This is a genomic window from Streptomyces beihaiensis (genome assembly GCF_026274175.1).
Lineage (GTDB): Bacteria > Actinomycetota > Actinomycetes > Streptomycetales > Streptomycetaceae > Streptomyces > Streptomyces beihaiensis.
Genome location: NZ_JAPHNL010000200.1, coordinates 1 through 57,671, shown reverse-complemented (window position 1 = coordinate 57,671; position 57,671 = coordinate 1). Strand labels below are relative to the sequence as shown.

Genomic DNA, 57,671 nt, shown 5'->3' with positions numbered 1-57,671 from the left:
GGACGACACGGTGCTCGTACCGCGCGGCTCGACGAAGACCGACTGGGAGGTCGAGCTGGCCGTGGTCATCGGACGTACGGCCCGTTACGTGGAGTCCCGCGAGGCCGCGCTGCGGTGCGTGGCCGGCTACGCGGTGGCGCACGACGTGTCGGAGCGCGAGTTCCAGATCGAGCGCGGCGGCACGTGGGACAAGGGCAAGAACTGCGAGACGTTCAACCCGCTCGGGCCGTGGCTCGTCACCGCCGACGAGGTGCCGGACCCGCAGTCGCTCGGGCTGCGCCTCTCGGTGAACGGGGAGGTCAAGCAGGACGGGAACACGGCCGACCAGATCTTCCCCGTGGCCGAGGTCGTCCGGTACGTGAGCCAGTTCATGACCCTTTACCCCGGGGACGTCATCAATACCGGGACGCCCGCAGGAGTGGCCATGGGGCAGCCCGAGCCCAAGCCGTATCTTCGGGCCGGGGACGTGGTGGAGCTCGAGATCGACGGGCTCGGCAGGCAGCGGCAGGAGCTCAAGGGGGCGTAGTCGTCCGGTGCGGTCGCGCCGCGCGCGGTAGGGGCTGGTGTGCTCGCGCGGCCGCGGCGCGGCTTCGTGACTGGTGGCCGCGCAGTTCCCCGCGCCCCCTCTTTACGCCGCACCGCCGCCCGGCTGCACTGCTGCCCGGCCGCACCTCCGCCCGGTTGCACCTGATCGGGCGCCTTCCGGTGGCTTGCTCGCGTGTCGCCCGCTCCGCCTACCTGGCAATAGTCACATAGTTCGCCTATGCGACAAATGTGTACGCCTCGCCATCATTCTGCCCGGGGTCCAGCCACCGTCGCCGTCGTTGTCGCGGCGGCGGCCCTGGCTGTCGGCGGTCTCGCCGGGCCCGTTCACGCCGATCCGCTGCCGGGCGGGCTCGGCCCCTGCCTGGGCAGCAAATGCCCGGCCGCTTACCCGGACCTGAACAACGGCACCCCGACCGGCCGCGACAACAACATCAACGTCTACGTCGGCGGGACCATGCGCGTGCGCGGCAGCGCCGCCGAGGCGGAGGGCAAGGTCGTCGTCCTGGGCGACTTCGACCAGGACAAGGCCCCCGGCGCCTCCGCCCTCTACAACGTCGGCGTCGCGGGCGTCGGCTCCCGCGTCCCGCCCGACGACGGCACCGACTTCCTGACCGTCGGCGGCGACCTCACCGTCGCCACCGGCGAACGGGTCGCCGTCGAGGACTCGGAGGCCACCGGAGGCGCCCGCTACGGCGGCACCCTCCGCGGCACCGTCGAGACCCGGTCCGTGCACGACACCGGCGCCGCCGACCCGTACACGGTGCTGCGCGGGCAGCTCACCGACGCCAGCCACTGCTACGCCTACGTCGACGGCGCCCGCCGAACCCCGACCGGCACCGTCGTCAACGACGGGAGCACCACCGTCTTCACCGGCGACGGCACCTCGCCCATCCAGGTCTTCGCACTCGACGCCGACCTTGTCTCCCGCACCGGCGGCCAGGCAGGCTTCCGGTTCACCGGCATCCCGGCGGGCGCCACCGTACTCGTCAACGTCTACGGCGACGCGCGGCAGATCAGCACGTACGAGGGAATGCTTCCGGCCGCGCTGCGCGACCGCCTGCTGTGGAACTTCCCCGACGCTACGAGGGTGACCCTGTCCGGGGCCACCCAGTTCTCCGGCAGCGTCCTTGTCGGCAACCAGGCCAGTACGACGACCGTGACCATGTCCGGGTTCAACGGCCGCTTCTACACCACGGGTTCGCTCACCCACGCCTCGTCCGCGAACGGCGGAGGGGGCCAGGAGTTTCACGCGTATCCGTTCGTCGGTGATCTGCCGACCTGTGCGGAGACCTCGCCGACCCCGACCCCGAGCCCGACCTCCACTCCTACTCCTACCCCCACCCCCACCCCGACTCCCACCCCCCCCCCGACTCTGAGCCCCACCCCGAGCCCGAGTCCCAGCCAGGAGACCTCGTCGCCGACGCCGACTCCCTCGCCCACGCCGACCACCGAGTCGCCCGCACCTAACCCGTCCGAGAGCACCACCGGCGGCACCACCGGCGGCACCACGACCACGGGCGGCGCCGGTGGTTCCGGGGGTGGCGGTACCGGCGGGGAACTCGCCGACACCGGCGCCTCTTCGGACGGTGCGCTCGTGCTCGGCGGGATCGCGGCGGCCACCCTCATGGCGGGCGCGGGCTCCTTCCTCCTGCTGCGTGAGCCGCGCCGGATCAGGGCCCGACGCCGATGAACCGTTCGAGAGCCTCGACGACCAGCGCGTGATCGTCGGCCTGCGGCAGACCGGAGACCACGACGGCGCCGACAACTCCCGTTCCCCGCACGGTGATCGGGAAGGCGCCGCCGTGGGCCGCGTACGTGTCCGGGTCGAGGCGCGAGGACGCCTCGAAGGTCGTGCCCTTGGCCCGGAAGCGGGTGCCGACCAGGTACGACGAGACGTGGTAGCGCTCGACCACGCGGCGCTTGCGGGCGATCCACGCGTCGTTGTCCGGTGTCGAACCGGGCAGCGCCGCGTGGAAGAGCTGCTGGCCGCCGCGCGAGATGTCGATCGCCACGGGCGCCTCGCGCTCGCGGGCGAGTTCGACCAGGAGCCCGCCGAGCGCCCAGGCGTCGTCGTTCGTGAACTCGGGCAGGACGAGGCGCCGTTGCTGCTCCTCCAGGGTTGCGACCAGCGCGGCGGTCGTGTCCAGATCGCCAGTGCCAGTGCCAGTGCCAGTGCCAGTGCCAGTGCCAGTGCCAGTGCCAGTGCCAGCGCCAGTGCCTGCGCGGGTGCCGGTGTTCGTCACAGTCGCACCGCCGCTCCGTCGCGGGCCGAGCGGCGCGCCGCCTCCAGGACGTCGAGCGCGGCGGCGGCCTCCGTGGCGGGGACCGGATCAGGCGCGCCCTCGCGCAAGGCGGCGGCCACGGCGGCGTAGAAAGCGGGGTAGTCGCCGTCGAGTGTCGGGTACGGGGTTCCGCCGCCGGTCAGTGGCGACTCCCCAGAGCCGAGACGGCCCCACAGCGACTCGTCCTCCACGCCCCACGGCTCGCCCACGACCGGCCGGACGCCCTCCCGCAGCGCCGCCTCCTGCGGGTCCAGGCCGTACTTGACGTAGCCCGCCCGCGAGCCGAGGACCCGAAAGCGCGGGCCGAGTTGGGCCGTGGTCGCGGAGACGTACAGATGTGAGCGGACGCCGTTCGCGTGGGTGATGGCGATGAACGTGTCGTCGTCCGCCTCGGCGCCGGGGCGGCGTACGTCCGACTCCGCGTAGACCGAGACCGCGTCGCCGAACAGGACGAGCGCCTGGTCGACGACATGGCTGCCCAGGTCGTACAGGAGGCCGCCGATCTCCTCCGGGTTCCCCGACTCGCGCCAGCCGCCCTTCGGCTTCGGACGCCAGCGCTCGAACCGAGACTCGAAGCGCCAGACATCCCCCAACTCGCCTTCCCGCAGCAGCTGTTGGAGAGTCAGGAAGTCGTTGTCCCAGCGGCGGTTCTGGAAGACCGAGAGCAGCAGTCCGCGCTCCTCGGCCAGCGTCGCGAGGCCGCGCGCCTCGGCCGCCGTGCCCGCCAGCGGCTTGTCCACGACGACGGGCAGGCCCGCTTCGAGTGCGGCGGTCGCGAGCGGCACGTGCGTCTTGTTGGGGGAGGCGATGACGACCAGGTCGAGGCGGTCCTCCGGCCCGGCGTCCGCCCGCGCCCACAGCTCGTCGGGCGAGGTCGCGCAGCGCAGCGCGTCGCCGTGCTCGGCGCGGGCCCGAGCCTGCCGCTCGGGGTTGGAAGTGACCACCGTGTCGAGGGTCAGGCCCTCGGTCGCGGCGATGAGCGGGGCGTGGAAGACGGAGCCCGCCAGGCCGTAGCCGACGAGGCCCACCCTGAGCGGGGCGCTGGACAGCAGGGCGCTGGACAGCGGGGCGCCGGGGCGCGCGGTGTGGGAGCCAGTCATGCGCTCCACTTAAACAACGCTGTTGCCAAAGCGCAAGTGCGGGTGACAATGGCCCCGTGAACACGCATGTCCACCACGTCGGCTCCACCGCGGGCGCGAACCTCACCGCGCTGCGCGGGCACAACGCCGCGCTCGTGCTCGACCTGCTGCGTACCGCGGGCGAGGCCGGGATCAGCCGTCTCGAACTCGCCGAGCGCACCGGTCTGACCCCGCAGGCCGTCAGCAAGATCACGGCACGGCTGCGGGCGGACGGTCTCGTGGTGGAGGCAGGCCGCCGCGCCTCCACCGGCGGCAAACCGCGCACCGCGCTCCGCCTGGTCGCCGCGGCCGGGCACGCGATCGGGCTCCACCTCGACCGCGACGAACTGCGGGCGGTCCTCACCGACCTGTCCGGCGCGGTCGTCGCCTCCCGCCGCGCCCCGCTCGACCTGGGCGCGGGCGCCGACGCCGTGCTCACGGCGGCGGCCGGGGCGGTGGACGCGCTGCTCGGCGTGAGCGAGACCGCGGGCCCTGCCGACGGCGCGGTCTCCGGCTCCGGTGTGGTTTCTGGACCTGGTGTGGTTTCCCGCTCCGGCGCGGTCTCCGGTCCTGGTGTGTTCTGCGGGCCCGGCGCGGGACCCGGTCCTGGTGTGGTCTCCGGGCCCGGCGCGGGCCCCGGTCCTGGTGTGGTCTCCGGGCCCGGCGCGGGCCCCGGACCCGGCGCGGTCCTCGGTGCGGGGTCGGTCCTCGGCGTCGGGTCGGTGCTCGGTGTCGGTGTCGCCGTGCCGGGGCCGCTCGACCACACCGAGGGCGTGCTGCACCGGGTGACCGGTTTTCCGCAGTGGAACGGTTTCCCGTTGCGCGACGCGCTCGCCCGGCGCACCGGCCTCCCGGTCGTCGTGGACAAGGACACCAACGCGGCGGCGCTGGGCCTCGCCCTCGACGGCGCGGCGAGCCACGGCGCTCGCTCCTTCGCCTACCTCCACCTCGGCACGGGACTCGGCGCCGGACTCGTCCTGGGCGGCGCGCTGCATCGGGGCGAGCGCACGGGGGCGGGGGAGTTCGGCCACCAGGTGATCCACCTCGACGGCCCGGAGTGCGGCTGCGGCAACCGGGGCTGTGTCGAGGCGCTCTGCCTCGCCGCGGTGGCGGACGGCACCGACCGCGGCCTCGACGAGGCGGCGCGCGTGCTCGGCGAGGGGGCGGGAAATGTCGTGGGCCTGCTCGACATCGACGCGGTACTGCTCGGCGGCCGGACCGTCGCCGCGCACGAGGACCGGTTCGTACGCCGCGTCGCCGAGGTCGTCGCGGCCCGCGCCCGCCGGGGTGGAGGTCCCGCGACACCCGTACACGCGGTCCCCGGCGGTGCCACGCTCGTGGTGGAGGGCGCGGCGCAGCTCATCCTGGCGCCGTTCTTCGGGCGGGGGTAGGGAGAAGGGGCCGCCGGAACCCGAGGGCCCGCCGGAATGAAAATAGTCTGAACGAGCGGTCTTCCTCGGTGAATCGGGGCGAATCGGGGCGCACGCGGCCACGGCACGGAGGGCCGGTCGCGTGCGCGTGGCAGGGTCCCGGCCATGCGACTGTGCCGCCCGATCGCCCTCGGCCTCACCGCCGCCGCACTCGCCGTCGTCCCCGGGAGCCCGGCCCCGGCGGCCGTCGGCCCCCACCCGGCGACCTGCCAGTCCGCTTCGGCCTCCCCTACGACAGCGGCCTCGGCACCGGAAACCCCCTTCCCCCTCGACACCCACATCCACGAGGGTCCCGACGCGTACGCCTCCGGCGATGGCTACCAGACCTGGTCGCTCGACCTAGTCAGCCGGGCCGCCAGCACGTGCACCCGCGTCCACCCCGTCCTCGTCCTCGTCGACCGGACACGGCAGTTGAGGCCCGATCACATCCGCATGGAGTTCCGCGCGGGCGGCCGCTGGCACCCGGTCCGCTTCGAACGCACCGACCGCGCCGAGAACATCGGCGTCTTCGCCGGTGACTCTCCGGGCTTCACGGTGGCCCCCGGTGCGACGGTCACCGTCGACGTCCGGCTGGCCTTCACGCCGGACGCCCCGGACGACCACGTGGTCGCCACCGCCGCGCTCGTCCGGCGCGAGCGCGATGACGGCGACTGGGTGGGGGAGTCGGGCGGCTACGCCTTCGACGTCGTGGCGGAGGACGGCGGCGCGGACGCCGACGGTGACGGGGCCGTGGACGGGTCGGGAGCCTGGTCGGGCGACGAGCCCGGCTCAGACCGTCCGGGCCAGCTCGCCCGCACGGGCCGCCAGGATGCCGTCCTGCGTGCTCTGGGCGCGGCTGCCGCGGCGCTCGTGCTGAGCGGCACGGCCCTCGTCGTGGGCGCCCGTACCAGGCGCCGCCGCCACCCACGGCGGGGCTGACCCCGTCCGAGACCGAGGCCGGGACCGAGACCCAGCCCGAGGCCGAGGCTGGTACCGGGACCGAGACCGGGTACCGGCACCGGGACCGAGACCGGTACCAGTACCGGTAGCAGTACCGAGACCGAGACCAGTACCGAGACCAGTACCGGTACCGAGACCGAAACGAGTACCGAAACCAGTACCGGTCCCGCCGCCGGTGCCAGTACCGCCCGGCGGCAAGGTCCTGAGGACGTCCGTCACACCAGGTCGACGAGGTCCGCGATCGAGTCCACGACCTGCGTCGGGCGGAACGGGAAGCGGTCCAGCTCTGCCTCGGTCGTCAAACCGGTCAGGACCAGGAACGTCGTCATGCCGGCCTCAAGCCCGGCCAGCACGTCCGTGTCCATCCGGTCGCCGATCATGGCGCTGGACTCGGAGTGCGCGCCGATCGCGTTCAGGCCCGTCCGCATCATCAGTGGGTTCGGCTTGCCCACGAAGTACGGTTCCTTGCCGGTCGCCTTGGTGATCAGCGCCGCCACCGACCCCGTCGCGGGCAGCACACCCTCCGTGGAGGGGCCGGTGTTGTCCGGGTTGGTGGCGATGAACCGGGCGCCGTTGTTGATCAGCCGGATCGCCTTGGTGAGCGCCTCGAAGGAGTACGTACGGGTCTCGCCGAGGATCACGAAGTCCGGGTCGACGTCGCTGAGGATGTACCCCGTCTCGTGCAGCGCCGTCGTCAGGCCGGCCTCGCCGATCACGTACGCGGTGCCGTTCGGCCGCTGGCTCGCGACGAACCGGGCCGTGGCGAGGGCGGAGGTCCAGATGTTCTCCACCGGCACCTCGATGCCGATACGGTTCAGGCGGGCGTGCAGGTCACGGGCCGTGTACATCGAGTTGTTGGTCAGGACGAGGAACGGCTTGCCGGAGTCGCGCAGCTTCTTGATGAAGGCGTCCGCGCCGGGGATCGGCACACCCTCGTGCATCAGCACGCCGTCCATGTCGGTCAGCCACGATGCGATGGGCCTGGGCTCGGTCGTGCGTGGCTCTGTCATGCGTACGGACTCCTAGCCTGTCGATCTACGGACCGCCATCGTATGCAGCCCCGTCCGCCGATGGCTCTTGTGCGAATGCCCAGCGGTGGCCCCCGGAACCCGCTCGTGCGGTGGCCCCCGGAACCCGCTCGTGCGGTGGCCCCCGGAACCCGCTCGTGCGATGGAGCCCGGAACCCGCTCGTGCGGGGGCGCTCAGGATGCGGAGTGCGGGGTGGCGCGTGAACCTGCGGATATCAGGAGGTTCACGATGCGTGCAGGTCTGCTCACCGTACGTGCCGCAGGGGCGGCCGTCGTCGTACTGGTGACCGTGCCCCCGGTCGCCGTCATGGCAGCCGGGGGCGCGGGCGGCGCGGGCGGCTTCGGTGGTGCCGGTGCCGGTGCCGGTGCCGGTGCCGGTGCCGGTGCCGGTGCTGGTGTCCGTGCCGGAGGCGGTGGGGTCCACGGGCGCGGCGTCGTGGTGAGCCCGCGGGACGCCGCCCCCGGTACCGATGTCGAGCTGCGGGTGAGCGGGTGCCGGGACGCGGCGGGGCGGGCCGGGTCCGACGCGTTCGTGGCGCCCGCCGTGCTCGCGCCCCCGGCCACGGACGACCAGCCCGTTCTCGTCGCCGAGGCGCGGGTCAAGTCGTCGGCGGGGCCCGGCGACCACCGGATCACCGTGGCCTGCGACGGCGAGGACGCCAAGGTGACCGGGACGGTACACGTCGCCGCGGGTGGCGGGGCGGGGGCCTCGGCGGCGGCCGGGGCCGGAGCCGAGGCCGGGGCGCCGGAGCCGTCGTCGATGACGGCGAGCTCGGCGCCGACCTCGACCGTCTCGTCCTCGGCGACCTTGATGGAGGCGAGAACGCCGGCGGCGGGCGAGGGGATCTCGGTGTCGACCTTGTCGGTCGACACCTCGAGCAGCGGCTCGTCGACCTCGACGCGCTCGCCCTCGGCCTTCAGCCAGCGGGTGACAGTGCCCTCGGTGACGCTCTCACCGAGCGCCGGAAGGGATACGGAAACCGCCATGGTTTCTGTTGCTCCTTACGAATGTGCACTACGGGAAACGGTGTAGTGCGAAAGTCTGTGGGGTCGGTCGTCGCGCCCAGGGGCGACAGGCGGAAAAGCCGTGCCAGGTCAGTCGTGCGAGTGCAGCGGCTTGCCCGCGAGGGCCAGGTGGGCCTCGCCCATCGCCTCGTTCTGGGTCGGGTGGGCGTGGATGAGCTGGGCCACCTCGGCCGGCAGCGCCTCCCAGTTGTAGATCAGCTGGGCCTCTCCGACCTGCTCGCCCATACGGTCGCCGACCATGTGGACGCCGACGACGGCACCGTCCTTGACCTGGACGAGCTTGATCTCACCCGCGGTCTTGAGGATCTTGGACTTGCCGTTGCCCGCCAGGTTGTACTTCAGAGCCACGACCTTGTCCGCGCCGTAGATCTCCTTGGCCTTGGCCTCGGTGATACCGACGGAGGCGACCTCTGGGTGGCAGTAGGTCACGCGCGGCACGCCGTCGTAGTCGACCGGGACGACCTTCAGGCCCGCCAGGCGCTCGGCCACCAGGATGCCCTCGGCGAAGCCGACGTGCGCGAGCTGGAGGGTCGGGACCAGGTCACCGACGGCCGAGATGGTCGGCACGTTGGTCTGCATGTACTCGTCGACCAGGACGTAGCCGCGGTCCATCGCGACGCCCTGCTCCTCGTAGCCCAGGCCCTGCGAGACCGGGCCGCGGCCGATGGCGACCAGGAGGAGCTCGGCCTCGAAGGTCTTGCCGTCGGCGAGGGTCACGCGGACACCGTCCTGCGTGTACTCGGCCTTCTCGAAGAACGTGCCGAGGTTGAACTTGATGCCGCGCTTGCGGAAGGCGCGCTCCAGGAGCTTGGAGCTGTTCTCGTCCTCGACCGGGACGAGGTGCTTGAGGCCCTCGACCACGGTCACGTCGGTGCCGAAGGACTTCCAGGCGGAGGCGAACTCGACGCCGATGACACCGCCGCCGAGCACGATCGCGCTCTTGGGCACGCGGTCCAGCTTCAGGGCGTGGTCCGAGGAGATGATGCGGTTGCCGTCGATCTCCAGGCCGGGCAGCGAACGCGGCACGGAGCCGGTCGCCAGGAGGACGTGGCGGCCCTGGACGCGCCGGCCGTTCACGTCGACGGAGGTCGGCGAGGAGAGCCGGCCCTCGCCCTCGATGTACGTCACCTTGCGGGAGGCGACGAGACCCTGCAGGCCCTTGTAGAGCCCGGAGATCACGTCGTCCTTGTACTTGTGGACGGCCGCGATGTCGATGCCCTCGAAGGTGGTCTTCACACCGAACTGGTCCGCCTCGCGGGCCTGGTCGGCGATCTCGCCCGCGTGCAGCAGGGCCTTCGTCGGGATGCAACCGTTGTGCAGGCAGGTGCCGCCGAGCTTGTTCTTCTCGATCAGGGCGACGTCCAGGCCCAGCTGCGCTCCGCGCAGGGCCGCGGCATAACCGCCACTGCCACCGCCGAGGATCACTAGGTCGAAAACGGTGCTGGCGTCGTTCGCCACGTCACGTCCTCCATGCATGTGCGCCGTTCGCCGGTCTTCGCTGACCGGTCGGCGGCTGGTGTTCGGCCGCTCGTTCTTCGGCCCTCGGTAGGGGCCCTGTCCTGCCGCCCCCCATCCTCGCACTTGTCGAAGGCATGCGGGACGTCGGGCCGGGGTGTGAGACGCCTGTTACACCGGAAACGAGTGGGAAGCGGGTGAGGAAGGACGGAACGGGCGCGCTGGATTCGCGGCGTTTCGGCTTGTTTCGTCGAGAGCGAACGGCTCGCACGGGCACGGCCCCGGGCGGTGTGCACCCGGGGCCGTGCGCGAAAGCGGACCGTCTCAGCCGAGGTCGCCCGCGGCCGTGCGCTCCGCGAGGCGGACCAGGGTGCGCACCGCGGAGCCCGTACCGCCCTTCGGGGTGTACCCGAACGGCGCGGCCTCGTTGAAGGCGGGGCCCGCGATGTCGAGGTGGGCCCAGGTGATGCCCTCGCCGACGAACTCCTTCAGGAACAGACCGGCGACCAGGCCGCCGCCCATCCGCTCACCCATGTTGGCGATGTCGGCGGTGGGGGAGTCCATGGCCTTGCGCAGGTGGGCCGGGAGCGGCATCGGCCAGGACGGCTCGCCGACCTCGTCGGCCGCGTCGTTGATCGCCGCGCGGAACGCGTCGTCGTTGGACATCACGCCGAACGTGCGGCTGCCGAGCGCGAGCACCATGGCGCCGGTCAGCGTCGCCACGTCCACGATCGCGTCGGGGTTCTCCTCGGATGCCTTGGCGAGGGCGTCGGCGAGCACCAGGCGGCCCTCGGCGTCCGTGTTGAGCACCTCGACGGTCTTGCCGGAGTACATGCGCAGGACGTCACCCGGACGGGTGGCCGAACCCGACGGCATGTTCTCGGCCAGCGCCAGCCAGCCCGTCACGTTGACGTCCAGGCCGAGGCGGGCGGCGGCGACGACCGCCGCGAACACGGCGGCGGCGCCGGCCATGTCGCACTTCATCGTCTCGTTGTGCCCGGCCGGCTTGAGCGAGATGCCGCCCGAGTCGTACGTGATGCCCTTGCCGACGAGCGCCAGGTGCTTGTCCGCCTTGGAGCTCGTGTACGAGAGCTTCACCAGACGCGGTCCCGACGCCGAGCCGGCGCCGACACCGAGGATGCCACCGTAGCCGCCCTTGGTGAGCGCCTTCTCGTCGAGCACCTGCACCTTGATGCCGTGCTCCTTGCCCGCGGCCTGCGCGACGGCGGCGAAGGCCTCCGGGTTCAGGTCGTTGGGCGGGGTGTTGACGAGGTCACGCGCGCGGTTGAGCTCCTCGGCCACCGCGCGGGCGCGCTCGACGGCCGCCTTGTATGCCTTGTCGCGCGGCTTGCCGCCGAGCAGGGCCGCCTCGGCGAGCGGCGCCTGAGCGTTCTTCGCGTCCTGCGGCTTCTTCGACGATTCCTTGTACGCGTCGAAGGAGTACGAGCCGAGCAGCACGCCCTCCGTGATCGCCCCGGCGGCCTCGGCGTCCTCGACGGGCAGCGCGAACGCGGCCTTCTTCGAACCGGCCAGCGCGCGGGCGGCCACGCCGGCGGCGCGGCGCAGCGTCTCCGTGCCGTACGCCCCGGCCCTCTCGCCGTCGGTTCCGTCGCCGTCGGGCTCGCTGCCCAGGCCGACCGCCAGCACGACCGGCGCCTTGAAGCCGGAGGGCGCGGGCAGCTTGGTCACCTCGCCCTCGCCGCCGGTGGCGCCGAGGGTCTCCAGGACGGACGCGAGGCTGCCGTCGAACGCCTGGTCCACGGCCTCCGCGCCAGGTGCCACGACCGGGCCCTTGTCGCCCTTGACGACGCCGACGACGATCGCGTCGGCGCGCAGTCCGGAGGCCGCGGCGGTGCTGAGAGTCAGAGCAGTCACGGTGGTGAGGTCCCTCTTTCATCGGTGGGTGGCTTCATTGCCGGTGGGCCGTGGGGTTGGCGGCCCGCGCACAGACCCTACGCCCGTGCGCGTGAGTGTGCCCTACAGGGCCAGCACGACAAGTGCCGCCGTCGCGGCCGTCTCGGCCACCGCGCCGAACACGTCGCCGGTCACACCGCCGAGCCGCCGCGTGCAGCGACGCACCGTCAACTCGCCCGCGGCGCAGCCCAGTACGACGGCCGCGGCGGCGCGCACGGAGTCGGCCGGGCCCCCGGGCAGACGGACGGCCGCCGCCACCGCCGCGGCCACCGCGCCCACGGCGAAGGCCGCCCCCCGCGGCACTGCCTGGGCGACCGCGGCCCCCAGCCCCTCCGGCCGCGCGGCGGGCACGCCCTCGCGTGAGGCGAGCGTCAGGGCGAGGCGGGCCGTCACCGCGCAGAGCACCGCGCCGACGGCGCCGCGTGCCCACGAGTCCGTGAACAGCCGGTCGAGGGCGGCGACCTGGGCGAAGAGCGCGAGCACCAGGGTGACCACGCCGAACGGGCCGATGTCCGACTGCTTCATGATGCGCAGCGCGTCCTCGGCGGGCTTGTTGCTGCCGAGCCCGTCCGCCACGTCCGCGAGCCCGTCCAGGTGCAGCCCCCGGGTGAGCGCGGCGGGGACGGCGACCGCGGCCACGGCCGCGAGCAGCGCCCCCGCGCCGAGGAGTGACAGCGCGCCGCCGAGCGCCCCGGCCGCGGCACCGACGGCCAGACCGGCCAGCGGGGCGCACAGCATGCCGGTGCGGGCGGCGGCGCGGTCCCAGCGGGCGACCGTGACGGGCAGGACGGTGAGCGTGCCGAAGGCGAAACGTATGCCGTCGGACAGGGAGGCGCGGGATGACTCGGGAGTGGTCGCGGACACCGGGGGAGGTTAACCCGCCGTGGTGCTGCGCCGGTCCCTGCCCCGGCCCCTGCCCCGGACCCGGTCCTGGCCGCGCAGGATGGGCACGGCGAGCAGGACGACGGCGGCGACGACCGCGGCCAGGTGCTCCTTGCCCGCCAGGTTGGGCTCGATCACGCACTCGCCGACCATGGTGAGGGCGACCAGCGCCGCCGTGAACCGGGCCCCGTACCGCCAGCACACGAAGACCGCGAGCCCGACGACGGCCGCCGACGGGCCGGTGTCCACGACCTGCGCGTCCGAGGCCGGGAGCCCGAAGCCGCCGCCGGGGCCGACGGCGATGCCCACGCGCGCGTACAGCGTTCCCGCGAGCGTCGCCGCGTAGGCGATGACGAGCGTGCGCAGGCGGCCCAGGCAGATCTCCGCGATGCCGAACACCACGAGGATCTGGCCGAGCGCGCCCCACACGGGCAGGTCGAGGGCGGGCACGAACAGCGACAGCGGGGTGCGCAGCAGCGCGAGCCACAACGGCTCCTCGGCCCGGACCGACCCGACGTCCTGCACGAACTGGTAACCCCAGGACTGGTTCTGCACGTACTGCAGCAGCGCCGTCAGGCACACCGCGGCCAGCGTCATCCCCACCGCGCGCCAGCCCCGCTGCGCGAGCCCGTCGCGTACGGCGGTGTACAGCGGTCCCCACTCCTTGCGCGCCCACGCGCGCGCGGTGCGCATCAGCGGCGCTCCAGTTGTCCGGGCCGTGGCCCGCGCGGCCGTCCGGGCAGTCCGGGCAGTCCGGGCAGTCCGAGGAAGCCCTCGGCCCGCGCGGACGCGATGCCGATGCGCGGAAGGTCGGAGCTCTTCTCGAAGAGAAGGAAGCGTGGTTCCCAGACGGGCCGGTACTTGGCGTTGGCCCGGTAGAGCGATTCGATCTGCCACCACCGTGAGAAGAAGGTGAGCAGTGAGCGCCACAGGCGCAGCACCGGGCCCGCGCCGAGCCGCGCACCGCGTTCGAAGACGGAGCGGAACATCGCGAAGTTGAGCGACACCTGTGTGACGCCGATCTCCCCCGCCCGCCGCAGGAGTTCGATGACGGTGAACTCCATCAGCCCGTTGCCCGCGCCCCGGTCACGCCGCATCAGGTCGAGGGAGAGTCCCCGTCGTCCCCATGGCACGAACGAGAGCAGCGCCCGCAACTCGCCGTCGGCGTCGGTGCATTCGAGCATCACGCACCGGCCGTCGGCCGGGTCGCCGAGCCGCCCCAGCGCCATGGAGAAGCCGCGCTCGGTGGCGCCGTCGCGCCAGTCGTCGGCGCGGCGCAGCAGATACGTCATCTCGTCCTCGGGGATGTCCTCGTGGCGGCGGATGCGGACGGTGTACCCCGCGCGCTCGACGCGGTGGTACGCCTGGCGGACGGCGCGCATCGACCGGCCCTCCAGCGTGAAGTGCTGCCCGGCGGCGCCGCCTTCGGCCGACAGTGTCACGATGGCCTCGTCGCCGAGTTCCAGCGCGTCGAGACCGTGCCGCGCGTACACCGCGCCCGCCGCCTCGCCGGCGCCCATCACGGCGGGCAGCCAGCCGTGCGCCCGCGCCTCGGCCAGCCAGGGCTCGATCGCGCCCGGCCATGCCTCCGGGTCGCCGAGCGGGTCGCCGGAGGCGAGCGAGACCCCGCCGACGACGCGGTACGCCACCGCCGCCTTGCCGGACGGCGACCAGACGACGCTCTTCTCGCGGCGCAGCGCGAAGTAGCCGAGCGAGTCGCGCTCGCCGTCCTTGGCCAGCAGGGCGCGAAGGCGCGACTCGTCGTGGCCGGTGAGCGGGTCCACGGCGCGGCGGGAGCGGAACGCGCAGTGGACGACGGCGACGAGCAACGCGGTGGAGAGGACGTTGATGACGACGTCGACCCAGTTCGGCACGGCGATGCCGGGGAAGCGTGTGTCGCTCGCCGCGATCGAGACGAGCCGCAGCGCGCCGTAGCGCCAGTGGTCGAGGAACGCCGAACGGCGCGGTTCGTGGGCCTGGTTGGTGACGCTGACCAGGAACGCGGCGAGGAGCGAGGAGGCGAGCAGCCCGCCGACGCCCACGGCGGCCGCCAGCTTCGGGTTCGAGCGGTCGCCCTTGGCGTAGAACTCGCGGCGGCCCAGCAGCAGGGCGGCGACGAACGCGGCGGTCAGGGCCAGCGAGATCCAGTTCTGCGGACGGCGGCGGACGTCGGGCGCCACTGCCACCGCGATGGCGAACAACGCGAGGAACAGGCCGCTGAGGGCGAGGTTGAGAATCCACGCGGCTCGTTTGCGGCGGCGCATCGTGATGGACAGGAACCAGGCGACGGTGGCGGAGGAGAAGCCCGCGGCGAGCAGGTACGGGGTGAAGTAGTCCGCCTCGCTGTGGCGGCGCAGGTCGTTGCCGAAGGAGGCCCAGACGGCGCCGAGGAGGTCGAGGAAGGTGACGCTGCGGAGGTACCAGACGGCGAAGGCGGCGGCGCGCCCCGAGACCATGGCGCTTGTCCGTGTATCTCCCATATGGCGAGCATATGGGTGTTTTGGCCGGTTTCCCGTTCGGCGCCGCCGGTCCCGGTGGTGGTGGCCGCCGGTGGCGCCGAACGGGCGAGCGTCAGGCGTCGGCGGGCTCGTCGGCCGTGGCGTCGGTGCCGGTGCCGGTGCCGGTGCCGGTGTCGGTGCCGGTGTCGGCGTCGGCGTCGGTCTGCTCCGTCCGCTCCGGCAGTTCCGCCGCCAGGGCCGCGGCCGCCTGCACCAGCGGCAGCGCGAGCAGCCCGCCGACGGCCCCGCCCACCCGCACGCCCTGGTCGAGCAGTGGCTCCATGGCCATCCGGTCCAGCGCCTTGGCCTGCGCCGGCTCCCCCGACGCGTGCCCCGCCAGCCACCAGTCGGGCGCGCGGAACGCCACCCGCTGGCCGACCAGGGCGCAGGCCGCCGAGACGACACCGTCCAGGATCACCGGCGTGCGCCGCACCGCGCACTGCAACAGGAACCCGGTCGCGGCCGCGAGATCGGCGCCGCCCACCGTCGCGAGCAGCTGCAACTGGTCGCCGAGGACCGGCCGCGCCCGGCGCAGCGCGTCCCGCACGACCGCGCACTTGCGCATCCAGGCGAGGTCGTCGACGGGGTCTCCGCCCCGTCCCGTGACCACCGAGGCGTCGGTGCCGCACAGCGCCGCGATCAGCGTGGCGGCGGCCGTGGTACCGCCCACGCTCAGGTCGCCGAGGACCGCGAGGTCGGTGCCGGAGTCGACCTCCTCGTCGGCGACCGCCATGCCCGCGCGGAACGCCGCCTCGGCCTCCTGCGGGGTGAGCGCGTCCTCGACGTCGACGCGCCCGGACCCGCGCCGCACCCGGTGGCGCGAGACGTCCTTCGGCAACTCGTCGGGGTCGCAGTCGACCGACATGTCGACGACCCGCAGGCCGACGCCGAGCCGCCGCGCGAGCACCGCGCCGCCGGACGCCCCGTCGAGCGCCTCACGGACCAGGCCCGCGGCGGTGCCCGCCGCACGCTTCGACACGTCGAGCTCCGCGACGCCGTGGTCGCCCGCGAACAGGACCACGCGGGGCCGCGCCACCGCCCGCACCGGCACCGTGCCCTGGGCGGCGGACAGCCACTCGGCAAGGTCGTCGAGGCGGCCGAGCGCGCCGGGCGGCACGGTCAGCCGGGCCCTGCGCTCCTCGGCGTCACGGCGGGTCCCGCCGTCCGGGCGCTCGATCAGATCGGTGAAGTCGTCGAGATTCAGCGAGCTCATTCGCCGAACAGTACCGGCAGCGCTCGAACACGCGCCCACGCCACGGCAGCCGCGCCGGTTACGCCATGCGGTGCAGTCACTCCGCGACCGCCGCGCCACGTCGTTGAATGCGCACGCCCTGTCGCTTACCTTCCGTTTTACATCAGATTGTCATATCTCATATCTCATATCGCATACCGCAGACCGGGCCTGACCCACCGTCCCAGGAGTCCAGGAACCATGTCCCCCACCGCCGAGGCCGTGGCCGACCGCCGCCCCGTCTACCTCACCGAACTCGCCCAGGGCACCGCACGGTTCCACGAGCCGCGCCGCGCCGCGTGCCCCTGGTGCGGCTCCACGCGCCTGCGCACCCGGCTGCGCACCACCGACCTGCTCCAGCACAAGCCCGGCAGCTTCACCGTCGACGAGTGCCGCGGCTGCGGCCACGCCTTCCAGAACCCTCGCCTGACCCCACAGGGCCTCAACTTCTACTACCGGGACTTCTACGACGGCCTCCACGCCCGCCGGATCGACCGGGTGCGCGTCGACCGGGTGCACGGCACCCGCGACGCCGACCGCCGCGCCGCGGCCGCCGCCCGCGCCCTGTTCCGCCTCGCCGAACCCGAGAGCTGGCTCGACGTCGGCACCGGGCACGGCCACTTCCCGGCGGTCGCCAAACAGGTCCACCCCTACACCGCCTACGACGGGCTCGACGTCGGCGACGCCGTCGAACAGGCCCGCAGGGACGGCCGTGTCGAAGAGGCACACCGCGGACTGCTCACCGACCTCGCGCCCCGCCTGGCGGGCCGCTACGACGCGATGAGCATGTTCCACTACCTCGAACACTGCCTCGACCCGCGCGAGGAGCTCAAGGCGGCCCACCGCGTGCTGCGTCCCGGCGGCCATCTGCTGATCGAACTGCCCGACCCCGAGAGCCACTACGCGCGCGTGCTCGGCCGCTGGTGGCTCTCGTACTTCCAGCCGCAGCACCTGCACTTCATTCCGCTGACCAACCTCCGCACCGAACTGCGCGCCCTCGGCTACACGGTGGTGGCCGTCGACCGTGCCGAGCCGCACGTCCCGCACGACCTCGCCGCCGCCTGCGCCCTGCTGCTCGGCCACTGGCTGCCCGGCGCCGACGAACCCTGGCGCAGCGCGGCCCCCGGCAGCCTCCAGCGCAGGCTCCGCACCCTGCTGACCTCGGCGTCGGCGCCACTGGTCGGCGCGGCGCAGGCGGCCGACCGGGCCCTGGCCCCGCTGGCGCGCCGCACGCGCTTCGCCAACGCGTACCGGGTCATCGCCCGCCGGGACGCGGACCGGCCGTAGACCCCTCCCGTCACCCGCGCAACGGCAGCGCCTGCCCCGCCACCACGAGCAGCACGTGCTCGCACTCCGCGGCGAACGCGGCGTTCAGACGGCCGAGTTCGTCGCGGTAGCGGCGCCCGGACGCGGTCGCCGGAACGATCCCCGAACCCACCTCGTTCGACACGGCGACGACGGTGCGCCGGGTGTGGCGCACCGCGTCGACGAGCCGCGCCACCCTCTCGCGCAGCGCCCGCTCCCCGCCGTCGGCCCACTCGGCGTCGTCCCAGGCGCCGACCTCGTCCATGACGTGGGTCAGCCACAGCGACAGGCAGTCGATGAGCAGCGGCGCGTCGTCGGCGCTCGCGGCGCCGCTCGCGTCGTCACGGGCGTCGTCACCGGCTTCGGGCTTCTCCAGGAGCGGCACCAGATCGCACGTCTCGGCCGTCCGCCACGACCCGGGCCGCCGCTCCCGGTGGGCGGCCACCCGCTGCGCCCACTCGCGGTCGCCGCAGCGCGTCCCGCCGGTCGCCACGTACAGCACGTCGGGAAATCCCTCAAGACGCCGCTCCGCCTCCACGGACTTCCCCGACCGCGCCCCGCCCAGTACGAGCGTCCGGCGCGGCACGTCAGGCACGTCCTCGTACGCGCCCACGGCCAGGGTCGTCCCGTCCGGCACCGCCCGCGCGCCCGCCGCCGCGAGCCTGCGCGTCAGCTCGGGCCCCGGCGGCACGTCGTGGTCCAGATGCACGGCGATGACGTCGGTGGTCGGGCCGATCAGCCCGGCCGCCCGCAGCCGCGCCAGCGCGTCCGGCCGCCCGACGACATCGGCCACCACCATCTCGTACGGGCCGGGGCCCGCCCCCGGCCCCGACGCGTCGTCGACCGCGCCGAGCCCCGCGGGCGCCGCGCCCGGCGGCAGGTACAGCAGCCGCCCGCCCTCCGGGCCCGTCACCTCGTAACCGGTGCCCGGCGCGTCCAGGGCGAGCGCGCGGACCCGGTGCCCGCTCAGCAGCGCCAGCTCCCGCCCGTCCGGCACCCGCCCCGGCTGCGGCAGCCCGGCCGGGACCTCCACGGCGGGACCGTCGTGCGGATGCGAGAGCAGCACCTGACGTACGGCGCCGAGACTGTGCCCGGCACGGGCGGCGGCGAACGCGGCACCCGGCGTCAGGTCGAGCAGCAGCGTCCCGTCGACGAGCAGCGCCGTCGCGGCGCGCGCGGACGGGCCGAGCGCGGTCGCGCACGCCGCGCAGGGGCAGTCGGGGCGGGGCAGGCCGGCGGGCGCGCCGGTGCCGAGCAGAGTCAGTTCCACGGGAAGATCCTCCCGCGCCGCCGCGCGGGCCGCGCGCCCGGATAGGCTTCCGGGGACAGCGGGATCATCGGAACATCCGTTACCGGGAGGCTTGCATGGCTGCATGGACGTGGCGGTTCGAGAAGTCCGACGGGACGGAGGTCGCCCCCGCGGTGGCCCCCGAGGAGTTCACGACACAGGGGGACGCCGAGTCCTGGATCGGCGAGAACTGGAAGCAGCTGGCCGACGGCGGCGCGGACCAGGTCACCCTCTTCGAGGACACGACGGAGATCTACGGTCCGATGAGCCTGCACGCCCAGGACCTGGGCGCGGACAACTGACCGTACCGGCGCCGCGCCGACCCCCGCGCCCGCGGCGTCGCCCCGGGCGCGGGGTCACTTCTCGCCGAGGGTGACCTCGGTCTTCTTCTCGGAGCCGTCGCGGGTGTACGACACCGACACCTTGTCACCGGGCTTGTGCTCCGCGAGCGCCGCCTCCAGGGACTGCATCGTGGTGACGTCCGCGTCGCCGAGCCGGGTGATGATGTCCCCGGCCCGCAGCCCCGCCTTGTCCGCCGCCTTGCCGCTCTGCACGGACACCACCGCCACACCGGCGGGCCGGTAGCCGTTGTCGAGGACCGTGCGCCCCGTGATGCCCAGGAAGGCCCGGCCCGAGTCGGTCACCTTCCCGGTCCTGATCACCTGGTCGGCCACCCGGGTGACCATCGACGCGGGAATGGCGAACCCGATGCCGGGCGCCGCCCCGTTGCCCAGCTGTGGATCGGTCGCCGCGAGCGTCGGAATGCCGATGACCTCGCCGTCGAGACCGACCAGCGCCCCGCCGCTGTTGCCCGGGTTGATCGCGGCCGACGTCTGCACCATGTTGGCGATCGTCGCCCCCGTGCCCCCGCCGGCCCGCCCCTCGCTGACCGTGCGCCCGGTCGCCGAGACGATCCCCTGCGTGACGCTGGAGGACAGTCCGAGCGGCGACCCCATCGCCAGCGTGATCTGGCCGACGGCGACCTTCGACGAGTCCCCGAACCGCGCCGCCTTCAGCCCGTCCGGCACCTTCGTCAGTCTGATCACGGCCAGGTCCTGCTCCGGATAGGCGTAGACGAGCTTCGCGGTGAGTGTCCTGTTGCTCGTCGACGTGGTGACCTTGAAGGTCTTCTCGTTGCCGACGACGTGGGCGTTGGTCACGATGTCGCCCTTGCCGTCGTAGACGACACCGGAGCCGAGATCGGACGACGCCTGGATCTGGACGACCGAGGGCAGGACGTCCTTGATCACCTTCTGGTACTCGTCCTGCAGATCACCGGGCGCCGCCCGCACGGGGGCCCGCGTGGTGGGGGAGTCGGTCTTCGCCCGCGGACCGCCCGAGCCCGCGCACCCGCCGACCAGGGCGACGGCGGCCACCGGCGCGGCGACACGAAGACACCACGTACGGCCGCGACGACGAAGAGGGCGAAAGCGAGGGCGACGGCGAATGGCGCTCATGCCGGGATTGTGGGCCCCCGAAGGACCGGGCCGCCCGCCGCGTTCCACCAACCGGACGAGCGCCCACCGCGCACTCACCCGCGAGGCTCAGCCCCGCACCCCGCACAGGTGCAGCAGCGCCGCCACCCGCCGGTACGGATCGCTCCGCCCGGCCCGCTCCTCGGCCGCCAGCAGCGTGTTCAACTCACCGCGCTCCGGCACCGCCGCGCCGTCCGCCGCCTGATCGGTGAAGACCCGCACCCCGTACCAGGCGTGCAGTGGCGCCCCGATCCCGGCGAGCGTCTCCGTGAGCGTGCTCAGCCGGTCGGCCCGGACGTCGAGGCCCAGCCGGTTCGTGTACCGAACCGAGTCGAACGCGGCAAGCGCCCCCACCCAGTCACCGGCCAGCCCCGGCCGCATCGCGAGCCCGTCCGCGTTGCGCACCAGCAGCGACAGCAGGCCGCCGGGCGCCAGCATCCGGGCCAGGCCCGCGAGCAGCGCGTCCGGGTCCTCGATGTACATCAGGACGCCGTGGCAGAGCACGACGTCGAAACTGCCGGGCAGGAAGTGGACGCCCGTGTCCATCCCGTCGCCCTCGACGAGCCGGACCCGCTCGCGCACCCCCTCGGGCTCCTCGGCCAGCACCCGCCGCGCCGCGGCCACCATCTCGCCGTCCCGCTCGACCCCCGTCACCTTGTGCCCGGCCCGGGCCAGCCGCAGCGCCTGCGTGCCCTGGCCCATGCCCACGTCGAGCACCCGCAGCCGCTGCCCGACGGGGAACCGCCCGGCTATCTGCTCGTCGAGCTGGCGGGTCACCAACTCCTGCCGTACGACGTTGCGCAGCCCGCCCAGCTTGTCCAGCCAGGCATGCGCGGCGTCCCCGGCGAAGGCATCGGCGCTCAGGGCCGCTCCCCGCGCTTGACCTGGGGCTTGGGCAGCCGCAGACGCTTCATCTGCAGCGTGCGCATCAGGGCGTAGGCCACGGCGCCCCGGCGGTTCTGGTTCGGGAACTTCTCCGCCAGCTTCTTCTTCAGCCGGAAGCCGGTCACGGCCGAGTCGACGATGATCGCGACGATCACGAGCAGCCACAGCAGCAGCGCGATGTTCTGCAGCGGGCCCACGCGGACCATGCTGAGGACGAGGATCACCACGGCCATCGGCAGGAACCACTCGGCGATGCAGAACCGCGAGTCGACGTAGTCGCGCGCGTACCTGCGCACCGGGCCCTTGTCGCGGGCCGGCAGATAGCGTTCGTCACCGCTGGCCAGCGCCGCGCGCTGGCGTTCCATGGCGGCACGCCGCTCCGTGCGCTGCCGGGCGCGCGCGTCCTTCGGCGACGTCTTGGTGTTGGCCACGCTGCGGCGCTGCGTCTGGGCCTCGCTGCGCTTGGGCGTGGGGCGGCCCTTGGGCGCCTGCGGGTCTCGGGGCTGTTTGGACGAGGCGGAGGAGGTCACCTGGGCCTTGGAGGCGGGCGCCTTGTCGTCCTTCGATCGGCTACGGAACACAAAACCCAAGGGTACGTGGTGGGCGGGCATGGACCACAGGCCCACGGGGAACGATCCGGCAACACCCTGAGCCCGTGGCGGCGGCTCTACTCCCTGGGCCGGATCGGGAGCGGACCGCAGTCGTCCTTGGGGATGAGCGCATCCGCACCCGGACAGTGCGGTAATAGAGGTAGGACCCGTACTGTGGGTTCTGTCGCAGTGCTGGAGCAGTGCTGGAGCCGGAGTCGGAGTCGGTCAGAAGGGGGCGCGCGAAGCCCATGAGCGGTGTCATGAAGCGTATGGGGATGATCTTCCGCGCGAAGGCGAACAAGGCCCTTGACCGGGCCGAGGACCCTCGCGAAACCCTCGATTACTCGTACCAGAAACAGCTGGAGCTGCTGCAGAAGGTGCGCAGGGGGGTCGCGGACGTCGCGACCAGCCGCAAGCGCCTGGAGCTGCAGCTCGGCCAGCTGAACTCGCAGTCCTCCAAGCTGGAGGAGCAGGGCCGCAAGGCGCTCGCGCTGGGCCGTGAGGACCTCGCCCGTGAGGCGCTGTCCCGCCGCGCCGCCCTCCAGCAGCAGGTCACCGACCTGGAGACCCAGCACCAGACGCTCCAGGGCGAGGAGGAGAAGCTCACTCTGGCGGCCCAGCGACTCCAGGCCAAGGTCGACGCCTTCCGTACGAAGAAGGAGACCATCAAGGCCACGTACACGGCGGCCCAGGCGCAGACCCGGATCGGCGAGGCGTTCTCCGGCATCTCCGAGGAGATGGGCGACGTCGGCATGGCGATCCAGCGCGCCGAGGACAAGACGCAGCAGATGCAGGCGCGCGCCGGGGCCATCGACGAACTGCTCGCCTCGGGCGCCCTGGACGACCCCACCGGCACGGCCAAGGACGACCTCACGGCCGAACTGGACCGGCTCTCCGGCGGTTCGGACGTGGAGCTGGAGCTTCAGCGCATGAAGGCGGAGCTGGCGGGAGGCTCGTCCGGCTCCCAGCAGGCCATCGAGGGCGGCAACGGCCAGAATCAGCAGCAGGCGCAGCCCCAGGACACCCCGCGCTTCGACAAGCAGTAGTCGCCGCCGCAGTAGTCGCCACGAGGAGGCCGTCTTGATCGTACGGATCATGGGCGAGGGTCAGCTGGAGTTGGCGGACAGCCACTTCACCGAGCTGTCCGAGCTCAACAAGCTGGACGACGAACTGCTCGCCGAGATGGAGGGCGGCGACGAGGCCGGTTTCCGCCGCACGCTCGGTGCCCTCCTCGCAGCGGTCCGCCGCGAGGGCAAACCGCTGCCAGAGGACTCTCTGCAGCCGTCGGAGCTGATCCTCCCGGCGGAGGACGCGACGCTCGACGAGGTCCGCGACATGCTCAGCGACGACGGCCTCATCCCCGGCTGATCCGGCCCGTCGCACCCGTGCGGCTCTCGCCGCGGCCGACCGGGTCTGGACCCTCGTCGGTGGGCGGTGCCTGCGCCTGGTCGGGCGTCGGGTGTCGGCTCGGGCGGTCTGCCGTGCCGCGCCAGGTGTCGGCTCGGGCGGTTTGTCGACGGGCGCCGTCCTGTGAGGTCGGGCGCTGCGCGCCGCCCTGGGCAGTCCGCTTCCCTCACTCTCGGACCGGCGTCGCGCGGCTCGGGGGTCGGACCCCGTTTCGGGTCGGCAGGGCGGGCAAGGCGGCAGCCACGGTGCGGCGTGACCGGTCGGTGGGGTCGGGCCTCGGCGTCGTGCCCCCGGCGCGGGGCGGCCCACTCGTGGAGCCCGGAGCCCCGTACGCCGCCCCCGGTGCCGCGCCGCGCCCAGGGCGGCTACCGTGACCCCGGTGAACCCCTTCGTACGGTGGGCCAAGGCGCACCCTCTGGCCTTCGACGCCGCCCTGGCGCTCGGCGTGCTGGCCTGCATGATCGCCGGGTCCTTCGTCGACCCGCACGCCCCGCAGGGCGCATATGGCTGGGGCGCCCGCACGCCCGGCCCGTACAGTCTGCTCCTGATGCTGCTCGGCGCCGCAGCGCTGGTCCTGCGCCGCCGCGCGCCGCTGTCCGTGCTCGCGGCGACCGTCACCGTCTCCGTCGTCGAGCTCGCCACCGACGACCCCCGCGTCCCGGTCGTCATGTCCGCGGTCGTCGCCCTGTTCACCGTCGCCGCCAACACCGACCGCCCCACCACCTGGCGCGTCGGCCTGGCCACGATGAGCCTGCTCACCGCCGTCGCCATGCTCGTCGGTCCCATGCCCTGGTACGCCCAGGAGAACCTCGGCGTCTTCGCCTGGACCGGCATGGCAGCCGCCGCGGGTGACGCGGTCCGTTCCCGCCGGGCCTTCGTCGCCGCGATCCGCGAGCGCGCCGAGCGGGCCGAACGCACCCGCGAGGAGGAGGCGCGGCGCCGTGTCGCCGAGGAGAGGCTGCGCATCGCCCGGGACCTGCACGACGTCGTCGCCCACCACATCGCCCTGGTCAACGTCCAGGCCGGGGTCGCCGCCCACGTCATGGACCGCCGCCCCGACCAGGCCAAGGAGGCCCTGTCGCACGTCCGCGAGGCCAGCCGCTCCGCCCTCGACGAACTGCGTACCACCGTCGGCCTGCTGCGCCAGAGCGGCGACCCGGAGGCCCCGACCGAACCGGCGCCCGGCCTCGACCGGCTCGACGACCTCGTGGACTCGTTCCGCCACGCGGGCCTGCCCGTCGACGTGGCCCGCGCCAAGGACGCCCCGTCGCTGCCCGCCTCCGTCGACCTCGCCGCCTACCGGGTCGTACAGGAAGCCCTCACCAACGTGCACAAGCACGCGGGTCCCGGCGCGAAGGCCGAGGTCAGCGTGGTCCGGGTCGGTATGCACCTGGAGATCACCGTCCTGGACGACGGTTCCGGCGCCGACGCCCCCACACCCGATCGCAGCGGCGGCGGCCACGGGCTGCTCGGTATGCGCGAACGCGTCACCGCGCTCGGCGGCACCCTCACCGCCGCCCCGCGCTACGGCGGCGGCTTCCGGGTCCATGCGATCCTTCCGCTCGACGCCCGTACGAGTACGAGCGCCGGCGCGAGCGCGGGTACGAACACGAACACATCCACGACCACGTCCACGAGCACGACGACGTCCACGTGCACGTCCGAAGGCGCCACCACAGACGCAGCCACCACGGGGGACTCCACCGCATGACGACCAGCACGACCAGCACGACCGCCGGCCCGACCGCAGGCCCGATCCGGGTCCTGCTCGCCGACGACCAGGCACTGCTGCGCAGCGCGTTCCGCGTGCTCGTCGACTCCGAACCCGACATGGAAGTCGTGGGAGAGGCGTCCGACGGCGCCGAGGCCGTCCGCCTTGCCAGGTCGCAGCGGCCCGACGTGGTCCTCATGGACATCCGGATGCCGGGCACCGACGGCCTCGCCGCCACCCGCGAGATCAGCGCCGACCCCGAACTCGCCCACGTGCACGTGGTGATGCTGACGACGTTCGAGGTCGACGAGTACGTGGTCCAGTCGCTGCGGGCCGGCGCCTCCGGCTTCCTCGGCAAGGGAGCCGAACCCGACGAACTCCTCGGCGCCGTACGTGTCGCGGCCGCCGGGGACGCGCTCCTGTCACCCGCCGCGACCAAGGGCCTGATCGCCAAATTCCTCGACCAGGCAGAAGGCCACGAGGACGCCGAACGCTCCAGCGGCGAACACGCGGAACGTCTCGCCACGCTCACCGGCCGCGAGCGCGAGGTCCTCGTCCAGGTCGCGGGCGGCCACTCCAACGACGAGATCGCCGAGCGTCTGGAAGTCAGCCCGCTCACGGTGAAGACCCACGTCAACCGCGCCATGGCCAAGCTCGGCGCCCGCGACCGCGCCCAACTCGTCGTCATCGCGTACGAATCGGGCCTGGTACGCCCACGAGCGGACTGAGAAGCCGCCGGAGCCCGGTCGGTCCCGGCGGGCCCCGGCGGCGCGAGCCCTACGGCAGCGCGAGCATGCGCTCCAGGGCGAGCTTCGCGAAGTGCTCCGTCTCGCTGTCGACCTCGATGCGGTTGACGAGGTTGCCCTCGGCCAGCGACTCCAGCGCCCACACCAGGTGGGGCAGGTCGATGCGGTTCATGGTCGAGCAGAAGCAGACCGTCTTGTCGAGGAAGACGATCTCCTTGCCCTCGGGAGCGAAACGGTTCGCCAGGCGGCGGACCAGGTTCAGCTCGGTGCCGATGGCCCACTTCGACCCGGCGGGCGCCGCCTCCAGGGCCTTGATGATGTACTCGGTCGACCCGACGAGGTCCGCCGCCGCGACGACCTCGTGCTTGCACTCGGGGTGCACCAGCACGTTCACGCCCGGTATGCGCTCACGCACGTCGTTGACCGAGTCGAGCGAGAACCGGCCGTGCACCGAGCAGTGACCGCGCCACAGGATCATCTTGGCGTCGCGCAGCTGCTCGGCGGTGAGGCCGCCGCCCGGCTTTTGCGGGTTGTAGACCACGCAGTCGTCGAGGGACATGCCGAGGTCGCGCACCGCCGTGTTGCGCCCGAGGTGCTGGTCGGGCAGGAAGAGCACCTTGGTGGCGCCGGGCTCGCCCTGCTCGAAGGCCCACTTCAGGGCGCGCTCGGCGTTCGACGACGTGCAGATGGTGCCGCCGTGCCGACCCGTGAACGCCTTGATGTCCGCCGACGAGTTCATGTAGGAGACGGGGACCACGGAGTCGGCCACACCCGCCTCGGTCAGCACGTCCCAGCACTCGGCGACCTGTTCGGCGGTGGCCATGTCGGCCATCGAGCACCCGGCCGCGAGGTCCGGAAGGACGACCTTCTGGTCGTCGCCGGTGAGGATGTCCGCGGACTCGGCCATGAAGTGCACACCGCAGAAGACGATGTACTCGGCCTCGGGGCGCGCGGCGGCGTCACGTGCCAGCTTGAAGGAGTCCCCGGTGACGTCCGCGAACTGGATCACCTCGTCGCGCTGGTAGTGGTGGCCGAGCACGAACACCTTGTCGCCGAGCTTCTCCTTGGCCGCGCGGGCACGCTCGACCAGGTCGGGGTCGGACGGCGAGGGCAGGTCGCCGGGGCATTCGACACCCCGCTCGCTCTTCGGGTCGGCCTCACGGCCGAGCAGCAGCAGGGCGAGCGGAGTCGGCTGTACGTCGAGCTCCGAGGTCTGGGCGGTGGTCACGACACGCACCCTTTCTACTTTTCGTCGAATTGACGTTATTAATCATAACCGCTTCACGTCAGTTTGACGATGGCCAAAAGGTCGGTGTGACGCATATCCCTGCGGCCTTCCGGGGCGCGAGTGTGTGCGCCTTCCGCGCGGCCATGAACAGGGTTCGAGCAGGATCGGGGGCGTGAGCGCTGATGACGTTCAGCAACCGTCAGGTGCCTGCCTGCCTGCTGCGGTCTTCCGTCGGAGCAGGTCGGAGTCGGCCCGGCCGCTGTCGGTGGACTGTGATCCGGTCGCGGTGGTCAGCTTCCGCGGCCGTTCGCGCGGTGGCCCGTGGCGACGGTCGTGCGCGCAGCCGTGTGCCGGCCTTCTCGCCGGTCATGCGGTCGGGGACGGTGCGCCTGGTGAACATCGAGCCGGTGGATCGCAGGACGGCGACAGTCGCATTGCGGCAATCAAACCGGTCGCTGTTCACGTGATTTCAGAATCTCGTACTGTGCGAACTTCTGCCGCCCTCTTCTGCTCCTGCCTCCGAACACAAGAAGCAGGACTATTGCGGCCGGCCCCAGGGCGAGAGACACGAAACTCCAGTCCCTCGGGTCGGCGCCCCTGCGCGGCGCCAGTCGATAAGCGATCAGGCTGGAAGCGCAGTTTACGGTAATTCCGGTGATCGCCAGGAAGAGTTGCGTCATTTCTTGAATTTCTCCAGCGGTGCGCGTCTGGCACGGTGTCGCGATGGTACTGAAGGGCGAACTGGCGCCGCGTGCCTCGCGGGGAGGCACGCGGCGCCGTGATCACCCTAGTGATTCAGGATTCCCGTTGTCGGCCCGCCGCCGGGTGGGGCTGCGTCGCGCCCAGTGTGCACGGCTGCCGACTGTCCGTTCGCCTCTAGTAGTAGTGATAACTCGAGCTGTAGATGTACGGGCTCTCGTAGGCGGTGGTTCGCCAGGTCCAAATCCCGAAGGGCTTGATCTCGTACGTTGCTTTGGACATGTACCAGTAGTAGGTGACTCTCAGGTGCTGCCAGTGTCTCCTGTGCTTGCGCTTGAAGTAGTAGTACTGCTTGCCGTAGCGGGCCTTCAGTCCAACGATCTTTATCTGATTGGCCGAGGTGGCCCACCAAATGATGTTGATGAGGTTCCGCTTCCACCAGCTCTTCATCCATCTGCCCCACGTGTCTCTCCAGTGACCCCAGTGGATCCTCGACACGTAGGTCTGGCGCCAGCTGGAGAGACCGGTCAGGTCGTAGCAGTTGACGGGGTCGCCGTGGCAGTACTCGTAGGCGTTGGCGTTGCCTCCGAAGACCCGGTCGATGGACAGGAAGCGGCCGGTGGCGGGGTTGTAGAGCCGTGCGCCCATGAGGGTCAGGCCGGTGAGCGTCTCGCTGGAGCGCTGCTTGGCACCGAGCCAACCGTAGCGGGCCGCGGTCTGCCCGGCCCGGGGGTTGCCGTACTCGTCCGAGTCGAGGGCGAGGGGGGCCTTGCTGGTGTCCAGCGGGAGCTGGAGCGCCACGTCGCCGTGGATGCTGGTCAACTGCAGCACCGTGTCGCCGGTCTTGCTCGTGGTCGCGGCGAGGTCGCCGGAGGCGGAGGCGACGTTTCGGGTCAGTGCGCCCGTGCCGGTGTCCTCGACGATCCAGCGCGGGGTGTCGCCGTCGTTGTCGTAGTGGTTGAGTTTGGACGCGGTCTGTGTCCAGGCACTGCCGCTGCCGGTCTCGACGGTCCAGGAACGCAGGCGCATGGCCGCGTCCAGCTTCCAGGTCTGGCGCTCGCCGCCCGCGACCTGCTGGTAGGGCAGATCGTTCGCGTAGTAGTCGATCGTGCCGTTGCCGGGCACGGCGGTGGTGCGGCCGAAGGCGTCGTAGGTGTAGCCGGAGTCGACGATGCGGTCGGCGCTGTCGTAGGTGTGGCTGGTGGTGGTGCCTCCACTGGTCGGGCAGTCGGCGCCGGGGGTGCCGGTCGCGGTGGTCAGGGACTTGCGGTTGGTGCGGTCGTCGAAGGCGTAGGTCCGCTTGGTGCAGATCGTGTCGGCGGTGTCCTCGACGGTTGTGAGACGTCCGGTGGCGTCGTAGTGATAGGCCTGGTCGGACCAGCCGGCGTGGCCGGCGACCTGGCCGTGGATGGACTCGGTGACGGTGTCGGAGTAGACGGTGGCGCCGTCGCTGTCGCGTGTGTAGGTGCGATCGGTCGTGGACCCGGTGGTGTCCCTGGTCTGGGTGAGGGTGTAGCCGCCGGGCAGCTTCTCGGTGGCTACCGAGCCGTCCGGGTCGTAGGTGGCCTTGAAGGTGCCGGCCACCGAGTCGGTGGTCGACGTGACCAGTCCGCGCGGTTCGACGCTGGGGTCGTATGAGTAGGTGACCGTGGACGGGACGGTGTCAGCAACCTTGACCGGACGGTTCAGCAGGTCGTACTCGGCCGTGGTCTTGCCGTTGTCGGCATCCGTGTACGAGATCTGGCGGCCCAGCTTGTCGTACGCCTTGGTGATCGTGCCACCGTCGGGTGAGGTGGCCTTGACGGCGCGGCCGGTGGCCGGGTCGTACTCGATGGTGGACTCGGGAACCGCCTGGCCGACGCCGCCGGTGGTGGCGACCTTGGTCTCGCGTCCCGCGTTGTCGTACGACGTGGTGGTGGTGCGCGTCACTCCGTTCGCGGTCTCGGTGACCTTGTTCGGGTTACCCCACCAGTCGTACTCGGTGGTGGTGGTGGGCAGTCCGGTCGGGTTGGAGCCGCCGCCGGTGATGGCGCCGCCCGCGGAGACGGAGCAGACCAGGTCGGCCCACTCCGGACGCCCGGCGCAGGTGCCGGTGCCGGTCGCGGACCAGTAGGTCGTCACGCGTGTCCCGGCATCGGTGCCGGTGGCTCCGGGCAGGAGCTGCTTGACGATGCGGCCCTGCGTGTCGTACTCCGTGGTCTCGGTGATCGCCAGACCGCCCGGGTCCTTGATCGTCTTGGTCGGCAGGCCCTTGGCCCAGTCGTAGACGGTCTGGGTCACGCGGGTCTCGCCCTGGACCGAGGGGTGGTCGCGCACCTGGGCGCCGATGGTGGTCTTGGTGATCTGGTCCTTGACCGTGGCGGTGCCGTCGGTCGGGCGGCCGGCGTCGTACTCGTTGACCGTCCAGCTGCGGGCGGTGACCGACGTGTCCGCCGTGACCAGTGTGGTGGTGCCCTGCTTGAGATCGGCGGTGAGGTCGATCCTGTGCAGCGGCCCGAACTCCTCCAGTTCTCGGGTTCCGGTGTCGTTGTAGACGGAGCGGGTGTCCAGCAGGTCGGCCCGCTCGGCGCTGGTGAGCTGGGCGATACCGAGGTCGGCCTGCGTGGCCTTGTCGCCGGTGGTCAGGCCCAGGGCGACGGCGCGGTCGGCCGCACCCAGTTCACGGACGGTGTTGCCGAACCGGTCGTACTCGGTGGTGGTGATGTGCCCGCCGGGGGTGGCGGAGTTGACCTCGTGGCCGGACACGCCGAGGTAGTGGATGTCGGCCCGCTCGTAGTCGGCCGCTGTCAGCGAGCCGCCCGAGTTGGATGCCGGGACGGCGTCGGCCGGGAAGATGGCGGTGGCGTCGGTCGGCGCATCGAGCTGGCCCCACGCCTTCACGTCCGTCGCACCCATCGGGTAGGGGGCTGTGGTGCCGGTCAACGGCACGTCGTAGACGACGCTGGTGGTGGCAGTGCCCTCCTCGACGTCCGTGGTGCCCTGCTTCAGGCCCGAGCGGTTGACCTTGAGCAGCATGCCGTCGCCGGCGGTGGCCGCGTTGCCGGCCTTGCCGTAGGTGAACCACCAGGGCAGCTCGCCCGGCGGGGTCAGTCCGGTGACCCGGCCCGCCGAGTCGTAGCCGTAGGCGGTCATGGCGGCGTAGCCGATCTGTGGGTTCCACGCCTCCCGCAGACGGCCCGAGACGTCGTACAGGTATTTCTGTACCGACTTCGCACTCGCAGCAGCGGCACCCGGCTCGGTCGACCAGGCACGGATCTCCTGGACCTGCCCGGCGATGTCGCCGTAGGCGGTGCTGGTGGCGGTGGTGGAGGTCGCGTACACGAACTCCAGCGCCCTGCAGCCCTTGGTGGACGTGTCCGCGGTGCACGCGGCCGCCGACGCCGCCGACGTCGGGGCGATGATGAGCTTGGGCCGCGCCAGCGCCTTGCCGTCCACCGTCACCGTCTCCGAGACCACGGTGGTCGTGGAGTCGGACAGCCCGTCCCGCAAGGTGCTGGAGACCTGCCAGGTGGTGGCGGCCGCATCCGGCTTGGTGAACTTGGTGACAGTGCCGTTGGTGTCGGTGAGGGTGAAGCTGCCACTGACGCTGCCCTTGAGGGTCAAGTCCTCGGAGCCCGGCTCGGGAATCCAGCCGGTCTTGGCCGCATTCGCCGTGAAGTGGGTCTCCTTGCCCTCGGAGTCGACGACGGCCACCGCCGTGTCGGAGATCCTGCGCAGGTGGCTGTAGTCGGAGTCGGTCATCTCGGCGACGGTGCCGGAGACCCATTCCTTGCCGAAGATCGGAGCCTGACCCTCCTGCTGGGCACCCTTGTCCGGCGTGCGGGAGGACGCGCTGCGGGAGACCGACAGGCCGAAGGCGGAGGCGTCGGTGGCCGACAGAGTGTAGTTACCGGTCAGCAGGTTCACGCTGCCCGGCCCGGCCTCCTCGGTGGCGGCGCCGTCGGCGTTGCGGTCGACGACGACGGCCAAGGGCTCGGTGCTGCCAGAGGCGCCGCCCGGTCCGGTGAAGTCGGCCTTGATCTGCACGGTGCCGTCCGGGTCGACCGTGGTGGTGGCGTTCCAGACCAGCTGTGCGTTCTTGCCGCCGGTCAGCGGCACCGGCCAGGCGGTGAGCGGGTTGCCGCCGGAGGTGACGTCACCGACGGGGATCTTGACCCAGGCGTCGGCTTCGGAGCGGCGCCAGGAGAAGGAGACGTGGTCGTACTTGGATGCGTCGGCCTCGGCGACCAGCGGCAGGCGGCGTGCGGTGCGATCGCCGTCGGAGGGCTGCACGAATCCGCCGGGCCCGGCGTGGAAGGTGTAGTCGACGGCCTCGGACTTGTTGTCCGCCTTGTCCACGGCCCGCACCTGCAGGGTGTGGGTGCCGTCCTTGGGCGGGGTGATGCTGATGGCCTTGTCGGCGCTGGAGCCGCCGGTTGCCACCTTGGTCCAGCTCTCGCCGTCCAGCGACCACTCCAGCCAGTTGTGATCCGCGGCGGGCGGGGTGACCGTGAACGTGCCGGCCTGGCCCGCGCCCTTGACCCACTGGTCCGTCGGGTAGTCCGTGGACGTGATCTTCGTGGGGGCGGACGGGGGGCTGGTGTCGACGGTGAAGGTCTTCCACGCCGACCAGCCGAGGTTGTAGTGCGTGCCGTCGTACGGGGTGGTGCGGAACTTGTACGTCTTGCCGTTGCTGAGCAGCCCGGACGGCACGGTCACCGAGGCGACCTGCCCGGACGGCACCCAGTCGGACACCAGGTATGTGCCGACCTGGGTGTCGGTGGCCGAGTCCCGTATCTCGAAGGTGCCGTCGACCTTGTCACCGTCGGCGTCGACGAAGGTGTCCCGCAGCGTCGGCGTAGTGGTGTTCACCACGTAGTCGCCGCCGTAGGAGAAGTACGGCGGGCCGGCCTCCTGATCGGTACCGGTGCGCGGCCGGTAGTTGTAGTTCACGACCAGCTTCGGTGGATTCGAGGCCGCGTTGGCGGAGTTGACCCGCTTCCACTGCGCCACCACCGACTCGTCACTGGCGCGCAGACCCATGTGGCTGCGGGTGGCCTTCGCGGAGGCCCACTCCTGCACCAGCGTGGTCACGTCGGCGTTGATCCAGCCGTCCGGCTGGGTGGAGCAGCCCGCGTTGCCCGTGGTCTCGGTGGAGGTGGCCTTCTTCGCGATCCAGGACGGCTGCGAGGTCCAGCGCGAGGAGGTCGACGCGGCCCCGGTGGACCACACCTCCCACGGGTACGCCTTGCAGTCGGTGTTGGCGGAGTGGAAGTTCCACAGCGACAGCTTGGCGTCCAGGACCAGCGCGTCCTGGATCGGCGTGGTGTTCCACGTGATGAAGGAGCGTGCTGTGCGCGGTGTGCCGTCCGCGTTCTTCGTGCCCGGGTTGCCCAGGTCCAGTTCGGTGTCGGTGGACCAGTCGACGGTCTCGCCCTGCTGCACGTAAGTGTCGAAGACGTTCGACAGCGAGGAGGTGGACGGGTCGACGGTGACCGGATAGACGGTGCTCGGGTCGGCGAGGAACTTCGCGTCCGGGGTCACCACCAGGTTGATGGAGGAACCTTTCTGCACCACCTTCAGGCCGACCTTGGCCTTGTGGGTGTGCTCGCCCGACCGCTTGTCGACGGTGGCGTCCCACATCACCGGGGCGGGCATCACCGCCTGTTTCTTGTTCTTCTTGTCGGTGAACAGCACGCTGCCGTCGGACAGTTGCTTCGCCTTCAGACCCTTGGCCTTCAGCGGCAGCGTGTAGGAGTAGCCGTCCGAGCCGGGGCGCTGCTTGATGTCGACGTACTGTTCGAAGCCGGTCCGCGTCGCCTCGACGACGACGTCCGCACCGGGAACGGCGTTGACGTATTCCGCCCGTGTCCCGTCCAGCTTCGGCTTCGGCAGGCCGCCCTTCCACTGCAGGGTGACCTGCCGGTCGCCCTCGCCGAGCGTCACCAGATCGGTCGCCTTGGCCTTGCCCGCCGCCTTCATCGACTTCGCGGGAGTCCCGGACTCGCCGGCCAGGCGCAGTCCGCGCGGATGGGCCTTCGGCTCGACCGTCCCGTCCGCTTCCCTCACGAGGTCGAGGTCCACTTCGCGCCAGGCGCCCGTGGTCTTGTCCCTGAACCGGACGGGTCCGGCGGTGAGTTCGGTGGTGAGGGAACCGTCCTTGTTCGCCCAGGTCGTGGAGGTCTCCGTTCGTTCGGAGAGTGCCTCCACCCGCTTGCCGGACAGTCGGGCGGCGATCCGTGCGGAGGGGATGTCCGCAGCCTGTGTGGCAGCCGCCTTCTGCACGGCCTTGGTGCCCTGGGACATCGGGGCCGCGACGGTGTACGCGCCGTCCAGCAGGGTGACGGCGAGGGCGAGCGAGAGGCTGCCCGCGATCCAGCGGGCGCTCTTCCCCAGCCTGGAATGTCTTCGTCTGTAGCACGAAGGCTTGTGAACCATGCTGATTCTTCACTCCGGTCTTTCATGTGCATCACAGGCGTGATGCCGGCGTGAAAGTAGCCTGGGTCAAAGGGCACCAATGATGCCCAACTCTCAGCAAAGACGCCTCCACCCTCAAGATAGTTATGGTATTGACATTCGTCTTGAGGGGCCGGATGGCCCCGATGCCGAGGACGAGCAGCGGCCTCGCCGGGAGTAGGCGTTTCTGGTTACTTGCGGACCCTGTGGGGCGCACAGGACTCCCCCCGGATCTGCATCTGCATCTGCTTCGCCACCGCGGACCGCCAGGGCCGACACCGTGCCCGATACCTCGTGCACACCATGGGCGGCCGTCTCTGGGGGTCCGCCGCCTGGTCACCCCGAGGGTCGCGGCCGCCGGCGGTCAAGCGCGCCCTCGAACGGAACCGCCCGCCCCGCGCTTCTAGGATGGCCCGGTGCCGTACTTCGAGATCGTGACAGTCATCGCCGCGCCCCCTGAGCGGGTGTTCGAGACAAGTCTCGACGTGGAGGTGCACTCGCGGTCGATGGCCAAGTCGTCGGAGCGGGTGGTCGGGGGCCGGACCCGAGGTGTGCTTTCGCTCGGTGACACCGTGACCTGGCAGGCCCGCCACTTCGGTCTGACATGGCGGCTCACCTCCCGGATCACCGCGTACGACTCGCCCGGGTACTTCGTGGACGAGCAGGACGCCGGCCCCTTCGGGCGATGGCGTCACGCTCATCACTTCGAGCCGGACGGCGCCGGTGGCACCGTCATGAAGGACGTCATCGACTTCGCGTCGCCGTTCGGACTTCTCGGACGTGTCGTCGACCGAACCGTCCTGGACCGGTACATGCGGCGGCTCATCAGCACCCGCAACGCCTACCTCGCCGACGCCCTGGGCTGCCAGAAGGGCTGACGCGCGTCACTTCTGGACGGCCGGGCGGTATCCAGGGCTCACCGTGGCCGCCGGGACAGGTGACACGTCGGCGTGGGCGATGAAGCATCGCGCGGTGCCCGAGAAGCGACCGCGCCGTGCCGAGCGCGGGGTGCCGCGCGGCCGTCCACAGCTCCGTGCCACGCGCCCGGCCGGTGTGCGAGCATGAGAAGGGAAGCAAGAAACGCGACAACGCGACTGTCCGGCCCGGAATGAATCCGCGGTGGCGCCGGTTGCAATGGTCGGCAAGCAGTCTCCGTACAACCCGGGAGAGATGTAGATGTCCGTATCGGACGAGACCACCACCGTCAGCGACGGCATCATCCTGAGCGACGCCGCCGCGGCGAAGGTCAAGGCCCTGCTCGACCAGGAAGGCCGGGACGACCTGGCCCTGCGTGTGGCCGTTCAGCCGGGTGGCTGCTCGGGCCTGCGCTACCAGCTCTTCTTCGACGAGCGCTCGCTGGACGGCGATGTCGTCAAGGACTTCGGCGGCGTCAAGGTCGTCACGGACCGCATGTCGGCCCCGTACCTGGGCGGCGCGTCGATCGACTTCGTCGACACGATCGAGAAGCAGGGCTTCACGATCGACAACCCGAACGCGACGGGCTCCTGCGCCTGCGGCGACTCGTTCAGCTGACCGTCGTCGGCCGGAGAGACCAAGAAGGCGCAGAAGACGAGGACGCGTGTGCCGGTCCGGCGAGGACCGGGCACACGCGTCCTCGTCATGCGTCATGCGCTGTGTGCCGTGCGACGAGCGGCGTGGCTCACGAAACGCCCCCGGGGTGATTCATCGTGGCCGGCGGCACCGCGTGGCCGTCCGTCCCGACGACCTTCCGCCCGTCAAGGGGTGAGTGGAGCGACACCCGCAGCGTGTGGAACTTCGCCAGCGCCTCGCAGATGGTGCCCTTCTTCGACCTCTCGGTGACGCGTACCGTCACCCGCTTCGGCCCCTCGCTCGCCGAAGCGGTGTACTTCTGGCACACGCCCCCGGTGAAGTGCAGCGTCAGCGCGCGCCCGGACGCGTCCACGTCATACCCCTCGATCCTCACATCGCGCGTGACCGTACCGCCGCCACCCGACGGCGCCGGGCTCGCGGACGCCGAACCGCTGCCGGGCGCCACGAGATACGCCGGGTCGACCGCGGTATGCGTCACGGTGGTCCTCGCACCGCGCCCGTCGTTGCCGCCGCTCCCCGCGGGCGCCACCTGGAACAGCCAGGACGGCACCAGGGCCCGCCCCCCGTCCACGTACCGCGCCGCGAGGCCGAACGTGGCCTTGGTCACCGTGGCCGTCACGCTCGCGGGCGGCCGCGGCGGCGACGGCGGCCCGCACGCGCCGCCGGCCGTCACAGCGTCCGGCCTGTCCCGCTCGCCCAGCGGCGCCGAGGTCGCACAGGCCGCGCCGCCGCCCGAGGCGGACCGCTTGGCCGCACGGTTCATCAGGGCGAGCGTCCGCTCCGCGCTGATCACGGGATACGTGGCGCCCTTGACCGGAGCCTTCAACGTGCCGCTGCCGCCGATCACCCGGCCGCCCGGACCGACCTGGACACCGGTCGTCCAGCCGTACGTCGGCAGACCGCCCACCTCCGGGTCGGCGTTCACCACGCGGGTCGCGCCCATCACCTGCTCGGCGTCGAGCTTCGCGTCGTCCTGGCCGAGCGCCTTGAGGACCGGCGCCGCCGCCTTCTCGGCCACGGCCGCGCTCACCGCGTCGCCCGCGCTGCCGCTGCCCACGCCGTGGCACTTCGGGCCGCCGGAGCAGGGCGCCTGCGTGAACATCCAGGTGCCGGGCGCGGCCCGGTTCACCCGCAGGGACGGACCGGATCCGGCCTTCGCCGGGCCGAGAATCCACGCGCCGCCCTCCAGCCTCGGCGTACCGCCGAGCCCGAGCGCCCCGCCGAGCCGGGCCACGTCCGCCGCGCTCACCGTGCCCTCGGCCCGGTAGACGGCCGCCTTGCCGGGACCGTCCGGCAGGTCGCCGGTGGCCCGGTACCGGGTGCCGCTCGGGTCGGGCTCGCCCGGCGCGATGCCGGTGGCGGCACCGGGGCCGCCACCGGCCGAGTAACCGTCCAGGGCGAGCGGCGGGGGAGCGGGCGCACGCTCCGGGCCCGCGTGGACCGGTCCGCTGTCGCCGAACGCCGTCGCCGCCAGGTAGGCGCCGCCGCCACCGGCGACGAGAACGGCCGCCGTGACCATGGCGATCGCCGGGGCGCGCCGCCGCCGCTGCCGGTCCGGCTTCTCCTGCTCGGTGCTCACCGCATCGCTCCTTCGCCTGCCACGTCGTCGTATCCGGCATCCCCCCGATGAGGTACAGCCACCGGGGACAGCCATGGGACGTGACGGGCGAGCGCACGGTTCCCTCCCGCGCGCCCGGCTGCCGAACTCAGCCGCCGAACTCAGCCGCCGAACTCAGCCGGCCAACTCAGCCGGCCAACTCGGCCGGCGAACTCAGTCGCCGAACGCGGCCGTCGAGTCGATCAGGCGGGCCGCCGAGACCGGCACCACCACGCCGTGGATCCGCGCCGACAGCGGGCCGGACACGGCGGCCGGAACCTTGGCCTCCACCTCCCAGTGCGCCCGCGGCGTCACCCAGTGCGGCACCATCCGGGCGCAGTCGCCGCGCAGCGCGGCGAGCCCGTCCCTGGTCATGAAGGACACGTCGTAGGTCATGTACGCACAGTAAGCACGGTGCGCGCGGCGAAAAAAGACCTACTATCGGGTAGTTTCCGCACTACAGGGCAGGGGGGTGGACCGGGTAGCGTGAACTGTCAAGCCCTCCCGTCTCCCACCACCACCCTTGCAACGGGCGCTTCGCGCGCCCCTCCTACTTCTTCAGGAAGCGTGCTCACGCCGTGCGAATCGCAGTCACAGGATCCATCGCCACCGACCACCTGATGACCTTCCCCGGCCGCTTCGCCGACCAGTTGGTCGCCGACCAGCTGCACACAGTCTCCCTCTCCTTCCTCGTCGACAACCTCGACGTGCGCCGGGGCGGGGTCGGCGCCAACATCGCCTTCGGCATGGGACAGCTCGGCACCGCGCCGATCCTCGTCGGCTCGGCGGGCTTCGACTTCGACGAGTACCGCGCGTGGCTCGACCGCCACGGCGTCGACACCGCGTCGGTCCGCATCTCCGAGACGCTGCACACGGCCCGCTTCGTGTGCACCACCGACGCCGAGCACAACCAGATCGGCTCCTTCTACACCGGTGCCATGAGCGAGGCCCGCCTCATCGAGCTCAAGACCGTCGCCGACCGGGTCGGCGGTCTCGACCTGGTCCTCATCGGCGCTGACGACCCCGAGGCGATGCTGCGCCACACCGAGGAGTGCCGTTCGCGCGCGATCCCCTTCGCCGCGGACTTCTCGCAGCAGATCGCGCGCATGAACGGCGAGGAGATCCGCCTCCTGCTCGACGGCGCCACGTACCTCTTCTCCAACGAGTACGAGAAGGGCCTCATCGAGTCCAAGACCGGCTGGACCGACGCCGAGATCCTCGCCAAGGTCGGCCACCGGGTCACCACGCTCGGCTCGCGCGGCGTCCGCATCGAGCGCTCCGGCGAGGACCCGGTCGAGGTCGGCGTCCCGGAGGAGAACGCCAAGGCCGACCCGACGGGCGTCGGCGACGCGTTCCGCGCGGGCTTCCTCTCGGGCCTGGCCTGGGGCGTCTCGCTGGAGCGGGCGGCACAGGTCGGTTGCATGCTCGCCACGCTGGTCATCGAGACCGTGGGCACGCAGGAGTACGAGCTGCGCCGGGCGCCGTTCATGGACCGGTTCCGCAAGGCGTACGGCGACGCCGCCGCGACGGAGGTCGAGGCGTACCTCGGGTGACCTGAGGGCGCGGGGAACCGCGTGACCAGCCACGACGAAAGCCGCGGACCCGTCCGCTCCTGCACCACGCGGACGCGTCTGGGGTTGTTCGCGGGTTGCTCGCGCCCGCGCGCGGCGGAGCCGCACATCGATACGGCCCGGTGTCCTTAGACGAGCCGCCGTACCGTATACCTCGCGCCGCCCCCGGGCCGCGCGACCGCCTCCACGTACTCCTGCCCCTGCGTGTGGCACCACGCGGGAATGTCGACGGCGGCGACCTCGTCGTCGGCGTCGACATGAACCGTGCCGCCCACCCGCACCTTCCCGATCGCCTTGCCCAGTTCGATCACCGGCTGCGGGCACGTCAGGCCCATGGCATCCACGGTGACCGACTCCGCGGCGCCCTCCGTGGGACCGGCCGGCGCGCCCAGTTTCTCCCGTACGTCCCGTACGACCCCGGGCAGCACGTCCAGGAACCGCTCCACCTCCTCCTCGGCCGTGCCCAGCGGCAGCGACACCCGGACGTTCCCCTCGCTCACCACGCCCATCGCGCGCAGCACGTGGCTGGGCGTCAGCGTGCTGCTGGTGCAGGACGAGCCCGAGGAAACGGAGAAACCGGCCCGGTCCAGGCCGTGCAGCACGCTCTCCCCGTCGACGTACAGACACGAGAACGTCACCAGGTGCGGCAGCCGTCGCACCGGATCCCCGACGACCTCCACGTCCGGGACGAGTTCGGGCACCCGCGTCCGGATCCGGTCGGTCAACTCCCGCAGCCGTGCCGCCTGCCCGGCCGCCTCGGCCCGCACCGCGCGCAGCGCCGCGGCCGCCGCCACGATGCCCGGAATGTTCTCGAAACCGGGTGCGCGGCCCGACTCCCGCTCGTCGAGCGGTCCTTGAGGCGCGAACCGCACCCCTTTGCGTACGGCGAGGATCCCGACGCCCGCCGGACCGCCCCATTTGTGGGCACTTCCGGCAATGAGTGACCAATCGCCCTCCACCGGCCCCCAGGCGAGCGACTGCGCCGCGTCCACGAGGAGCGGCACCCCTGCCTCCCGGCACGCCCGGGCCACCTCGGCGACCGGCTGCACCGTGCCCACCTCGTGGTTGGCGGACTGCAGGCACGCGAGCGCGGTGTCGGGGCGCAGCGCGTCGGCGTAGGCGTCCGGGTCGACGGCGCCCCCGCGTCCCACGCCCACCTCGGTCACCGTGCCCCCGTCCCGCTCGTGGGCCTGCCCCGCGTGCAGGACGGCGGAGTGTTCCACCGCCGACACGATCAGGTGACGTCCGGTCCGCCGCCGCCCGGCCAGCGCGCCCGCGACGCCCGCGTGCACGGCCGCCGTGCCGGACGCGGTGAAGACCAGCTCGTCCGCCCGGCACCCCACGGCCTCGGCGGCCGCCTCCCGGGCGGCGTCCAGCAGCATCCGTGCCCGCCGCCCCTCCCGGTAGAGCCGGCTCGGATCGGCCCACCCCTCGTCGAGCGAGGCCCGCAGGGCCTGCCGGGCAACGGGATGCAAGGGCGCGGACGAGGCCACATCGAAGTACGACACGCCGTAACGCTAGAGCCCCCGCGGCGATCAGGTGCGGCGGGGCGCGGCACCCCGCCCCCGACCCCCCGTCAGAAACCCGAAAAGACACGCTCGTCCCACCCTTCGGAGTGACCCGCGGCGCGTTAGGCACCCTCCCCGCGCGACCCTAAATAGCGTCCAGTAGGGTTTGGTCCGCATAAACATCCAAACCCCTGCCCGTGTGCAAGGGCGGCGAGCGACCAGCGAGACGGCCGTAGCCAACCAGCGCGGGCGAGACTCTCGGGAAGGCGCTACGTGAGTCCCAACGGCTCCGACCGCTCGTCGCGGCGCCCGATGCGGCGGAAGCTGCCGCAGGTGCTGACTGCGGGCCTGATCCTGGTAACCGCTACCGGTTGCACATACAAGGACTTCCCTCGTCTTGGTATGCCCACTCCGGTCACGGAGGAGGGTCCGCGGATCCTCTCCCTCTGGCAGGGCTCGTGGGCGGCAGCGCTCGCCACGGGCGTGCTTGTCTGGGGGCTGATCCTGTGGAGTGTCATCTTCCACCGGCGCAGCCGCACCAAGATCGAGGTCCCCACCCAGACCCGGTACAACATGCCGCTCGAGGCCCTGTACACGGTGGTTCCGCTCATCGTGGTCTCGGTTCTCTTCTACTTCACCGCTCGCGACGAGTCGAAGCTGCTCAAGCTGAACGACAAGCCCGCGCACACCATCAACGTCGTGGCCTTCCAGTGGAGCTGGGGCTTCAACTACGTGGAGAACGTGCCGGGCGTCAAGGGTGACGCGAAGACCGCCAAGGAGCTCTCGACCATCCCCGAGCGCTTCAAGAAGGACTTCCCGGCCAACGCCGGCGGTGTCTACACGGTCGGCACGCCGGCCACGAAGAACCCGCAGACCCACAACCCCGGCCCGACCCTCTGGCTCCCCAAGGGTGAGAAGGTCCGCTTCGTCCTGACCTCGCGCGACGTCATCCACGACTTCTGGGTGGTGCCGTTCCTGGAGAAGATGGACGTCGTCCCGGGCCACGCCAATGCCTTCGAGGTGACCCCCAACAAGGAGGGCACCTTCCTCGGAAAGTGCGCCGAGCTCTGCGGCGTCGACCACTCGCGCATGCTGTTCAACGTGAAGGTCGTCTCCCCGCAGCGTTACGAGCAGCACCTCAAGGACCTCGCCAAGAAGGGGCAGACCGGTTACATCCCGTCCGGCATCGCGCAGACGGGGCACGAAGCGAACCGGGAGACGAAGACAACGTGAGCATCCTCAACGAACCTCAGGGTGCCGCGGCAGCAGGCGCCTCGCCAGAAGAGGCGTACGAGAACGAGCTGCCGGTACGGCCCAAGCGTCCGGGCAGCGCCGCGATCAAGTGGCTGACGACGACCGACCACAAGACGATCGGCACGTTGTACCTGGTCACGTCGTTCGCGTTCTTCTGCGTCGGCGGCGTCATGGCGCTCTTCATGCGCGCCGAACTCGCCCGGCCCGGCCTGCAGATCATGTCGAGCGAGCAGTTCAACCAGGCGTTCACGATGCACGGCACGATCATGCTGCTGATGTTCGCGACGCCGCTGTTCGCGGGCTTCACGAACTGGATCATGCCGCTGCAGATCGGCGCCCCTGACGTGGCGTTCCCGCGGCTGAACATGTTCGCCTACTGGCTGTACCTGTTCGGCTCGCTGATCGCCGTCGGTGGCTTCCTCACCCCGCAGGGCGCGGCCGACTTCGGCTGGTTCGCCTACTCCCCGCTGTCGGACGCGGTCCGCTCGCCGGGTGTCGGCGCCGACATGTGGATCATGGGTCTGGCCCTCTCCGGTTTCGGTACGATCCTCGGCTCGGTCAACTTCATCACCACGATCATCTGCATGCGCGCTCCGGGCATGACGATGTTCCGTATGCCGATCTTCGTCTGGAACGTCCTGCTGACCGGTGTCCTGGTCCTGCTGGCCTTCCCGGTCCTGGCCGCCGCGCTGTTCGCCCTGGAGGCGGACCGCAAGTTCGGTGCCCATGTCTTCGACGCGACCAACGGCGGAGCCTTGCTCTGGCAACACCTCTTCTGGTTCTTCGGCCATCCAGAGGTGTACATCATCGCTCTACCGTTCTTCGGAATCATCTCCGAAGTGATCCCGGTGTTCTCGCGCAAGCCGATGTTCGGCTACTCCGGCCTCATCGGCGCGACCATCGCGATCGCCGGTCTGTCCGTGACCGTGTGGGCGCACCACATGTACGTCACCGGCGGCGTGCTGCTCCCGTTCTTCTCCTTCATGACGTTCCTCATCGCCGTACCGACCGGCGTGAAGTTCTTCAACTGGATCGGAACGATGTGGAAGGGCTCGCTGTCCTTCGAGACACCGATGCTCTGGGCGATCGGCTTCCTGATCACCTTCACCTTCGGTGGTCTGACCGGTGTCATCCTGGCGGCCCCGCCGCTCGACTTCCACGTGTCGGACTCGTACTTCGTGGTGGCCCACTTCCACTACGTGGTGTTCGGTACGGTCGTCTTCGCCATGTTCTCCGGATTCCACTTCTGGTGGCCGAAGTTCACCGGCAAGATGCTCGACGAGCGCCTCGGCAAGATCACCTTCTGGACGCTGTTCGTCGGCTTCCACGGCACGTTCCTCGTCCAGCACTGGCTGGGTGTCGAGGGCATGCCGCGCCGCTACGCGGACTACCTGGCCGCCGACGGCTTCACCACGCTGAACACGATCTCGTCGATCTCCTCGTTCCTGCTCGGCCTGTCGATCCTGCCGTTCCTCTACAACGTCTGGAAGACCGCCAAGTACGGCAAGAAGGTCGAGGTCGACGACCCGTGGGGCTACGGCCGTTCGCTCGAGTGGGCGACGTCCTGCCCGCCGCCGCGCCACAACTTCCTCACCCTGCCGCGGATCCGCTCCGAATCCCCGGCGTTCGACCTGCACCACCCGGAGATCGTGGCCCTTGAGCAGTTGGGTCACTCCGGCCACGGTGACAAGGCTCTCGCTGGTGGCAAGGAGGCCGGCAAGTGAAGGTCCAAGGCAAGATGTTCATCTGGCTGAGCCTCTTCATCCTGATCATGGCCGCCGTCTACGGCGCATGGTCGAAGGAGCCGGCCGGTACCACGGCGCTCTTCCTGGCCTTCGGCCTGTGCGTCATGATCGGCTACTACCTGGCCTTCACGGCCCGGCGAGTCGACGCGGGCGCCATGGACGACAAGGAGGCCGACGTCGCGGACGACGCCGGTGAGGTGGGCTTCTTCAGCCCGCACTCCTGGCAGCCGCTCGCCCTGGGCGTCGGTGGCGCGCTGGCCTTCCTGGCCGTCGCGATGGGCTGGTGGCTGCTGTACTTCTCGGCGCCCATCATCCTGGTGGCCCTGTGGGGCTGGGTCTTCGAGTACTACCGCGGTGAGAACCGGACCCAGTAGGTTCCGAAGGTTCTGAACTGCCGCACGCCGAAGGGCCCGGACGCTCCGTCAGGAGTGCCCGGGCCCTTCGGCGTGTCCGGCGCAGTTCCCTGTAGCCCGTGCGGCCCACTCACCGCGCCACGCCGCGCGATGCTTCTTACGGTGAGTCCATGAACCACTCACCGCGAATCCGTACGGTCCTTGGCTGCACCGTGCTGGTGGCCGCACTCGGTGCGAGCGCCACGGCCTGCGGCAGCTCCGGCCATCCGCTCTCCGCCAAGCCGTACGACGCGGCGAGCCAGATCTCCTTCAACGGTCCCAAGGGCAGCACCAAGGCCGACCCCGACACACCTCTGGAAATCACTACAAAGGGTGACGAGGCGCGGATCACCGACGTGACCGCCACCGACGCGATAGGCCGCTACGTGGCGGGCGAACTCTCCGCCGACGGCCGCCGGTGGCACAGCACTGTCCCGCTCGCCGCACAGACCCATTACACGGTCCGGGTGAGCACGGAGGACGAGGACGGGGCGCCCGGCCGCAAGACCCTCGACTTCGACACGGGCAAGGCGGGCAAGGAGAAACTCCTCAAGGTCACCTTCGGCCCCAAGCACGGCACGTACGGCGTCGGCGAGCCCATCACCGCCAAGCTCAACAAGCCGATCAAGGACAAGAAGCAGCGGGCCGTCGTCGAGCGCGCCCTGAAGGTGCGGTCCCAGCCCGCCGCGGACGGCGGCTCCTGGTACTGGGTGGACAGCAAGACGCTGCACTACCGCCCCAAGGAGTACTGGCCCGCACACGCCACGATCACCGTGCACAGCAACCTGGAGGGCATCAAGGTCGGCGACCGCCTCTGGGGGGCCGCCGCCAAGCCGCTGACCATCTCCACCGGTGACCGGATCGTCGCGGTCACCGACGCCGGCGCGCACCAGATGACCGTCTACCGCAACGGCAAGGAGATCAACGAGATCCCGGTCACCACCGGCAAACCGGGCTACGAGACCCGTAACGGCATCAAGGTGATCCTGGGCAAGCAGTACTACGTGAGGATGAAGAGCAGCAGTATCGGCATCGCCGCCGGCTCGTCCGACTCGTACGACCTGCCGGTGTACTACGCGGCCCGCGTCACCTGGAGCGGCGAGTACGTGCACGCGGCGCCCTGGTCGACCGGCGAGCAGGGGTACGCCAACGTCAGCCACGGCTGTGTCGGCATGAGCACCGACAACGCCTCCTGGTTCTTCGACACCGTCCGCGAGGGCGACATCGTCAAGGTCGTCAACAGCAACGGCGAGGAGATGGACCCGTTCGGCAACGGGTTCGGCGACTGGAACCTCGGCTGGAAGAAGTGGTCGGCCGGCAGCGCCCTGGCCGACGCCAAGACGCCGGACCCGGCCCTGCGCGCCCGTCTGGCCCCCGAGGTCTGAACCCCGCCGGGAGCGCCGCACCCGGCTCCCGTACGCACCCGGCTCCCGTACGCGCCCGGCGTACGGGAGCCGCGTGCCGGGCGGGCCTCTCAGGCGTCCACGGAGAGCTGTGAGCGCAGCAGGGCGGCCAGCGCGTCGGCGAACTCGGCCGGGTCGATCGGCAGCGTCACCGCGGCCTCGGCGCGGCTCCAGGTGGCCAGCCAGGCGTCCTGCGGGCGGCCCATGAGCAGCAGCACCGGCGGGCAGCGGAAGATCTCGTCCTTGATCTGGCGGCACACCCCCATGCCGCCCTCCGGCACCGCCTCGCCGTCCAGGACGCAGACGTCGATACCGCCCCTGTCCAGCTCCTTGAGCACGGCTTGAGGGGTGGCGCACTCGACGAACCGGACCTCGGGGACGTCCGACGCGGGCCTGCGGCCGGTCGCCAGGCGGACCTGCTCACGGGTGTTCGAGTCGTCGCTGTAGACCAGAACCGTCGCGGTCGAGGGCATCGTTCCTCCGAGACATCGGCGTCGTTGGCGTCGTTCGGCGTCGCTGCGTCAAGCAGTGTGCCGGGGAGCCTACTCCTCCCGACACGCCGTCAACACCGGTTCGCGCGGGCGCGTGATGGGCCATATGGGCTGGACAGACCCCCCTGACACTCCGAACGGCACCCCCCGGAGTGAGGGCGAGATAAGCGACCGACATAATGTCGGTCGTGGCGACAGCAACGACAGTAGAAACCGGGCACGCGCACCCGTCGGTCAACCGGCCGAACCTCACCAGCGTCGGAACCATCATCTGGCTGAGTTCCGAGCTGATGTTCTTCGCGGCCCTCTTCGCGATGTACTTCACCCTGCGATCGGTGACAGGTCCGGATCACTGGAAGGAGATGGCAGGCCATCTCAACATTCCGTTCTCCGCGACCAACACCACGATCCTGGTGCTCTCCTCACTCACCTGCCAGATGGGTGTGTTCGCCGCCGAGCGCGGTGACGTGAAGAAGCTCCGGGCGTGGTTCATCGTCACGTTCGTCATGGGTGCGATCTTCATCGGCGGTCAGATCTTCGAGTACACCGATCTGGTCAAGAAGGACGGGCTCTCGCTCTCCTCCGACCCGTACGGATCGGTCTTCTACCTGACCACCGGCTTCCACGGCATGCACGTGACAGGTGGCCTCATCGCCTTCCTGTTCGTCCTGGGCAGGACGTACGCGGCCAAGAGGTTCACCCACCACCAGGCGACCGCCGCCATCGTCGTGTCCTACTACTGGCACTTCGTCGACGTCGTGTGGATCGGCCTCTTCGCCACGATCTACCTGATCAAGTAGTTCGAAGACCGCAGCATCGGGCGCACGACCCGACACATTCCAGAAGCACCGACGCAGAAGATCCTGACACCGGGGTAATCCGTGAAAAAGCTCTCCGCACGACGACGCCATCCGCTGGCGGCGGTCGTCGTCCTACTCCTCGCGCTGGCGGCCACCGGGGGGCTGTACGCCGCGTTCGCGCCCGCGAGCAAGGCGCAGGCCGACGACACCGCCCAGTCCCTTGCCATCACCGAGGGCAAGAAGCTCTACTCCGTCGGCTGCGCCAGCTGCCACGGAACCGGCGGTCAGGGCACCACCGACGGCCCCAGCCTGGTGGGCGTCGGCTCCGCCGCCGTCGACTTCCAGGTGGGCACCGGCCGTATGCCGGCCCAGCAGCAGGGCGCTCAGATGCCGCGCAAGCGGGCCATCTACTCGCAGGCCGAGATCGACCAGCTCGCGGCGTACATCGCCTCGCTGGGTGCCGGTCCGGTCGCGCCGACGAAGAAGGACTACAGCCCGGACGGCGCGAACATCGCCAAGGGTGGCGAGCTGTTCCGCACCAACTGCGCCCAGTGCCACAACTTCACCGGTGAGGGCGGCGCCCTGACGCACGGCAAGTTCGCGCCGAACCTCGGCGAGGTCTCGCCCAAGCACATCTACGAGGCCATGCAGACCGGCCCGCAGAACATGCCGTCGTTCCCCGACACGACGATGACCAAGCAGAACAAGAAGGACATCGTCGCGTACCTGAAGACGGTCAACGGCGACAAGACCGAGAGCCCCGGCGGCCTGAAGCTCGGCGGGCTCGGCCCGGTCAGCGAGGGTCTGTTCGCCTGGATCTTCGGTCTCGGCGCGCTGGTCGCCGTCGCCGTGTGGGTCGCCGCTCGGACCGCAAAGGCCAAGAAGTCATGAGTAGCCAAGACATTCCAGAAGAGAACCTGCCCGCAGAGCAGGCCACCGACGAAGCGCACGGCGCGGTCGCGGTGAAGGGTGAGCACGACAACCCCTTCGCCGACCCGGGGCTGCCCGAGCACGAGCACCGCATCCAGGACATCGACGAGCGGGCCGCCAAGCGGTCCGAGCGTGTCGTGGCCATGCTGTTCACGATCTCGATGCTCGCCACGATCGGCTTCATCGCGGCGTACCTCGCCATCCCCGTCGACAAGAGCATCTACGTCTTCCCGATCGGGCACATCAGCGCGATGAACTTCACGCTGGGCCTGACCCTGGGCGTGGCGCTGTTCTGCATCGGCGCGGGCGCGGTCCACTGGGCCCGCACCCTGATGTCGGACGTCGAGGTGGCGCAGGATCGTCACCCGATCGAGGCCGAGCCCGAGACCAAGGCCCAGGTCCTGTCCGACTTCGCGGACGGTGCGCGCGAGTCGCAGCTCGGCCGCCGCAAGCTGATCCGCAACACGATGTTCGGCGCGCTGGCCCTGGTGCCGCTCTCCGGCGTCTTCCTGCTCGGCGGTCTGGGCCCGGCGCCCGGTACCAAGCTGCGGCACACGGCCTGGAAGAAGGGCCTCAAGCTCGTCAACATGAACACGAACCTGCCGCTGCGTCCCTCGGACATCGCGGTCGGCTCGCTCACCTTCGCCAAGCCCGAGGGCCTGTCGGAGGACGCCGAGGACTTCCAGACGGTCATGGCCAAGGCGGCCCTGATGCTGGTCCGCATCGCGCCGGAAAACATCAAGGACAAGCGCGAACTCGCGTGGTCGCACGAGGGCATCGTCGCGTACTCGAAGATCTGCACCCACGTCGGTTGCCCGATCTCCCTGTACGAGCAGCAGACGCACCACGTTCTGTGCCCCTGCCACCAGTCCACCTTCGACCTCTCCGACGGCGCGCGGGTGATCTTCGGCCCGGCCGGTCACGCTCTGCCGCAGCTGCACATCGGCGTCAACTCCGAGGGCTACCTCGAGGCGCTGAGTGACTTCGACGAGCCCGTCGGTCCTGCTTTCTGGGAGCGCGGATGAGTACTACGACCAATGCGACGAAGGTGTCGAACGACGCGCCTTCCCGCGGGACGGCCCCGGCCGGCGAGCGCATCGCCGACTGGGCTGACGGTCGGCTGGGGATCTACTCCCTCGCCAAGACCAACATGCGCAAGATCTTCCCGGACCACTGGTCCTTCATGCTGGGCGAGGTCTGCCTCTACAGCTTCATCATCATCATCCTCACGGGTGTGTATCTGACGCTGTTCTTCCACCCGTCGATGAACGAGGTCACCTACCACGGCCCGTATGTCCCGCTCCAGGGACAGCGGATGTCGGAGGCCTTCAACTCGACGATGCACATCTCCTTCGATGTGCGCGGCGGCCTGCTGATCCGCCAGATCCACCACTGGGCGGCGCTGGTCTTCCTCGCCGGCATGTTCGTGCACATGATGCGCGTGTTCTTCACCGGCGCGTTCCGCAAGCCGCGTGAGGTCAACTGGCTGTTCGGCTTCCTGCTGTTCGTCCTGGGCATGTTCACCGGCTTCACCGGCTACTCGCTCCCGGACGACCTGCTCTCCGGCACTGGTGTCCGCTTCATGGAGGGCGCGATCCTGTCCGTGCCGGTCGTCGGCACGTACCTGTCGTTCTTCCTCTTCGGCGGGCAGTTCCCGGGCGGCGACTTCGTGGCCCGCTTCTACTCGATCCACGTCCTGCTGCTGCCGGGCATCATGCTCGGTCTCGTGGTCGGCCACCTGATCCTGGTCGTCTACCACAAGCACACGCAGTTCGCGGGCCCCGGCAAGACGAACAACAACGTCGTCGGCATGCCGCTGCTGCCGGTCTACATGGCCAAGGCCGGAGGCTTCTTCTTCCTGGTCTTCGGTGTCATCGCGGTCGTCGCGGCCATCGCCTCGATCAACCCGATCTGGGCCATGGGTCCGTACCGTCCCGACCAGGTGTCGACCGGTGCTCAGCCCGACTGGTACATGGGCTTCTCCGAGGGCCTGATCCGTACGATGCCGGGCTGGGAGATCAACGTCGCGGGCCATACGCTCGTCCTGGGCGTGTTCATCCCGCTGGTCATCTTCCCGCTGGTCCTGGTCGCCATCGCGGTGTACCCGTTCATCGAGTCCTGGGTCACCGGCGACAAGCGCGAGCACCACATCCTGGACCGTCCGCGCAACGCCCCGACCCGTACCGCGTTCGGTGCCGCGTGGATCTCCTGGTACTTCGTTCTGCTCGTCGGCGGCGGCAACGACCTGTGGGCCACGCACTTCCACCTGTCGATCAACGCGATCACCTGGTTCGTGCGCGTCGGCTTCTTCGTCGTGCCGGTCCTGGTGTTCATCGCCACGAAGCGGATCTGTCTCGGCCTCCAGCGCCGCGACAAGGACAAGGTGCTGCACGGGCGCGAGTCCGGCACCATCAAGCGCCTGCCGCACGGTGAGTTCATCGAGGTCCACGAGCCGCTCGACCAGGAGGCGCTGCACACGCTCACCGCGCACGAGCAGTACACCCCGGTCGAGATCGGCCCGCTGGTCGACGAGAACGGTGTCGAGCGCAAGGCCACGCGGTCGCAGAAGCTGCGGGCCAGGCTCTCGAAGGGCTACTACGGGGAGAACAACCAGATCCCCAAGCCGACCGTCGAGGAGTACAAGGAGATCACCAGCGGCCACGGCCACCACTGATCTCTGACTGCGCACCCTGATTCGCAGTAGTCGCTGTTCCGCCACGGCAGGAGCCCTCGTCCAGGCACTGGACGGGGGCTCTTTGCCGTCTGGCCACCTCGATAAGCTGGACTCCTCTTCCGGATCACGACCGGAAGACCGCAGACACCACTCAGGAGCGGCCATGAGCGCTTTGCACCCCGCTGGAGGCGACACCGCGGCGGGCCGTTCCTGGCCCGCGGTCCTCAACCGGCTGCTCGACGGCCGTGACCTCACCGCGGACGACACGGCGTGGGCGATGGACCGGATCATGCGCGGCGAGGCGACCGACGCGCAGATCGCCGGGTTCGCGGTGGCGCTGCGCGCCAAGGGCGAGACGGTGGAGGAGATCGTCGGCTGCGTACGGACCATGTACGAGCACGCCCATGTGATCGACGTGCCGGGCGAGACGGTCGACATCGTCGGTACCGGCGGCGACGGCGCCAAGACGGTCAACATCTCCACCATGTCGGCGATCGTGGTGGCCGGCACCGGAGCCAAGGTCGTCAAGCACGGCAACCGGGCCGCCTCGTCGGCCTCCGGTTCCTCGGACGTCCTGGAGAAGCTCGGCGTCAACCTGGACCTGACGCCGGGGCGTGTCGCCGAGGTGGCCCAGGAGGCGGGCATCACCTTCTGCTTCGCCGTGAAGTTCCACCCGGCGCTGCGGCACGTCGGCGCGGCCCGCGGCCAGTTGGGCATCCGCACCGTCTTCAACTTCCTGGGCCCGTTGACCAACCCGGCCCGGGTACGCGCCCAGGCCGTCGGCGTCGCCGACCCGCGCATGGCACCGATCGTCGCGGGCGTCTTCGCCGAGCGCGGCCACTCCTCGCTGGTCTTCCGCGGCGACGACGGCCTCGACGAGCTGACGACCACGGCCACCTCCCGCGTCTGGGTCGTCCGCGACGGGCAGGTGCGCGAGGAGGCGTTCGACCCGCGCGACGTCGGCCTCGACCTGGTCCCCGTGGACGCCCTGCGCGGCGCCGACGCCTCGTACAACGCGGAGGTGGCCCGGCGCCTGCTCGACGGGGAGCGGGGCCCCGTGCGCGACGCGGTGCTGCTCAACGCGGCGGCCGCGCTCGTCGCCGTCAGGCCCGGCACCGGGACGCTCGCCGAACAGATCCGGGCGGGCATGGACCGGGCGGCCGAGGCGATCGACTCCGGCGCGGCGAAGGCGGCGCTCGACCGGTGGGTGGCGGCCAGCAACCTGCCGTGACGGCGCGACGGAACAAGTCGGGCGGCGGGGTTGGTCCACGATGTGGACCAACCCCTTGCCGCATCCCGGACGTATGGCAGGATGCTCCCCAAGGTCATGAGTGACAGCGATCCAGGCCCCGGCCCGCTGTCCGGCAACCCTCCGTCCGTGGCGGGGTGCCCCGGGTGAAGACCAGGTCGTACGCAGCAAGGCGTGCGGCAAGCGCGGACCCCTCGCGTATGAACCAGGGGTCCTGGTCATCGAGGGAGCTTTTCTCGTGAGCAAGCGAATGCGCTAGGGCTTCGGCCCCTTCTCCAGCTCCATCACCCTCCGCGTGGCTCAGCCCTGTTCACCCGGCTGTTCGTGCCGCGCGTCGAGGTCTCATCCCCGTACGTGTGCGGCCGATCGGTGCTGCCCGCGCGGGGTCGTACAGCCGATTCGCCTTGTAGCGCTGGGAGATACCGCCATGTCCGCACACCCTGCCGCCACCGCCACCGCCACCGCCACCGCTACTGCCGCCGACCCCGCCTGCGCCGCCCCGCTGCCGGTGCTCGGCCGGGACGTCACCGTTCCGCTCGTCACCGGGGGCGAAGTGACGTACGCGGCCCTCGACTACGCCGCCAGCGCGCCCGCGTTGCAGCGGGTGTGGGACGACGTCGCCGCCTACGCGCCGTACTACGGCAGCGTGCACCGCGGCGCCGGATACCTCTCCCAGCTCTCCACCGACCTCTTCGAGAACTCCCGTGGGACGGTCGCCGAGTTCCTCGGCTGCCGCTCCGACGACCAGGTCGTCTTCACCCGCTCCACCACCGACTCGCTGAACCTGCTCGCCGCGGCCCTTCCCGCCGACTGCCAGGTCTTCGTCTTCGAGACCGAGCACCACGCCTCCCTGCTGCCCTGGCGCGAGGCGCGGGTGACCTGCCTGAACGCGCCGCGCACCCCCGAGGAGGCGGTACAGACGCTGGAGCGGGCGCTCGCCGACCGAGACCCGCACGGCCCCGCCCTGGTCTGCGTCACCGGTGCCTCCAACGTCACCGGTGAGCTCTGGCCGGTGCGCGAGCTCGCGGCGGCCGCGCACGCGCACGGTGCCCGCATCGTGCTCGACGCCGCCCAGCTCGCGCCCCACCACCCCGTCTCCGTACAGGAGTGGGACGTCGACTGGGTCGCCTTCTCCGGGCACAAGCTGTACGCGCCGTTCGGCTCGGGCGTCCTCGCCGGGCGCGCCGACTGGCTCACCGCTGCCGAGCCGTACCTCGCGGGCGGCGGCGCCTCGCGCAAGGTGGCCCGGCGGGCCGACGGCGGAGTGGACGTCGAGTGGCACGAGACAGCGGCCCGGCACGAGGCCGGCTCCCCGAACGTCATCGGCGCGTACTCCATCGCGTCCGCCTGCAAGGCGCTCACGGAGGCGGGCTTCGACCGGCTCGTCGCCCGCGAGCGGCACCTGATCGACACGGTCAGGGCCGGGCTCGCCCAGGTGCCCGAGGTGAAGGTGCTCTCGCTGTTCGGCGACGACGCGCCGCGCGTGGGCGTCCTCTCCTTCGTCGTCGAGGGCTGGAACTCCTCGCACTTCGCCGCCGCGCTCTCGGCCGAGTACGGGATCGGGGTGCGCGACGGCCTTTTCTGCGCCCACCCGCTGGTGCGCACGCTGCTCGGCTCCGACCCGCAGGCACAGGGCGCGTGCGGGGCGCCGGAGGCCGCGTCGGGCGAGAAGTCCCTGAACGCCATCCGTGTCAGCTTCGGCGCGGGCACACCGGACGAGCATGTGGAGCGCTTTGTCGCGGCGGTGGCGGAACTCGTCCGCGACGGCGCCAAGTGGACCTACCGCACGCGGGAGGGCCGCTGCGTACCGGTGGCCTGAAAAAGAGGGGCGCGGGGCCGCGAGGTCACTCCAGCCCGATGGAGAACGCGGCCTCCAGGTCGTGCTGAGAGTAGGTGCGGAACGCGACGTGCGTGTCCGTGGCCTCGACCCCGGGAATCTTGCTGATCTTCCCCGGGATGACGTCGGCGAGGTCGTCGTGCCGCCCCACCCGCACCATGGCGATCAAGTCGTACGTCCCGGTCACGGAGAAGACTTCGCTCACGTTGTCGAGCGCCGCGATCGACTCGGCGATCTCGGGGATCCGGTCCACGCTGGTCTTGATGAGCACGATCGCGGTGATCACGGCTGGCTGTCTCCCTCGGTGGCCGTGGGTCGGGTCGCCTCAACTGTAGCCCGGCTCCTGAACCGCACCCACGCGTAGAGGAACCCGATCGAGAACCCCACCAGATGCGCCAGGTACGCCACGGCGGGCCCCTGCGAGCCCTGCCCGGCGGCCGCCCACTGCAACGCCACCCAGAACGGCAGCACCACCCACGCGGGAAACCGCAGCGGCAGGAACAACAGGAACGGGAAGAGACTGGTCACGCGGGCCTGCGGGAACAGGTAGAGAAAGGCACCGAGCACCGCCGAGATCGCCCCCGACGCCCCGACCAGTGCCTGCTGGGAGCCCGCGTGCGCCACCGCGTAACCGAACAGCGCCACATAGCCGCTGACGAGGTAGAAGAGGGCGTACTGGAGGCGTCCCATACGGCTCTCGGCCATGATCCCGAAGACGTAGAGGAAGAGCATGTTGCCGAGCAGGTGCAGCCAGCTGCCGTGCACGAACAGGGCGGTGAGCGGGGTGAGGGCCGCTCGCGGTGAGCCGGCGAACAGGTCGGCGGGGACCACGCCCCAGTGTTCGAAGTACAGCGTCTGCGCGGTGAGCAGCCGGGCCCCGGTGCCGTAGGAGGGGTTGAACCCCGAGGCGGGGGAGAGGATGAAGACCACGCAGCACAGGGCGATGATGGAGTACGTGACCGGGGCCTGGCGCTCCCTGAGGAATGCGGTCGCCCTGGCCGTCCTGGCCCACCCGTTACCGATCATGGACAGAGCATGACGTACCGCGGGGAGCGGGCGGGGCGCGGCAGGCCGTAGGGTACGGGGCATTACACGGAGCACATCACACGGAAGAAGAGGCGACCTCCCGATGACGGTTCCCCTGCCGACCGCCACCACTCGCTGGCGCTGCACGCTGTGCGGCAATCTCACGCGGTTCGACGTGACCCGTTCGTCGAAGGTCGTCGAGTACGTGCATCTCGACCTGGCCGGTGAGCCGAAGGTCGAGGAGCGCGAGGTGGTCAGTGAGACCATCGAATCGGTGCGCTGCCGTTGGTGCAACGCGGTGGACCAGGTGGAACTGGTGGACAGGCCGGGCACCGACTCCTGAGGGAGCGGGCCCCACAGCGACTTTGGGGTGACGGATGGTGGAGAGCACGGGCGGGGAGGCCGAGAACGCTGAGCGGGCCGCCGACGCCGAGGTGCTCGACCGGCCGTTGCCCGAGGGCGTACGGCGACGGGTCGTGCAGATCGTCTCGGACGGCTTCGGCGGTCTGACGGCAGGTGAACTTCCGGCGCCTTTGCGGCAGTATGCCCGGTTCACTCCGACGCGTCGGCTCAAGTTCGCCGGGAACGCGATGGCGGCGACCGTGGAGAGCGACCCGCTCTTCCGGCAGCGCATCGGCGAGCGGTTCAAGGAGTCCCATCCCGAGCTGGCCGAGGCGCTCGAGTCCGGCGCGCCGCCGCCCGCCGCCGACCCGCTGGACGTGGCCGCCGCCGCGTACGTGCTGCGGCCCCCGGACTGGGTGAAGCTCGTCGCGGCCGCGGGCGAGGAGGCCGAGCGGGCGCACGCCGAGCGGGTCGACCAGGAGACCCGCGCCGAGCTGGAGCGGCTGCGTGCCCGGCTCACCGAGGCGCGGGAACAGGCGAAGGCCGAGACGGAACGGTTGCGCGCCGAGCTGGACGCGGCCAGACGCGAGACCGAGTCGGTGCGCCGCAAGCTGCGCGCCGCGCTGAGCGACGTCAAGCGCGGCGAGGCGGCCGCCCGCAAGGCCGCCGCGGAGACCGACGCCGTACGCGCCGAGACGCAGGCACAGGTCTCCGCCGCCGAGAGCGAGACGCGGCGCCTCAAGGCGCGGCTCGGGGAGGCGGAAGCCGCCCTGGAGGCGTCACGCAGGGCGGCCCGCGAGGGCCGCAGCGTCGAGGACATGCGGGTGCGGCTGCTGCTCGACACCGTGCTGGACGCCGCTCAGGGGCTGCGCAGAGAGCTGGCGCTGCCGCCCGTGTCGACGCGGCCCGCCGACACGGTGGACGCCGTGGAGCCGGGCCGGATGAGCCCGAAGGACATCGCGGCGCGCGCCCTGCACGAGCACGATCCGGCCATCCTCGACCAGTTGCTCGCGCTGCCGCAGGCCCACCTCGTCGTCGACGGCTACAACGTCACCAAGACCGGCTATCCGACCATGCCGTTGGAGAAGCAGCGGCTGCGGCTGCTCGGCTCGCTCTCGCAGCTCGCCGCGCAGACCGGCGCCGAGGTGACGTGCGTCTTCGACGGGGCCGAGCTGGCGGCCCCGGTGCTGCTCGCACCGCCGCGCGGGGTGCGGGTGCTGTTCTCCAAGCCCGGCGTCACCGCCGACGAGCTGATCCGGCAGATGGTGCGCGCCGAGCCGCCCGGCCGGCCGGTGATCGTCGTCTCGACGGACCGGGAGGTCGCCGACGGCGTGGCGAAGGCCGGTGCGCGCCCGGTCGCCTCGGTGATGCTCCTGAAGCGGCTCTCGCGCGGTTGATCGCGCGGTTGGTTCCGTCCGTACCTCTCTGATGTGACTACGTCGCATCCGCAACAGGTGTGTCATATGCCCGAATTGGCGTGACGTTCACGCAACGTAGCGTCAAACGAACATCACTGCACGTGAGTTGTGTGCAAAGAATGCGCTGGGTGACAGAGATTTTCCCCGCCGGGATTTGAACTGATCACAAGAAGGTCACTAGGGTCGCCTCGAACCTTCGCTCGGGTGATCACTCACATGGGGTGAGTGGCGGTGAAGGGGCACCGCCGACCGGCGTTCGGTAGGCGGCTGGAGGAAGAAGGAGCCGCCTTCGTGGCGTCCCACCGTCGACCCAAGCAGCCGAGCCGCGCGCGTGTGACCGTGCTCACCGCGACCGCCGCCGCGGCCGTCGCACTCACCTCGCAGGCCGCCACCGCCGCTCCCAAGCCGAGCAAGAGCGACGTCAAGGCCAAGGTCGACAAGCTCTACGAGGAGTCGGAGAAGGCCACCAACGCCTACGACGGCGCCAAGGAGAAGCAGCAGAAGCTCCAGAAGGAGATCAGCGAGCTCCAGGACAAGGTCGCCCGCAGCCAGGAGGAGCTCAACAAACTCCGCACGGGCCTCGGTTCGCTCGCCAGCGAGCAGTACCGCTCGGGCGGTATCGACCCCTCGGTCCAGCTCTTCCTCTCCTCCGACCCGGACAGCTACCTCGACAAGGCGTCCACCCTCGACTCGCTCAGCGCCCAGCAGCTGCAGACCCTCAAGAAGGTCCAGCTCAAGCAGCGCGAGATCGCCCAGGAGCGGGCCGAGGCCACCGAGAAGCTCAAGGACCTCGCCGACACCCGCACCGAACTCGGCAAGAAGAAGCAGGAAGTCCAGAAGAAGCTCGCCGAGGCGCGCAAGCTCCTCAACACCCTCACGGCCGCCGAGCGGCGCAAGATGGCCGAGCAGGAGCAGCGCGCCAGCCGCGACTCCGCGGGCCGTGTCGACCTCGGCAACACGCCCGCCGCCTCCGGCCGGGCCGCCGCCGCGCTGGCCGCCGCCAAGACCCAGATCGGCAAGCCGTACGTCTCCGGCGCCACCGGCCCCAACTCCTACGACTGCTCCGGCCTCACGCAGTGGTCGTACGCGCAGGCCGGCGTCCACATATCCCGGACCACGTACACGCAGGTCAACGACGGTGTGCACATCGGCATGAGCCAGCTCAGGCCCGGCGACCTGGTCTTCTTCAACAACACCCAGCACGTGGCCCTGTACGCGGGCAACGGACAGGTCCTGCACGCCCCGCACCCCGGCGCGTACGTGCGCTACGAGTCGATCAGCACCGTCGGCACGTTCCAGTTCGGCGTGCGCGTCGGCGTCTGACCCGCCGGGCGCCCCGCCGCGTTCCCGTCCCTCCTCGTCGGCCGCCCGTCGCCCCCCGTCGGACCCTCGTCAGATCCTCGTACCAACGACACCGGGAAACGCGCCCGTTCGGGCGAATTCCGGCACCCGCCGCTGACCCCGCGCCCCGCTCATGACCTGCGTCAGACCAGCGTCAGAGGCGGGGCGTCGGGTGGTGCGCCCGCTCGACGGTCGTTGGCCGGGCGGCGACCGCCCCGCTACTGTCGCGCCCATTCCCCCGATCACGGGGGTCCGTCAGCGGAAAGGAGAGCGGCTACCCGTGGGGTCCCATCGCCGTACCGCGCACTCCGGCAGGCCCGGCCCCGGCCGTCCGCGCGCGCGGGACTCGACCTGTACGGCCAGCTCGTCGCACCGCTGCTCCCGCTGCCCGTCGAGAGCGCGA

47 protein-coding genes, 1 pseudogene and 1 riboswitch (1 of these 49 running past the window's edge) are annotated in these 57,671 nt (G+C 71.0%); of the genes and pseudogenes, 26 read left to right on the top strand and 22 right to left on the bottom strand.

Annotation, left to right across the window (positions count from 1 at the left end):
- Both OFY01_RS17125 and OFY01_RS17120 read left to right on the top strand, forming a co-directional pair.
- Positions 1-526 carry the 3' portion of a fumarylacetoacetate hydrolase family protein gene (locus OFY01_RS17125; RefSeq protein WP_266600820.1) on the top strand. 332 nt of this gene lie to the left of the window's left edge, so only the last 526 of its 858 coding nucleotides appear in the window; the start codon falls outside the window, past its left edge; it ends in the stop codon at positions 524-526.
- Positions 527-763: 237 nt separating this feature from the next.
- On the top strand, positions 764-2,236 hold the full coding sequence (locus tag OFY01_RS17120; RefSeq protein ID WP_323135523.1) for a choice-of-anchor A family protein: 1,473 nt from the start codon (positions 764-766) through the stop codon (positions 2,234-2,236).
- Here the strand turns inward: OFY01_RS17120 and OFY01_RS17115 are convergent.
- Complete coding sequence (locus OFY01_RS17115; RefSeq protein WP_266600828.1) at positions 2,217-2,693, bottom strand: heme-degrading domain-containing protein; 477 nt, start codon at positions 2,691-2,693, stop codon at positions 2,217-2,219. The genes OFY01_RS17120 and OFY01_RS17115 overlap by 20 nt on opposite strands.
- A 92-nt stretch (positions 2,694-2,785) precedes the next feature.
- On the bottom strand, positions 2,786-3,928 hold the full coding sequence (locus tag OFY01_RS17110; protein ID WP_266600826.1) for a Gfo/Idh/MocA family oxidoreductase: 1,143 nt from the start codon (positions 3,926-3,928) through the stop codon (positions 2,786-2,788).
- A gap of 56 nt (positions 3,929-3,984) precedes the next feature.
- Here OFY01_RS17110 and OFY01_RS17105 point away from each other — a divergent pair, with 56 nt between their 5' ends.
- Complete coding sequence (locus OFY01_RS17105; protein ID WP_266600819.1) at positions 3,985-5,337, top strand: ROK family transcriptional regulator; 1,353 nt, start codon at positions 3,985-3,987, stop codon at positions 5,335-5,337.
- 144 nt (positions 5,338-5,481) lie between these two features.
- Positions 5,482-6,294 (top strand): hypothetical protein, encoded by an 813-nt coding sequence (locus OFY01_RS17100; RefSeq protein ID WP_266600817.1) that lies wholly within the window; start codon positions 5,482-5,484, stop codon positions 6,292-6,294.
- A 236-nt stretch (positions 6,295-6,530) separates the two neighbouring features.
- Here OFY01_RS17100 and OFY01_RS17095 read toward each other — a convergent pair whose 3' ends face one another.
- The 8 genes and pseudogenes from OFY01_RS17095 to cobT all read right to left on the bottom strand — a co-directional run bounded on the left by OFY01_RS17095 (position 6,531) and on the right by cobT (position 16,331).
- Positions 6,531-7,325 (bottom strand): HAD-IIA family hydrolase, encoded by a 795-nt coding sequence (locus OFY01_RS17095; RefSeq protein WP_266600815.1) that lies wholly within the window; start codon positions 7,323-7,325, stop codon positions 6,531-6,533.
- A 707-nt stretch (positions 7,326-8,032) separates the two neighbouring features.
- Positions 8,033-8,330: pseudogene (locus OFY01_RS32595) on the bottom strand (biotin/lipoyl-containing protein); the annotation flags it as partial.
- A gap of 108 nt (positions 8,331-8,438) precedes the next feature.
- Positions 8,439-9,827, bottom strand: coding sequence for a dihydrolipoyl dehydrogenase (gene lpdA, locus OFY01_RS17085; RefSeq protein WP_266600813.1), 1,389 nt, complete (start codon positions 9,825-9,827; stop codon positions 8,439-8,441).
- 321 nt (positions 9,828-10,148) lie between these two features.
- Positions 10,149-11,699, bottom strand: coding sequence for a leucyl aminopeptidase (locus OFY01_RS17080; RefSeq protein WP_266600812.1), 1,551 nt, complete (start codon positions 11,697-11,699; stop codon positions 10,149-10,151).
- 102 nt (positions 11,700-11,801) lie between these two features.
- The gene (locus OFY01_RS17075; protein WP_266600810.1) at positions 11,802-12,602 is read right to left on the bottom strand and encodes an adenosylcobinamide-GDP ribazoletransferase; all 801 of its coding nucleotides are present in this window, start codon (positions 12,600-12,602) and stop codon (positions 11,802-11,804) included.
- A 9-nt stretch (positions 12,603-12,611) separates the two neighbouring features.
- Positions 12,612-13,313, bottom strand: a complete 702-nt coding sequence (locus tag OFY01_RS17070) for a hypothetical protein (RefSeq protein WP_266600808.1) — start codon at positions 13,311-13,313, stop codon at positions 12,612-12,614.
- Complete coding sequence (locus tag OFY01_RS17065) at positions 13,313-15,100, bottom strand: phosphatidylglycerol lysyltransferase domain-containing protein (RefSeq protein WP_266600806.1); 1,788 nt, start codon at positions 15,098-15,100, stop codon at positions 13,313-13,315. The genes OFY01_RS17070 and OFY01_RS17065 overlap by 1 nt, the downstream gene beginning before the upstream one ends.
- Before the next feature lie 91 nt (positions 15,101-15,191).
- Positions 15,192-16,331: a nicotinate-nucleotide--dimethylbenzimidazole phosphoribosyltransferase gene (cobT, locus tag OFY01_RS17060; RefSeq protein WP_266600804.1), complete on the bottom strand. Its 1,140-nt coding sequence runs from the start codon at positions 16,329-16,331 to the stop codon at positions 15,192-15,194.
- A gap of 219 nt (positions 16,332-16,550) precedes the next feature.
- Between cobT and OFY01_RS17055 the strand changes: the two genes are divergently transcribed.
- Positions 16,551-17,636: a class I SAM-dependent methyltransferase gene (locus OFY01_RS17055; RefSeq protein ID WP_266600802.1), complete on the top strand. Its 1,086-nt coding sequence runs from the start codon at positions 16,551-16,553 to the stop codon at positions 17,634-17,636.
- A gap of 10 nt (positions 17,637-17,646) precedes the next feature.
- Here OFY01_RS17055 and OFY01_RS17050 read toward each other — a convergent pair whose 3' ends face one another.
- Positions 17,647-18,924 carry a bifunctional adenosylcobinamide kinase/adenosylcobinamide-phosphate guanylyltransferase gene (locus tag OFY01_RS17050; protein WP_266600800.1) on the bottom strand — a complete coding sequence of 426 codons (1,278 nt, stop codon included), beginning with the start codon at positions 18,922-18,924 and terminating at the stop codon, positions 17,647-17,649.
- 95 nt (positions 18,925-19,019) lie between these two features.
- On the opposite strand from OFY01_RS17050, the gene OFY01_RS17045 reads away from it, so the two are divergent.
- Positions 19,020-19,244 (top strand): hypothetical protein, encoded by a 225-nt coding sequence (locus OFY01_RS17045; protein ID WP_266600798.1) that lies wholly within the window; start codon positions 19,020-19,022, stop codon positions 19,242-19,244.
- 54 nt (positions 19,245-19,298) lie between these two features.
- Here OFY01_RS17045 and OFY01_RS17040 read toward each other — a convergent pair whose 3' ends face one another.
- The 3 genes from OFY01_RS17040 to OFY01_RS17030 all read right to left on the bottom strand — a co-directional run bounded on the left by OFY01_RS17040 (position 19,299) and on the right by OFY01_RS17030 (position 21,913).
- Positions 19,299-20,399: a S1C family serine protease gene (locus OFY01_RS17040; protein ID WP_266600796.1), complete on the bottom strand. Its 1,101-nt coding sequence runs from the start codon at positions 20,397-20,399 to the stop codon at positions 19,299-19,301.
- A gap of 87 nt (positions 20,400-20,486) precedes the next feature.
- Positions 20,487-21,194, bottom strand: a complete 708-nt coding sequence (locus OFY01_RS17035) for a class I SAM-dependent methyltransferase (RefSeq protein ID WP_266600794.1) — start codon at positions 21,192-21,194, stop codon at positions 20,487-20,489.
- 83 nt (positions 21,195-21,277) lie between these two features.
- Positions 21,278-21,913, bottom strand: a complete 636-nt coding sequence (locus OFY01_RS17030; RefSeq protein ID WP_266600792.1) for a DUF3043 domain-containing protein — start codon at positions 21,911-21,913, stop codon at positions 21,278-21,280.
- Between the two features lie 227 nt (positions 21,914-22,140).
- Between OFY01_RS17030 and OFY01_RS17025 the strand changes: the two genes are divergently transcribed.
- The 4 genes from OFY01_RS17025 to OFY01_RS17010 all read left to right on the top strand — a co-directional run bounded on the left by OFY01_RS17025 (position 22,141) and on the right by OFY01_RS17010 (position 25,738).
- On the top strand, positions 22,141-22,938 hold the full coding sequence (locus tag OFY01_RS17025; protein ID WP_266600790.1) for a PspA/IM30 family protein: 798 nt from the start codon (positions 22,141-22,143) through the stop codon (positions 22,936-22,938).
- Between the two features lie 34 nt (positions 22,939-22,972).
- Positions 22,973-23,260, top strand: coding sequence for a PspA-associated protein PspAA (gene pspAA / locus OFY01_RS17020; RefSeq protein ID WP_266600788.1), 288 nt, complete (start codon positions 22,973-22,975; stop codon positions 23,258-23,260).
- 418 nt (positions 23,261-23,678) lie between these two features.
- Positions 23,679-25,010 carry a sensor histidine kinase gene (locus OFY01_RS17015; RefSeq protein ID WP_266600786.1) on the top strand — a complete coding sequence of 444 codons (1,332 nt, stop codon included), beginning with the start codon at positions 23,679-23,681 and terminating at the stop codon, positions 25,008-25,010.
- Positions 25,007-25,738, top strand: coding sequence for a response regulator (locus OFY01_RS17010; protein WP_266600784.1), 732 nt, complete (start codon positions 25,007-25,009; stop codon positions 25,736-25,738). Before OFY01_RS17015 ends, OFY01_RS17010 begins: the two co-directional genes overlap by 4 nt.
- 49 nt (positions 25,739-25,787) lie before the next feature.
- Here OFY01_RS17010 and nadA read toward each other — a convergent pair whose 3' ends face one another.
- Both nadA and OFY01_RS17000 read right to left on the bottom strand, forming a co-directional pair.
- Positions 25,788-26,984, bottom strand: coding sequence for a quinolinate synthase NadA (gene nadA, locus OFY01_RS17005; RefSeq protein WP_266600782.1), 1,197 nt, complete (start codon positions 26,982-26,984; stop codon positions 25,788-25,790).
- A gap of 876 nt (positions 26,985-27,860) precedes the next feature.
- Positions 27,861-33,968 (bottom strand): DNRLRE domain-containing protein, encoded by a 6,108-nt coding sequence (locus OFY01_RS17000; RefSeq protein WP_266600824.1) that lies wholly within the window; start codon positions 33,966-33,968, stop codon positions 27,861-27,863.
- 566 nt (positions 33,969-34,534) lie between these two features.
- Between OFY01_RS17000 and OFY01_RS16995 the strand changes: the two genes are divergently transcribed.
- Positions 34,535-34,996 (top strand): SRPBCC family protein, encoded by a 462-nt coding sequence (locus tag OFY01_RS16995; RefSeq protein ID WP_266600780.1) that lies wholly within the window; start codon positions 34,535-34,537, stop codon positions 34,994-34,996.
- 298 nt (positions 34,997-35,294) lie between these two features.
- On the top strand, positions 35,295-35,651 hold the full coding sequence (locus tag OFY01_RS16990) for an iron-sulfur cluster assembly accessory protein (RefSeq protein WP_028805207.1): 357 nt from the start codon (positions 35,295-35,297) through the stop codon (positions 35,649-35,651).
- Between the two features lie 127 nt (positions 35,652-35,778).
- Here the strand turns inward: OFY01_RS16990 and OFY01_RS16985 are convergent, their stop codons facing one another.
- Both OFY01_RS16985 and OFY01_RS16980 read right to left on the bottom strand, forming a co-directional pair.
- Positions 35,779-37,269, bottom strand: coding sequence for a hypothetical protein (locus tag OFY01_RS16985; RefSeq protein WP_266600777.1), 1,491 nt, complete (start codon positions 37,267-37,269; stop codon positions 35,779-35,781).
- A 192-nt stretch (positions 37,270-37,461) separates the two neighbouring features.
- Positions 37,462-37,683, bottom strand: coding sequence for a hypothetical protein (locus tag OFY01_RS16980; protein ID WP_266600775.1), 222 nt, complete (start codon positions 37,681-37,683; stop codon positions 37,462-37,464).
- A gap of 182 nt (positions 37,684-37,865) precedes the next feature.
- Here OFY01_RS16980 and OFY01_RS16975 point away from each other — a divergent pair, with 182 nt between their 5' ends.
- Positions 37,866-38,840: a carbohydrate kinase family protein gene (locus OFY01_RS16975; protein ID WP_266600774.1), complete on the top strand. Its 975-nt coding sequence runs from the start codon at positions 37,866-37,868 to the stop codon at positions 38,838-38,840.
- Between the two features lie 146 nt (positions 38,841-38,986).
- Here the strand turns inward: OFY01_RS16975 and OFY01_RS16970 are convergent, their stop codons facing one another.
- Positions 38,987-40,366 carry a cysteine desulfurase/sulfurtransferase TusA family protein gene (locus OFY01_RS16970; protein WP_266600772.1) on the bottom strand — a complete coding sequence of 460 codons (1,380 nt, stop codon included), beginning with the start codon at positions 40,364-40,366 and terminating at the stop codon, positions 38,987-38,989.
- A 273-nt stretch (positions 40,367-40,639) separates the two neighbouring features.
- Here OFY01_RS16970 and ctaC point away from each other — a divergent pair, with 273 nt between their 5' ends.
- The 4 genes from ctaC to OFY01_RS16950 all read left to right on the top strand — a co-directional run bounded on the left by ctaC (position 40,640) and on the right by OFY01_RS16950 (position 45,142).
- Positions 40,640-41,599 (top strand): aa3-type cytochrome oxidase subunit II, encoded by a 960-nt coding sequence (gene ctaC / locus OFY01_RS16965; protein ID WP_266600770.1) that lies wholly within the window; start codon positions 40,640-40,642, stop codon positions 41,597-41,599.
- A complete protein-coding gene (gene ctaD / locus OFY01_RS16960; protein WP_266600768.1) occupies positions 41,596-43,344 on the top strand; it encodes an aa3-type cytochrome oxidase subunit I in 1,749 nt (582 codons plus the stop codon). The genes ctaC and ctaD overlap by 4 nt, the downstream gene beginning before the upstream one ends.
- On the top strand, positions 43,341-43,739 hold the full coding sequence (locus OFY01_RS16955; RefSeq protein WP_266600766.1) for a cytochrome c oxidase subunit 4: 399 nt from the start codon (positions 43,341-43,343) through the stop codon (positions 43,737-43,739). The genes ctaD and OFY01_RS16955 overlap by 4 nt, the downstream gene beginning before the upstream one ends.
- A gap of 149 nt (positions 43,740-43,888) precedes the next feature.
- Complete coding sequence (locus OFY01_RS16950) at positions 43,889-45,142, top strand: L,D-transpeptidase (RefSeq protein WP_266600765.1); 1,254 nt, start codon at positions 43,889-43,891, stop codon at positions 45,140-45,142.
- An 89-nt stretch (positions 45,143-45,231) separates the two neighbouring features.
- Here the strand turns inward: OFY01_RS16950 and OFY01_RS16945 are convergent, their stop codons facing one another.
- A complete protein-coding gene (locus OFY01_RS16945) occupies positions 45,232-45,633 on the bottom strand; it encodes a DNA-binding transcriptional response regulator (protein WP_266600764.1) in 402 nt (133 codons plus the stop codon).
- A gap of 197 nt (positions 45,634-45,830) precedes the next feature.
- On the opposite strand from OFY01_RS16945, the gene ctaE reads away from it, so the two are divergent.
- The 6 genes from ctaE to OFY01_RS16915 all read left to right on the top strand — a co-directional run bounded on the left by ctaE (position 45,831) and on the right by OFY01_RS16915 (position 53,123).
- The gene (ctaE, locus tag OFY01_RS16940) at positions 45,831-46,451 is read left to right on the top strand and encodes an aa3-type cytochrome oxidase subunit III (RefSeq protein WP_266600763.1); all 621 of its coding nucleotides are present in this window, start codon (positions 45,831-45,833) and stop codon (positions 46,449-46,451) included.
- Between the two features lie 81 nt (positions 46,452-46,532).
- Positions 46,533-47,342, top strand: a complete 810-nt coding sequence (qcrC, locus tag OFY01_RS16935; RefSeq protein WP_266600762.1) for a cytochrome bc1 complex diheme cytochrome c subunit — start codon at positions 46,533-46,535, stop codon at positions 47,340-47,342.
- Positions 47,339-48,406, top strand: a complete 1,068-nt coding sequence (gene qcrA / locus OFY01_RS16930; protein ID WP_266600761.1) for a cytochrome bc1 complex Rieske iron-sulfur subunit — start codon at positions 47,339-47,341, stop codon at positions 48,404-48,406. The genes qcrC and qcrA overlap by 4 nt, the downstream gene beginning before the upstream one ends.
- A complete protein-coding gene (gene qcrB, locus OFY01_RS16925) occupies positions 48,403-50,055 on the top strand; it encodes a cytochrome bc1 complex cytochrome b subunit (protein ID WP_266600759.1) in 1,653 nt (550 codons plus the stop codon). Before qcrA ends, qcrB begins: the two co-directional genes overlap by 4 nt.
- Before the next feature lie 163 nt (positions 50,056-50,218).
- Entirely contained in the window at positions 50,219-51,286 is a 1,068-nt protein-coding gene (gene trpD, locus OFY01_RS16920) for an anthranilate phosphoribosyltransferase (protein WP_266600757.1), read from the top strand.
- A 92-nt stretch (positions 51,287-51,378) separates the two neighbouring features.
- A riboswitch (SAM riboswitch) is annotated at positions 51,379-51,496 on the top strand.
- Between the two features lie 235 nt (positions 51,497-51,731).
- The gene (locus tag OFY01_RS16915; protein WP_266600755.1) at positions 51,732-53,123 is read left to right on the top strand and encodes an aminotransferase class V-fold PLP-dependent enzyme; all 1,392 of its coding nucleotides are present in this window, start codon (positions 51,732-51,734) and stop codon (positions 53,121-53,123) included.
- Positions 53,124-53,148: 25 nt separating this feature from the next.
- Here the strand turns inward: OFY01_RS16915 and OFY01_RS16910 are convergent, their stop codons facing one another.
- Positions 53,149-53,427, bottom strand: coding sequence for an Lrp/AsnC family transcriptional regulator (locus OFY01_RS16910; protein ID WP_266600753.1), 279 nt, complete (start codon positions 53,425-53,427; stop codon positions 53,149-53,151).
- Positions 53,424-54,167, bottom strand: coding sequence for a rhomboid family intramembrane serine protease (locus OFY01_RS16905; protein WP_266600751.1), 744 nt, complete (start codon positions 54,165-54,167; stop codon positions 53,424-53,426). Before OFY01_RS16905 ends, OFY01_RS16910 begins: the two co-directional genes overlap by 4 nt.
- A 103-nt stretch (positions 54,168-54,270) precedes the next feature.
- On the opposite strand from OFY01_RS16905, the gene OFY01_RS16900 reads away from it, so the two are divergent.
- The 3 genes from OFY01_RS16900 to OFY01_RS16890 all read left to right on the top strand — a co-directional run bounded on the left by OFY01_RS16900 (position 54,271) and on the right by OFY01_RS16890 (position 57,250).
- A complete protein-coding gene (locus tag OFY01_RS16900) occupies positions 54,271-54,510 on the top strand; it encodes a hypothetical protein (protein WP_266600749.1) in 240 nt (79 codons plus the stop codon).
- Between the two features lie 34 nt (positions 54,511-54,544).
- Positions 54,545-55,906 carry an NYN domain-containing protein gene (locus tag OFY01_RS16895; protein ID WP_266600747.1) on the top strand — a complete coding sequence of 454 codons (1,362 nt, stop codon included), beginning with the start codon at positions 54,545-54,547 and terminating at the stop codon, positions 55,904-55,906.
- Positions 55,907-56,218: 312 nt separating this feature from the next.
- Positions 56,219-57,250, top strand: a complete 1,032-nt coding sequence (locus tag OFY01_RS16890) for a C40 family peptidase (protein ID WP_266600745.1) — start codon at positions 56,219-56,221, stop codon at positions 57,248-57,250.
- Positions 57,251-57,671 lie beyond the last annotated feature (421 nt).

Excerpts from the sequence above, each read along its gene's own strand:
- OFY01_RS17010 (WP_266600784.1), top strand. The coding sequence starts at position 25,007 with ATGACGACCAGCACGACCAGCACGACCGCCGGCCCGACCGCAGGCCCG.
- OFY01_RS17040 (WP_266600796.1), bottom strand. The coding sequence starts at position 20,399 with ATGAGCGCCATTCGCCGTCGCCCTCGCTTTCGCCCTCTTCGTCGTCGC.
- OFY01_RS16980 (WP_266600775.1), bottom strand. The coding sequence starts at position 37,683 with ATGACCTACGACGTGTCCTTCATGACCAGGGACGGGCTCGCCGCGCTG.
- OFY01_RS16950 (WP_266600765.1), top strand. The coding sequence starts at position 43,889 with ATGAACCACTCACCGCGAATCCGTACGGTCCTTGGCTGCACCGTGCTG.
- trpD (WP_266600757.1), top strand. The coding sequence starts at position 50,219 with ATGAGCGCTTTGCACCCCGCTGGAGGCGACACCGCGGCGGGCCGTTCC.
- OFY01_RS17025 (WP_266600790.1), top strand. The coding sequence starts at position 22,141 with ATGAGCGGTGTCATGAAGCGTATGGGGATGATCTTCCGCGCGAAGGCG.
- OFY01_RS17045 (WP_266600798.1), top strand. The coding sequence starts at position 19,020 with ATGGCTGCATGGACGTGGCGGTTCGAGAAGTCCGACGGGACGGAGGTC.
- OFY01_RS17100 (WP_266600817.1), top strand. The coding sequence starts at position 5,482 with ATGCGACTGTGCCGCCCGATCGCCCTCGGCCTCACCGCCGCCGCACTC.
- OFY01_RS17070 (WP_266600808.1), bottom strand. The coding sequence starts at position 13,313 with ATGCGCACCGCGCGCGCGTGGGCGCGCAAGGAGTGGGGACCGCTGTAC.
- OFY01_RS16900 (WP_266600749.1), top strand. The coding sequence starts at position 54,271 with ATGACGGTTCCCCTGCCGACCGCCACCACTCGCTGGCGCTGCACGCTG.
- OFY01_RS17120 (WP_323135523.1), top strand. The coding sequence starts at position 764 with ATGCGACAAATGTGTACGCCTCGCCATCATTCTGCCCGGGGTCCAGCC.
- OFY01_RS17095 (WP_266600815.1), bottom strand. The coding sequence starts at position 7,325 with ATGACAGAGCCACGCACGACCGAGCCCAGGCCCATCGCATCGTGGCTG.
- cobT (WP_266600804.1), bottom strand. The coding sequence starts at position 16,331 with ATGAGCTCGCTGAATCTCGACGACTTCACCGATCTGATCGAGCGCCCG.
- OFY01_RS16990 (WP_028805207.1), top strand. The coding sequence starts at position 35,295 with ATGTCCGTATCGGACGAGACCACCACCGTCAGCGACGGCATCATCCTG.
- OFY01_RS16945 (WP_266600764.1), bottom strand. The coding sequence starts at position 45,633 with ATGCCCTCGACCGCGACGGTTCTGGTCTACAGCGACGACTCGAACACC.
- OFY01_RS17065 (WP_266600806.1), bottom strand. The coding sequence starts at position 15,100 with ATGGGAGATACACGGACAAGCGCCATGGTCTCGGGGCGCGCCGCCGCC.
- qcrA (WP_266600761.1), top strand. The coding sequence starts at position 47,339 with ATGAGTAGCCAAGACATTCCAGAAGAGAACCTGCCCGCAGAGCAGGCC.
- OFY01_RS16895 (WP_266600747.1), top strand. The coding sequence starts at position 54,545 with ATGGTGGAGAGCACGGGCGGGGAGGCCGAGAACGCTGAGCGGGCCGCC.
- OFY01_RS16915 (WP_266600755.1), top strand. The coding sequence starts at position 51,732 with ATGTCCGCACACCCTGCCGCCACCGCCACCGCCACCGCCACCGCTACT.
- qcrB (WP_266600759.1), top strand. The coding sequence starts at position 48,403 with ATGAGTACTACGACCAATGCGACGAAGGTGTCGAACGACGCGCCTTCC.
- OFY01_RS17030 (WP_266600792.1), bottom strand. The coding sequence starts at position 21,913 with ATGCCCGCCCACCACGTACCCTTGGGTTTTGTGTTCCGTAGCCGATCG.
- OFY01_RS17000 (WP_266600824.1), bottom strand. The coding sequence starts at position 33,968 with ATGTCCCAGGGCACCAAGGCCGTGCAGAAGGCGGCTGCCACACAGGCT.
- OFY01_RS17110 (WP_266600826.1), bottom strand. The coding sequence starts at position 3,928 with ATGACTGGCTCCCACACCGCGCGCCCCGGCGCCCCGCTGTCCAGCGCC.
- ctaE (WP_266600763.1), top strand. The coding sequence starts at position 45,831 with ATGTCGGTCGTGGCGACAGCAACGACAGTAGAAACCGGGCACGCGCAC.
- OFY01_RS17055 (WP_266600802.1), top strand. The coding sequence starts at position 16,551 with ATGTCCCCCACCGCCGAGGCCGTGGCCGACCGCCGCCCCGTCTACCTC.
- OFY01_RS16905 (WP_266600751.1), bottom strand. The coding sequence starts at position 54,167 with ATGATCGGTAACGGGTGGGCCAGGACGGCCAGGGCGACCGCATTCCTC.